The organism is Microcoleus sp. B5-D4, from assembly GCF_036705145.1.
In the GTDB taxonomy this organism is placed as follows: Bacteria; Cyanobacteriota; Cyanobacteriia; order Cyanobacteriales; family Microcoleaceae; genus Microcoleus.
Map to the genome: position 1 here is coordinate 166728 of NZ_JAUBTV010000003.1, position 41277 is coordinate 208004.

Genomic DNA, 41277 nt, shown 5'->3' on the forward strand with positions numbered 1-41277 from the left:
TCCTTCTATATCATCAATGCCCTTTTTTTCTATCCCAAACTTCTCCAATCCAATAAAAAACTGCAATCCCGCAAAAACTATATAAAAAATCTTCCATACTAGCAGTACGATTTGGTAAAAGCGCTTGCAGCATTTCTTCTGCAGCAGTGAACATAGTAAAAATTGCGGGCCCGAAAGGAATTGAATAATTCAACAAATTCATATTTTTTTTTCCAGTTGCTCTATGGCACAAAAAAGATGCTATTCCGTACAAAATAAAGTGGCCGAGTTTGTCATAAGGCGGATGAGCTAGAGGAAAGTTGACTAATTTCCCCGTACCTGCTAAAAGCATAATACTGAGAAGAATTAAAACGTACACAAAACAAGCAACTATCCAGAATTTTTTTGATAAGTTCATCTTTTTTTTGCCGATACCGACTGGGAACCAATCAAGTCCGCGCCACGCACAAATAAAAACAAATCTGGTTAATTACGCATTGTATTTCTAGGCGTCTGCCTAGCAGTACCTGCCGCTCAAATTTAATTGGTTTTCACTGTCAAAACTTGCGGCGGCGACGCATCGGGCGGATAAATAAAATCCACTTCTACAAGCCGCTTTTCTCCCGATTTCATCTCTAATTTTACCAAAGGTTCCCCCTGCTGTCCTCGCCGCAGCACTAAATGCACGTAGCGAGTTTGAGGCACTTTATTGTCATCACTATATCGCACTCTGACCGTCCCCCTAAAAAAAGTTTGAGGTGCCGGAGGTTCTAAAAAACTCAGTCCTCCTGAAGTTAATTTATCTGTCTTAATTGGAGTTTGAATCGCGACAGTTACAGTTTGATTGTTGCTGGTAGAATTGTACAGCGGCAAGCTGAGATTGTATTGAATTCCGTAATTGCCGTGGGCGCGGTATGCTGTATCTGGGTAGCGGACTAGCATTCTCGCACTTTGCACTTGATTTGCGCCCAGCATTCCGCGCGGGAGGCTGCTTAATGGGTAGGAAAATGCTGTTCCGGGTTGGGGAATTGCTAGGTTTGATGTGGCGGGGTTGTCGGAGAGAAGTGCTCGCCATTCTGAACCTAATGCTACACCGGCAACTCGGCCGTAAATTATTTGACCTTCGGTGATTTCGGGCGGTGTGGGAGTTCGATCGCGCGGCCCGGCTATATTACCATTGTCTAATAAGTTTTGCCATTCTGCTAAGTTGGGCGATCGCTCGTTTCCCTGTCCGTTTCCCTGTGCGTCTACTCGGGCAAACATCGCCAGACTGGCAACATAGACTATACCATCGCTCCGCAACCGCATCAAGGTCGATCGACCGTTTAGCGGCGGTTTCAATTCTCGCACCGGTATCGGATGATTCATCAACAGTTGGCTTTTTCCCGGTGGAATAATTAACTGCCCAGGAAAATCAGACTGTCTCCTTCCTCTGAGAATATCATTCACAGCGCGACTTCCGGGCCCCGCGTAAATATTACTGTTTGAATTATCGACTTGCGGCGGCAATTCAATAAAAGGTGCATCGGGTTGACTGAGATAACTCGCAGCTTGCAATATATCTAATGTTACAGGTTTATTGCCCGGATTGTAAACAATTACTCCTTGATACAATGTTCGCAAATCTTCCGGGGAAGGTGCGCGGGCTATGTGGTGGGCAAATATGTCGAAACGTCCTTGAAACGGAAAGTTTAAATGTGCTGCCGGAAATCTTTTACCATCCGGGGGAAATGTCGAAAGCAAAATTCCTTCTTGCAGCACTAATTCTGGACTGTTGCTGTTAAATACTGGTATGTTGTCTAACTGTCCGGGGAGTGGTCGCACTTCTTGGATTTGGACGATTTCTTGAGGTGCGGGAGGGGTTTGGGCTAAGGGGATGATTGATAGAATTGGTAGCATTTTTGAGAGGAGTTTTTTTTTACCGCAGAGGGCGCAGAGGGCGCAGAGGAAGAGAGGGAAGAGAAGAATCCGTAAATATTCGCGTTAGGGCGGGTTTTGTACGGAGATTTTGCTCACTTCTAGCAGATAGTGGGATTTTTACCTCGCCCACTGTTGTAATATGTAATTGTAAAACTTGGCGGTGTCTACTTTATCCATTGCTTTAATTTTTCGCCCTCCCGTTTTAACTTTAGTGCGTCCTTGGCTGATGCCTTCGGTAATAATTTCTGTTTCCCATTCTCGCATTTGGTAAAATTCGGGATGCGCTAAATAAGCAGTTGCCAAAATGTCCCAAAAATAGTAATCTTGAGATATTGCGAGAGCATAGCACTGTCCTGCTAAGTCGGAAATTGGATATTTGCGCTGTTTTGCTAAGAGATTGGAAAATTCTACAGTCAGCGGTACATTATTGGTGATATCTAAAGGACACATGACAACGGGAATTTGGGTTTGCCAAATTCTCTCGATTGCTATCGGGTCCCAGTAAGCATTCCATTCCGCCGACATATCTTGTCCCGGTTCCATATCTTTGCTAACATTGCCGATAACATTGAGGGCGCCTCCCATCCAAACAATTTCTTGAATTTTGCTTTCAATTTCTGGCGCGATATCTAAAGCTTGCGCTACTGTTGTTAACGGCCCCGTTACCATTAATGTGACTGGTACGGCTGCATCCCGCAAAACTCGCACCATAAAGTTTTGTCCTGGTTCTGATATTAACGGCGTGTCAATGGTTCCTTTTTCATTTAGAATGGGAAGTCGATCGACTGCAAAGGAATCTCGCCTAAATAACACCGGAAATGGATTCAGTCCCCGCACCGTACTCGCCGCCACCGGAACCTCTGAACGCCCCATCAAATCAAGGATTTTGCGCGTTGCACTCACCGCCGGTTGAATGTAGCAGTCCGCAGGAGTTACAATTACTCCCAGAGTTTCGACTTCCTCCATTGTCATCAGCAACACGACTGAGAGATAGTCGTCAACTGCACCGTCGTGATCCATTAGTACGAGTTTTTTAGACATTTTGCTTCCCCGATGACTGAATTACTGTAAACTACAAATATTAATTTTTTTGTTCTATAAACACAACTGCCTCAACTATATGACCACAGTATCACCTTACGGCTCTTGGAAATCACCTATTTCTTCCGATTTAATTGTTTCTGGAACTGTCGGGCTCGGACAAATTGCTATTGACGGCGATGATATTTATTGGGTTGAGGGAAGACCTTCGGAAGCGGGAAGAAGCGTCCTCGTGCGGCGCACTCCTGATGGTAAAATCAGCGACGTGACACCGCCTCCTTTTAATGTTCGCACTCGCGTTAACGAATACGGCGGCGCTGCTTTTGCAGTTGCTGGCGGTGTTGTCTATTTCTCTCATTTTGCCGACCAACGTATTTATTCTCAAGCATTAGATTCTCCACCAGAACCTCTGACACCTACTGCTAATTCTCGCTATGCAGATGCGATAATTGACAAGCAGAAAAATCGCCTGATTTGCGTGCGCGAAGACTATGCAGGCGAGGGCGAACCTGTCAATACTATTGTTAGCATTAATTTAGATAACGGCGAAGATGTTCAAATCTTAACTCAGGGAAATGATTTTTATGCTTCCCCTCGTTTAAGTCCAGACGGTTCTCTACTTTCCTGGATTTGTTGGAACCATCCAAATATGCCGTGGGATGGCACAGAATTGTGGGTAGCAGAAATTAATGCTGACGGTTCTTTAGGTGAAAAATACTTAGTTGCTGGCGGGGTTGAGGAGTCGATTTTTCAACCGGAATGGTCGCCCGATGGAGTTTTGTATTTTGTTTCTGACAAGTCTAACTGGTGGAATTTCTACCGCTGGCAATCTAGAACCCCCCTCACTCCCCCCTTGGTAAGGGGGGAAGCAGAGATAGAAACCAGCTTGTGCGAAATGGCGGCTGAATTCGGACTTCCTCAGTGGGTTTTTGGAATGTCTACTTATGCCGTTGTCTCGGAAAGCAAAATTATTTGCACCTACACTCAGCAAGGCAAGTGGTATTTAGCGAGTCTTGATTTAACGACTAAGCAGTTGACAACAATTGACACGCCTTACACTGATATTTCCTCCGTCAAATCGCGGGGAGAAACTGTGGTTTTTATGGCAGGTTCGCCGACTGAATCTACTGCTATTGTACAATTAAATCTAGCAACAAATCAACTAGAAATATTGCGTAAATCGAGCAATTTAAGCATCGATTTTGGCTATCTTTCAGTACCGGAACCGATCGAATTTCCCACGGAAAACAATTTGACTGCTTTTGGTTTCTTCTATCCCCCGAAAAATCAAGATTTCGCAGCACCTGCGGGGGAAAAACCGCCGTTAGTTGTGAAAAGTCACGGCGGCCCAACTGCTGCTACTTCTAGCAGCATGAATTTGAAAATTCAATATTGGACGAGTCGCGGTTTTGCCGTGCTCGATGTTAATTACGGCGGCAGCACTGGTTACGGCCGAGAATACAGAAAAAGACTGCAAGATAGTTGGGGAATTGTCGATGTTGACGACTGCGCTAACGGTGCTAAATATTTAGCTCAAAAAGGTTTAGTTGATGGCGAAAGAATGGCGATCGCCGGAGGCAGTGCAGGGGGGTACACTACTCTGTGTGCTCTTACTTTCCGCGATGTGTTTAAGGCCGGTGCGAGCTATTATGGAGTTAGCGATGTGGAAGCTTTGACAACCGAGACTCACAAATTTGAAGCGCACTATCTGGATGGATTAATCGGGCCTTATCCTGAAAGAAAAGATTTGTATGTAGCTCGTTCGCCGATTCATTCCGCCGAACGTTTATCTTGTCCCGTTATCTTTTTTCAAGGATTAGAAGATAAAGTGGTTCCGCCCAATCAAGCAGAAATGATGGTAGAGATATTGAAAGCTAAAGGTTTGCCGGTTGCTTATGTTGCTTATGAAGGGGAACAGCACGGTTTTCGCCGCGCTGAAAATATCAAAAGAACTCTTGACGGCGAATTCTATTTCTATTCGCGGGTGTTTAAGTTTGAGTTAGCTGAACCTGTGGAGGAAGTGATGATTTTCAATCTTTAGAAAACATTAAGTTTGCAGTTGCTCGGTCTTCGCTAAAAAGCAACTGCAAGCTTTATCATAATTCGTACATATGGAATGTGATTTAATTCACAAATTGGGCTGTTTATTGTCACACCTTTAAAGGGAATACAGCTATAAATTTTTAGAGTGCGATCGCCTTTGGTTGCCGCAGAAACGCCTGATCGCGCGATCGTCGAGTAGAGAGTCAATTACTATGCAAACTCCTGTCCACCTGATTCCATCTGCTTTGGGCGAGCTGTTTGCCGAAGTGAATCAAAATGGCTACATTACTCTAGCCGATAGGTACGGTTTGATGGCTGCTATTTTCGACGAAAATTTGACTGAGGAAGACAAACGCTCGATCGATCGCCTGCTACGCTCTGTGTGCCGTGGAAGGATAAAATTAGTTAACGAACTGTCTATGATCAGATAAGTGCCGATAATTTTCCTTGACGATAATTTTTAGAATCTCCACAATCAAAAAAAGTCCTAATTGTCTCATAATTAGGACTTCGACCGAGGAAACTATTTTTAATTTTTGAGCGATATAGAACATACGCAAAAAAAGGTTGGGCGCGCGAATTATAGTCGTAGGATGTCCTGCACCTTACATAATTAGATTCTGGCCCAACGAGGGAACAAGTTTAACGTGCAGGTATAGTTGTCGCCAACTGTAACTTGCTCAAACTTTCTTCAGGCTGAAAATCCATCTGATAGCTGAGTGCCGAAGGAATCCCGAGTACGCAGCAGGGAAAATTATTGCCTAGTTCCCTAACCAGCCGATGGTTGCCAGAACCACAGCCCAAGAACAGTAAATTTGCTGATTCTAATTCAACCACATTTCTCAGTTCTGTAGCAACCCGCCCGATGCGTAAATGAGCTTTGAATAAACCGCGCCACTCCTCAGCCAAACAGCGCGCTTGCCACAGCAACTTATCTGCTATCTCATACTCATTCTTTTGACCAAAAATTTCTCGAAAATAATGCGGGTCGATCCAAGTTTTTGGCTGGGATACCGATTCGATTTCTGTTGGTAAAGCGATCGCAGGCGCGGCACAACTAAGGGCGAATGTTTCCTCTAAATCAGACACTTTCTGCTGTGCAGCCAAGGCATTTGCTACAGCCAATTTGCAAGTATCTTCGCGGTAACTTTTTGGCGCTTCGTCGATCACGTAGACGACTTGAACCGTGACTTCTTTAGTTGTTACTAAACGAGTTTGATGCGCCATCCAAAGGGTAATATCCAGGGCTATTTGACTTTGGGGAGAACTGTTGTAACCGACAATAAAATTGATTGTTTTGGCCTGTTTTGGGGATTTTGATTTCTTAGAAACTGGTAATGTTGGCTCCGGCAGCAACACCATTTCTTCTGCTAAATTTTGGTATCCCAATGCACTTTCAAAACGCGCTAACATTGTTTTGAGATTCACAGCATTGACCTCTCTTAAGTGAATTGTTTGGTCTGTCCGTCGGGCGTTACTCGTCTTGAGTAAAGTAGCGATCGAGAAAATTCAAAGCATAGTTGCGGAGTTCGTAATAATCCTTCGATTCCCGCAACTCCTGGCGATCGCGCGGGTGCGAAAACGGCACTGACAAAATTTCACCTATCGTCGCAGCCGGGCCGTTTGTCATCAGCACAATGCGATCGGACATATAGATAGCTTCATCCACATCGTGAGTAATCATCATTGCAGCTTGTCTGTGATTTTCCCAGATATCCAGCACCTGTTTCTGCAACTTGCCGCGAGTCAGAGCATCCAGCGCTCCAAACGGTTCGTCCATTAATAACATTTTCGGTCGAATCGCCAAAGCTCGCGCAATCCCAACCCGCTGTTTCATGCCCCCTGAAATTTCGTCGGGATATTTATCGGCTGCCGATGTTAAGTTTACCATTGCTAGGTGTTCGTTGACAAGACTAATCTTCTCAGAACGGCTAAGACTTTGCAAAACTTCATCAACGGCCAGCCGAATATTTTCCCGCACCGTCAGCCAAGGCAGCAATCCGTAGTGCTGGAATACCATCATGCGATCGGCTCCCGGTTTGCGAATTTCTTTTCCTTCCAGTGTCACCATTCCCGCGCTCTGTTTTTCCAAACCTGCCACTATTTTTAGCAGCGTTGATTTGCCACACCCGGAGTGACCGATTACCGAAATATATTCGTTTTCTCCAATACTTAAATTGATATTTTCCAAGACGCTAAATTCTGTACCGTCACCATTTTTGTAAGACTTGAACAAATTGTCTATTTCTAGAAATGGACGATCGCTCTTGACGGAACTTTTGGTACTGGTAGAAGTAGAAGTGTGTTGACTCATGGTATTCTCCTAAAAAGTAGTAAAGTGTTTATTGACTTTTCTTGCTATTGCCTAAATCCTAAAATTGGGCAGTCGGTTGAAACCGACTGTCTTCTATTAGCCAGGGAATTCATTCCCTGGCGGGACATTAGGAAAAGCGCAACATCTCAAACATTAAGACTGATAAAAAGACTGAGGGCGGTTGGCTCGAATTTCAAAACTATTCAAATAACCCACGGGATCGCTAGGATCAAATGCCTTTTTATCAATGAAATGTTCCGCAGGTTCCACTTGGTAATCCTCCTGGGGACAATCGATCGCCATTTCGGCAACAATCTTGCGGTAAAGGTCGGTTCTCCAAGCTTTTTTAGCTAATTCCTCAGCATTTTTCGGCACTTCTTTAATCTGTCCCCAGCGAGCCGCTTGAGTCATCAACCAAATACTTTGAGACTGCCACATAAATGTTGAATGATTTCCGGGTATTTGAGGCAAATTCTTAGGAATGTCATAGAAAATAGTTGCATCTTCCGATTGTATGGTGCGCTCTTTTTCGTCAAACCCTCCATAGTTGTAGTCGCCAACTATTGCCGGTCGCGTAAATTTGTCGATCGCCCCTTTTTTCGGTCTCGCCCCCGTAAACGATCGCTCAGTCAGCAGCGCCGATATTTCACTGCGATTTTCCGGCTTGCTGCAATACTGACAAGCTTCCACCATTGCCTTAACCAGCGAGTAATAAGTCTTCGGATTTTCCTCAATGAATGATTGCATTACTCCCAAAAGGCGATCGGGATGTCCCAGCCAAACTTCCTTGCCTTGCACGAAGGTAAAACCCACTCCCAAATTGCCTTGAATTGCCCGCGTATTCCAAGGTTCGGCCACCATGTAAGCCTGCATCGCGCCAATCCTGATATTAGTTACCATCTGCGGCGGCGGCACAATAATTACCCGAAATTCTTTGAACGGATCGACACCGGCAGCCGCCGATATGTAGCGGACAAAGTATTCGTAAATCGCCGAACTCAGAACCACTGCCCAAACCCTGTTTTCCGGTGGCTGACTGTCAAAAAAGGCTCGAAATTGTTTGCCAAATTCTTCCAAATTGCCGTTGTATTCGTGCCACGGGCGCAAACCGAAATCCCACATAGCTTTGTTCATCGTCATGGCGTTGCCGTGGCGGTGAATTGTCATTGCCGCGCACAGGGGTGCGTGCCGCGCTCCTTCGGCGCCAATTCGGGCGTTTGTGACGGCGCCGGATACGACAGGGGAGGCGTCGAGGCGGCCGAAGATTACGCCGTCGCGGGAGGTTGCCCAGCTTGCTTCGCGGTTGAGTTTGACGTTTAAACCGTATTTGCGGAAAAAGCCTTTTTTCCAGGCGATCGCAAATGGTGCACAATCGTTAACGGGCACGTATCCTACGGTTAAATTTGGTTTTTCTAAGGTTCGGAAATCGACAACCGGCTTTACGGCTTCGGCTTCTTCTGTGAGTCCTTTTGCCGATCGATCCGCGCTAATTGCACAACCAGATAAAGCCATTCCCGCCGCCGCCGAGCCCATTCCTTGCAAAAACTCTCGGCGGTTCCATTCATTGGAAAATTTGTCACTCATATTTAATTTTAAATCCCTAATCGTTAACTATTTTCTGTCTTTTTCCGTAGTCCAAGGCTTACGCATTGAGTCCAAAGAAACCGGGTTTTTTACCGAATCTACGGGTGAGTGCCAAGTATTGTTGTAAAAAACCCGGTTTCTGACTACCCGCGAGTAATTCCTCAAGTCAAAAGTCCCGAATTTTTAGCTAATGACTAATGACTAATGACTAATGACTAATGACTAATGATTAATGATCGGTCGATGCGTTACCAATTCCTGAACTTTGTCAACAGCAGCGTCGAGCAACAATCCAGTTAAGCCAATTACAAACACCGCTAAAAACACCGAACTCAGGTTCAAACGGCTCCACTCATCCCACACAAAAAAGCCAATTCCCACACCACCTGTCAGCATTTCCACCGCCACAATCACCAGCCAAGCAATCCCCAAACTAATCCGCAAACCTGTAAAAATGTATGGCAAACTCGCGGGCCAAATTATCTTGGTAATCCGCCTCCAGCGCGGCATTTCCAACACTCGCGCCACATCCAGATAATCCTGGGAAACGCTAGAAACTCCCAAAGCTGTGTTGATAATTGTCGGCCACAAAGAGGTAATGAATATGACAAAAATTGCCGACGGCTCTGCTAAATTAAAAATCGATAAAGCTATCGGTAGCCACGCTAGCGGCGACACCGGTTTGAAGATTTGAATCAGCGGATTGAGCGCCATCATTGCCGGTTTCGACATCCCGATCAGAAATCCCACGGGAATCGCCACTGCTGCACCCAGCAAAAATCCCACCAACACCCGCCGCAAACTCGCTAGCAGCAGCCAGCCAATGCCTAAATCTCCAGGCCCGCGCTGGTAAAATGGATGCAATATGTAATCTAAATTAGCGATTAAGGCTTGATAGGGAGTGGGAATCAAATCGCTGTTGAAGCTGGCAACAATCCACCACAAGCCAAGAATTCCCAAAAAACCCGCAGCAGGTAACAAAACAGCATCTCGGATGACAACGGGTTTTACACGCTTCCACGTTGCAACTCCTGCAAGTACGATCGCAGATAAATTAAGCTGTATGAACATTTCAATCTCCTTCAGAGTCAGGGCAGGTACAAGAATCTTGAACAATACCAACCGGAGACACTGACGAAGCCAAACAATCTTTTTCAGAACATTTGGCTTTTCAGTCTCTTCTCAATGCCTGCGAAGTTAGCTGACGGGCTAGGACTGAGAGATGTCCTTCTCCTTAGATTTCAAAATCAAAAATTACACTCAAATTTGGCAATTTTTAACTTTGCTTTTTAATTCTCTAGAGATTCGCCCCGAAAATTGGTTCCTCCGCTCCAGCCACACGCTTGGTTCGATCGCGCAGTGCTGAATTAGGCTTGACTTTTTAAGCCAATTTAACATAAGCTAGCACGAGCTTATAATTCTGTCAATACGTCTTTAGGAGTAGCTATTTGCGATCGGCAAAGCTCAAAAGTTGAGAGAAAATTCAAAAAGTTAACTATTAAAATAAGCTAGAGATATAAAATACGATCGCTGACTTGATTTATATATTAACGGCCATGATAGATTTTAGCCAAGCGCTACAAGATAAAATTGATATAATTACCGAAAACTGGATCGAAGCTGTTCGGGGCGACGAGGAAATCGACACCGCCAAGCAACTCCCCTACGATTCCGTGCGCGACAGCCTTCCCATCGTACTGAACGCGATCGTAACTATGCTGTCCGAATCACAAGACAGCGACCTTCGGACAGTCATACAAGAAAGTTTAGACCACGGGACTGTCAGGGCCGGGCAAGGCTACGATGCCACAGAAATTTCGCGGGAATACCGCTTGCTGCGGAGGGTAATTTTCGATGCTTTAGAGCCAGAATTGCTAAAAGGCTCAGCCGCTGAAGTGAACCGAGCTTATCGCTTAATTGACACTGCCCTCGACGAAGCAATTGCTGACTGTTTCCAAACCTATACCCAGGCAAGACTCCAAGAACTACAGGATTTACAAAACCAATTGCAACTTACAAATCAAGAGCTGACTCGCTTACTTCGCGCCAGTCAAGAGAATATATCTCACTTAGCTCACGAATTGAAAACCCCCCTCACCTCTATTATTGGCTACTCACAATTGTTTTTGCGCCAAATAAACAATCCTAGAGTTCAAGATTCGGCTCCCAATTTGGCACATATTGATAAAGTCCTCAACAACGGCAGACTATTACTTAGATTAATTAACGATACTCTCGAAATCTCGCGGTACGACACGGGACGCATAAAATTGCAGCTAAGTGCCACAAATCTGCGATCGGCGATCGGCACTGTTGTCGAAATAATCGAGCCTTTGGCCAAAGCAAAAAATTTAGAGATCGCCCTTGAATGCGATCCGGTTCTCGATCAAGTTATGACAGATTACTTGCGCTTGCAGCAAATTATCACCAACTTGGTGAGCAACGCCATTCGCTACACCCAAGCTGGTACTATTACCATAAAAACCGAATTATTGCCAGACCAACATTGGAGTATCTGCATCACCGATACAGGAATTGGCATTGCTTCAGAAGACTGCGATCGGATTTTTCAGCCATTTGTTCGGGCCAACAACTCCCTGGGTTCTGTGATGCCTGACAGTACCGGCTTAGGCCTAGCAATTGTCGCTCGATTAGTCAACCTTTTGCAAGGTAAAATCGAATTAGTTTCTGAAGTAGGAGTTGGCTCCTCCTTCACTGTAATTTTCCCCTTAGAATTGGATGGGGTTTAAATTACTGTTAACTGTGGACTGTGGACTGTGGACTGTTGACTGTTGACTGTTGACTGTTGACTGTTGACTGTTGACTGTTAACTGTGGACTGTTGACTGTTGACTGTTGACTGTTGACTAATGACTAATAACTAATAACTAATGACTAATAACTAATGACTAATTACTTCTTCAAATCAGAAACCGAATAGTTACATAAACAGCCGCAGTTATTAATTGCACCGCCATCACAGGAAGCCCGTAACGCAGAAAAGTTTGAAAAGAAATCCGGCGCCCGTGGAGTTCAGAAATTCCCGCCGCCACTATATTAGAAGAAGCTCCTACCAAAGTGCCATTTCCGCCTAAAGTTGCTCCGTACATCATCGCATAAAACAGTGGCAGCACAGCAGGTGGAAACTGCCCTGCAAAATCCGGAGCCAGCACCTCTGCCGGTGCAAGCCCGATATTGACAACATACTGTTTTAGCAGTGGCACCATCGCCACTACCAAGGGAATATTTGGCACCACGCTCGACATCAAACCTACAAAAAATAACAACACTAAAGAACCCAGAAAAATATTCTTACCTAAAATCACTGCTAATATTCCAGATATATTGCCGATAACTCCGGTTTTTTCTAAACCGCCAATCAGCACAAAGATAGACATAAAAAATAGCAGGGTGCTCCAATCTAAATCCCGCAAAATATTATTAACAGAATCAATTTGGGAATGGTGAGCTAAAAGCATTGCCAAAGCAGCCCCCAACAAAGCAACGGCTGCCGGTGAAATAGGCACGGGCAGAGACTCTCCTATTACAAAAAATGTCAGCACGAAAGCTATAATTACACCGCCCACTGCTAAAACTCGTGGGTGATTGATTTTTGGGTGCGGCAAATGTTCCAAATCGTCTAATTTTTTGTTCCAAATTTCGCGGAACAGCCAAGGCAACATAACTACTATCACTCCTACTGCAATTGCCCCGCCCAAACTTAACTTTACCAGGTAATCTGCAAAGCTCATGTTAATAGCATCACCGACAATGAATGTCGCCGGATCGCCCACGATTGTCAGCAGTCCCGAACTGTTAGCTACAAATACCATTAAAATCAGTAACGGCACAAAATCTACACCGACTTCTTCTGCCATTGGCGGAATTAATGGTGCTAGCAGCATGACTGTCGTGGCATTGGGCAAAACTGCACAAATTGGGGTAGTAATTGCGACAATACCCAGCAAGAGATTTTTGCCTTTGCCTTTCGCCAAAAGCACCATTTGAGTTGCCAAGTATTCAAATACTTTGGTAGGCTCAAAGGCTCTCACCATTACCATGACTCCGAAGAATAAGCCCAGCGTGGCGTGACTCCGACCGATATATTCGATCGCGTTGTTTAACGTCATCACGTGGGTAAAAACCAGAATCACCGCTCCCAGAAATGCCGCAACTGTGAGGTGTATCCATTCTGTAATTATTAAGAAAATTACACATATAAATGTTGTTGCAGCGATCGCAGCTTGCACGTTTTCCATTTAGTCCCCTGAAAAAAATAAAACTTAAAAATTTAAAACTCTCGGTTCGAGTGACTATACTACTTTCTGGCTCTTCTGTCAATAAGTTTAAGTGCTGATTTTTGCAGCAACAACCTGGGTTCTACTCATCAAGAGAGATCAGGCCCAGGCAAAAAATTACCTCAAAACTACTTCTTTTGGCAGGGTGGCGATCGCCAGAAGTTTGATATGGCGATCGGGCGATCGCTCAACTACAATGAAGCATGGGCAACCTCTGCCAAACTCAACCCCCACGCAGACATAATGGACTACAGCCAAGTGCTCGCCGACAAAACCGATATTATCGTCAAAAACTGGATTGAAGCAGTTCGTCAGGATCGGAAAATTGAAAGCGCTGACGCCTTACCGCACTCAGCAATCGAAAATCACATACCTCACCTGCTGGCGGCGATGGCCACAGTGCTTTCCCAATATCAAAACAGCGAAATAAAACTAATAATTGAAGCCAGTTTAGATCACGGATTTCTCAGAGCAGAACAAGGCTACGATGCCGCAGAAGTAGCCCGGGAATACCACTTATTACGTCAAGTAATATTCTCGCAGTTAGAATCCGAATTGCTAGCAGGAACCACCGCCGACGTATTCAGAGCTTTTCGGCTGATAGATGCCGTAGTAGACGAAGCAATTGCCCAGTGTTTCAACAGCTACGTCGCTCAGAGGATGCGGGAACTTCACCAAATCCAAACTCAGTTAACACTCACCAATCAAGAGCTCAATCGCCTCGTCAGCGTCAATCAAGAAAACGTCTACCATTTAGCTCACGAACTCAAAACTCCTCTCAACTCCATTATTGGTTATTCCGAACTGTTTTTGCGCCAAGAAAAATGGCAATCTGAAATCAAAGATACCCTCCCCGGCATCGAACACATCGAGCGAGTATTGCGTAACGGCAGACAGTTGCTTCGCATGATTAATGACACACTAGAACTTTCTCGCGCCGATGCCGGAAAAATTAAACTTAACCTGCAGCGAACTAATGTACAATCTGTAATTAACACCGTAGTAGAAATGATGCAGCCAATTGCTGATGCTAAAGGACTAAAGCTCGCTGTTACCAGCGACTGCGGCCCAACACAAGTAATCTCCGACTCTGGGCGGCTGCAACAAATTCTGACCAACCTGCTGAGCAATGCCATTCGCTATACAGAATCTGGTAGCATCGAATTAAGTTGCCACCCTGTTGGAGAAGGAAATTGGGCGATCGCAATTACAGATACCGGCATTGGCATCGCCCCCGAAGATACAAAGCGCATCTTTGACCCCTTCTTTCAAGCAGGAAAAGCAGGCAAACAGCTCTTTCCTACCGAAAGCACTGGCCTGGGATTAGCAATAGTATCGCGGCTCGTCACGCTGCTGCAAGGCAAAATCGAGTTAGTATCAGAAATAGGAGTCGGCTCAACTTTTACCGTGATTCTGCCGCAAGAAGTTAAAATACTCCAAGAAGTAAGCTAAACATTAAGTTCAAATTTTTACATCCGAAAATCCTATGCCCGCAGCCAACCTTAGCCCTTCCACCACAGCCTTTCCCCTCACCGCCGTAGTCGGGCAAGAAGCAATCAAATTAGCCCTGCTGTTAGCAGCAGTAGATCCCGGATTGGGAGGAGTTGCGATCGCAGGCCGCCGTGGTACAGCAAAATCAGTAATGGCCCGCGCCTTGCACTCCTTACTGCCACCCATTGAAATAGTTAAAGATTCTTTTTGCAACGCCGAACCTAATGAAAATATTGCCGAACAGGCATCAAACTTGTTACCAGAAAATGGCGGGCAAGATGCCCACACCACCGATACTAATTCCTTAAATACTGAAATAATTCCCACACCATTCATTCAAATTCCTTTGGGTGTCACCGAAGACAGACTCTTAGGTTCCGTCGATGTCGAACAATCAGTAAAATTCGGCCAAACCGTATTTCAACCCGGACTCTTAGCCCAAGCAAATCGAGGCGTACTTTATGTAGACGAAATTAACCTCCTCGACGACAACATTTCCAACCAATTGCTAACAGTATTAACCGAAGGGCGCAACCAAATAGAGCGCGAAGGCATTAGCTTTCAACACCCCTGCAAACCTCTATTTATCGCCACCTACAACCCCGAAGAAGGGCCGCTGAGAGAACATTTGCTCGATCGCATCGCGATCGTACTTTCAGCCGACGCAGCACTCGAACTAGAAGAAAGAGTCTATGCAGTAGAACAAGCTTTATCCTACTCCCGCTCCCCCCAAGACTTTCTCAATCAATACAGCGAAGACACCGACAACCTCAAAACCCAAATCATTCTAGCCAGAGAATGGCTCAAAGATGTCAGCATTAAACGCGAACAAATTGCCTACCTAGTAGAAGAAGCCATCCGGGGTGGCGTTCAAGGACACCGCGCCGAAATATTCGCAGTCCGCGTCGCCAAAGCCGCCGCCGCCATCGAAGGACGCACAGAAGTTAACGCCGAAGACCTGCGCCGCGCCGTAGAATTAGTCATCGTACCCCGCGCCACCATCATCCAAACTCCCCCCGACGAAAACTCTCCTCCTCCTCCCCCCCCACCGCCTCCCCAAAAGCAGTCAGAACAAGAACAAGACGAACCAGAAAACGAGCAAGAAGACGAAGAAGACCAAGAGGATGAAGACAACCCGGAACCTGAAGAAGAACCAGAAAAAGATACCATTCCCGAAGAATTTCTCTTCGACCCCGAAGGCGTAATTCTCGACCCCAGCGTGCTTTTATTCGCCCAACAATCCGCCAACAAACAAGGCAAATCGGGCAGCCGCAGCACCATTTTCTCCGAAGATAGAGGCCGTTACGTCAAGCCAGTCTTACCCAAAGGCCCCGTCCGCCGCATCGCCGTTGACGCTACCCTCCGAGCCGCCGCACCTTACCAAAAAGCCCGTCGCGACAGGAATTCTAACCCCCCCCAACCCCCCCTTGCTAAGGGGGGGCAACAGGCAAGTCAACCTCCCCTTAGCAAGGAGGGGCAACAGGCGAGTCAACCCCCCCTTAGTAAGGGGGGGCAAGGGGGGGTTCAGCGTCGTGTATTTGTGGAACAGGGAGACATTCGGGCGAAGCGCTTGGCCAGAAAAGCTGGAGCTCTAGTCGTGTTTGTCGTCGATGCCTCCGGTTCGATGGCCCTCAACCGAATGCAGTCCGCCAAAGGTGCAGTCATGCAGCTACTCACAGAAGCTTATCAAAGCCGCGACCAAGTTGCTCTGATTCCCTTTCGCGGAGAACAAGCAGAAGTGCTCCTACCGCCGACTCGCTCCATAGCCTTGGCCCGTAAGCGTTTGGAACGTTTGCCCTGCGGTGGCGGTTCCCCCCTGGCCCACGGTTTGACTCAAGCAGTGCGGGTGGGAGTCAACGCGCGACAGTCTGGAGATATCGGTCAAGTGGCGATTGTCGCAATTACTGACGGACGCGGTAATATTCCTTTGGCTCGTTCTTTGGGCGAACCGATTTTAGATGGAGAAAAGCCTGATATTAAAAAGGAATTGTTAGAAATTGCTGCCAAAATTCGTGGGTTGGGAATGCAGTTGCTGGTGATTGATACCGAGAGCAAGTTTATTTCGACTGGCTTTGCGAAGGAATTAGCCAAGACTTCTGGAGGGAAATACTATCACTTGCCGAAAGCTACCGAACAGTCGATCGCAGCTATGACTAAAAATGCTCTGCGCGACGCGATCGGCTAAAATCCTGATACCCGGATTGATCTGCGTTTATCCGCGTTTATCTGCGGTTAAAAATCCAAAAATTAGACTTTTTGCCCAAAGTCTAATTTTTAACTCTCACTCTCCGGCGAGTCAGCGCCAGCGAACCCGCAACTAAACCCAACCCTACCACCGTCGAAGGCTCAGGAATTCTTGCGGGGAGAGGCACCGGCTTTCCCGGTCCCCGGCTCGGTATTCCAGAATTTGCTTGGGTGAATTGCTCGGTATTCTTAGCCAGCAGCAAATTTTCTGAACCCTGCCATGAAGTAGCGGTATAAACGGCTCGGACATTAGCTGCAACGACAGCTTGACCGCCGGAAATAACGGCGGCGACAGCCAATAAAATTGCGGCTGTAGGTGGCAATAATTTGCGCTCAAAAAATGTGGGCATGGGACATTACCTATTTAGCAGTTTGTCGATAGAACTCGATCTATTCATTAATTTTCCGGGTATCCTCTGTCTAAGCTACCTTAGCCATTAACGGAACCGATTTTAGATTTTAGATTTTAGATTTTAGATTTTAGATTTTAGATTTTACATTATTGAACTTTCTGGTCTCTAGTTTAAACTAAGTCGCAAATCAAAAACCTAAAATCTACTGTGATCCCTGTCTCTAGCATATACTCCTTAATCCCCAATCGTAAATCCCCACTCCAAAATTGATTTACATCCGCTATCTGCGATTTGATAGACTTTAAGCTGACCACGAATTTCAAAGGTGGTACCCGCCACGTGATTTATCCGTGGAATCAATCCCAAATCGAAAATCCTCAAGCCCCCGCATTTATCCGTGGGGTCGCCTCTAAAATCTAAAATCTAAAATCTAAAATCTAAAATCGATTGACCCCTGGCCGCAGATAGCGCCGGCCCTTTAACCTCAATTATAGCTTTGCCCCGACGCGCAACGGTGCGAGACAGCGACACGGCACAGACCTGTACGCAGTCGATTATAAACAATCGATCCCTGCTTTGGAGTGATTTCACCCCCCTTCTTTATCAAATCTTTAAACTCTTTCAGGTTTTGCAAACAAACTGTAAAGCTGTCAAAATAGAGATAGCAATTCTCAGCCAAAATTAGGTAAATCCTCGTGAGTAACACTAGCAATTTCCGCGAAGCCGTGCGCGAGGCTAAAAACCACGCGCTAGTAGGCCCCAACGTCATCTCCAACGCTCTCCCCTTCGTGGGCGGCGGACTTGTCTTAACTGCTGTCGGCACCTACGGGGGCCTCGGAGTGATCCGCAACTATCCGGGGATCTTCTTTCCCACCTTCATTGCTGCGATCGTCGTAGAATTAATTCTATTCTTCGTCGCCCGCGCCGCCGCCGAACAAGGCAACAAAAATACCGCTTTGCCCCTGCTGGCAACCTACAGCCTGCTTTCCGGCTACACCCTCAGCGGGTTGGTGTCTGTAGCCCTCAGAAGCGAAGGCGTCGGCATCGCCGGTATTGGTTTTGCTGCACTTGGATGTGGCATTACTTTTATCGCCGCCCGCCAAATTGGCTCCAACCTTTCTGAACAAGACGGCATGGCCCTCACCAAAACTATAAGTTTAGGTGTCATTGCTTTGTTAGTCGTCGTTGGCGGTCAGTTTCTGCTCTCTCTCTTTGGCGTCTACACCCCAACTTGGTTGGAAATTGGCATTTCTGGCATCGGCGTTTTTATATTTGCCGGCGCTGCGATCGTCGATTTTTACATATTACCCCGCAGCTACCGCGACGACCAGTATTTGCCCGCTGCTCTGTCGATGTACTTGACCTACATCAACTTGTTCATCTTTATTCTGCGCCTGCTGATTGCTCTCAACGGCCGCGATTAATTGAAACTGTAGCTTAAAAAAAACCGCGGCTCGATGTCGATCGAGCCGCGGTTTTTGATTAAGATTGGGAATCAAGATAGTCTTGACACTCCCCACGGCCCAAGCCTGGGGATTCTCCAAGCTAAACTTGGAAGGGACAGGCAAAAGTCCCCCTAGACGCTCAAAACAATACCCGTATCAAAGATATTGCAATTGCGCTTACTTTTAGAGTTTTTCTTACTTTCAGAGTCCATCGCACGAGCCAGATAGGTACGCTCCTCACCCTGCCATTATTCGCCCTTTAAGTATTCCGCATCAAAGGCGGATGTCTCCGTTGCCGGGATTTCTCCGCACGCTTGATGATTCTTCGCGTAGATGGTTATTCTTACTTGCTGTTTGAATTATATCAAAAACTGAAGGCGGTTGAAACCGCTACCGACTTATCCCCGTGTCTAAAGCCAGGGGCCCGGCGGGCTCGTTCTTCGGTCATCTCGTCCTCTCGTCCTCTGTCCGTCATACAAAAAACTTATATCATGTCCACAGGCGACAGGCATGAGGTATAATTTTACTTTTTAATCACTCTATCCAAGGTCTTGTTATCTAATTCTGTCGATCGCGATTTCAATATTAATCACAAATTAATTGGAGAAAACTCATGTACTTAAAATATGAAGATATCAGGAGAGTCAGCGTAGAAATTACCTCCAGGTGCAATGCAGCTTGTCCCCAGTGTCCCCGCACCGACAACCCGATTTTGCCGGGGGCAGAATTAAAGATGGAGGATATTGAGAGAATTTTCCCACAAGAGTTTTGCTCTCAGTTGGATTTGGTGTATATGTGCGGCAACTACGGCGATGCTATGACTAGCAATACCACAATTCCGGCGATCGAATATTGGCATCGCATGGGAGTTCCTCAAATCGGGCTTTATACTAATGGTAGCGGACGCAATCCCGACTGGTGGCAAGCCCTGGCAAAGGCGATGACAGGAGACAACGACAACGTAACTTTTAGTATCGACGGCTTGGCAGATACTAACAGCATTTACCGCAAAAATACCAACTGGGATAGAATAATGCAGTCGGTTAATGCCTTCATCCAAGCTGGCGGAAAAGCTGTCTGGCACTACTTGATATTTGAACACAACCAGCACCAAGTAGAAGCAGCGCGGGATTTAGCCCAACAACTAGGATTTGTCGAGTTTGTACCGAAAGCAACCTCTCGTTTTGTGGCGAAAGAGATTTATGACAAAGAGTCCGCAAATCAACAGCCCCAGAAGGCAGAAAACTCTCAGGTAGAGGCTAAGAGCGATCGCCAAAACCAACCAGCAACAGCTAATGTATCAGCCCCTCAGCATCAAGAACAGGCCGCGCTTCAGTTCCACCGACAAGCTGAGGAATGCTTGAAACAAGGAAAGCTATCAGATGCGATCGCAGCCAGCCAACACGCCCTAAAAATTCAACCTAATTTTGCAGCAGCCTGGAAAACTTTAGGCAATGCTGTTCAAGGTTTGGGGAAGATGCAAGCAGCAGCAGATTGTTACGCAAAGGCACTAAAAATCCAACCTAATTTTCCCGAAGTTTATGCTAATGTCGGCAGTCTTTATGCTCAACAGCAACAGTGGCAGCCCGCTAGTGCTTATTACCAAAAGGCGATCGAGCTTAAACCCAATTTTGCCGGAGCTTATCGCAATTTAGCTAAAGTGTTGACGCAGTTGGGGCAACCAGAAAAAGCCAATTATGCTTGGTATCAAGCTATAGCTATCGAAACCTCTCAAGCACCCGCTCAAACTCAGCCCGTCCCATCAAAGCCAGCCAGCGAAGAACTTCAACCCCCATCGTTGGAACAATATAAAAATCCACAGGGAGACCAATTTATCCAAGCTGTAGAAAAATTTGGTAGCCTAAACAATTACTACCGAAATGTAGAAATTAGCTGCCAAACTCAAGCTAGCAAAGACATTTTTATCAGTTTTGAAGCGGAACTCTGGCCTTGTTGTTGGGTAAGTCATACTAAATACGCTGTTTATAATGATACTTACAGACCGCAGATGCTGGCTTTAATTGAAAAATACGGAGAGGGCTTTAATTCTCTCAGAACTCAATCGGTGAAAGATGCCCTGGAAAGTGATTGGTTTCGCGAAGACCTCACAAAAAGTTTTTCCTGTTCTAAAAGGTTGGATGTATGCGCTCACGAATGCGGTAAAACTTTCAATTCCACAGGTTCGCAGTATATATAAGAAGTCATTAGTCATTAGTCATTAGTCATTAGTCATTAGTCATTAGTCATTAGTCATTAGTCATTAGTCATTAGTCATTAGTTATTAGTTATTAGTCACAAGGAAGAATGCGCTCAAGCCGATCGAATTTCTTGTCACGATTCAGGCAGGTTATCGGGATCGATCCCTTGCGATCGCAAATACTCAGCTAAACGTTCAGCTCGTTGCTGTTGAACCTCAGCTCGTTGTCGTTCTACCCTCAACTGTTCGCGCATCTGCCCCGCCGCTGCATCCGGCAGGGGATAGACATTTCCTGACTCGTCGTACCAAACCAGAATTTCTTGCTCGATGCCCCCAATAACTTGCCCAGATCGCCCCATGCCCAGTCCTACTTCTGGCATCCAATAGGGTTCGCCAATCTGCTGCCTGTACTGCCCCTCAATCAGCTTGTACACTTCAAACGGTTGATGCCGATCGCGCCGCCAAAATTCGGGGTTGTAAATAATGTAGTACAAAACCCCTAACCCGGCATAAATCGACATTTTATCGTCGTATTCCCCACCGGGTTTGTGAGACACCATTTCCAATGCTACGATCGGCACAACCTCGTTTTCTTCCCAGACAGCATAGCTGCGGCGAGATTTGCCCCCTTTTCGGCGCTCCACCCCCAAACTCAGAAACCCGTCGGGGACGACAGGCACTTTGGGACTGATTCCCGTCGTGTGATACACCGCCATATCCACCCCAAAGTACCAATCCATGCGAGCCGACCAAATACCGGTCAGGACAAACAACAATAGGTTCGGCAGCAGATTCTGGTCTTCGTTATCCACAGGGGTATCGTCCGAACAGGGCAGGTCTTCGGTGGACGGCAAGCTGAATTTTAGTTCTGGGGAAATCATGGCAGTTAACTTCCATCGAGATCGTTAACCTGATTTTAGATTCTAGCAACTTTTTGGGAATTTTGATTTTTTAAGGCGGTAAAGTTTTGAACTCAACGGCTTTGCAGTATATCTAAGCAGGAAGGCACAACACGGATTTGGACACGGATACACGGATTAATTGCTGAAATGTCGAAATTTCAGCTAAAATCGACAAGACACCCCACAACTAGGAGAACTAACAGTGGAAGTTCTAGACATCAAACACAACATCGAAACATTGTGCGATCGACTGGGTACAACCCAGGACTATCTTTGACATCCCCGCACTTACAGCCAAAATTCAAGACTTAGAGCAAATCTGCGCCCAACCAGCATTTTGGGACGACCAAGATCGAGCTCAAGAAACCCTCCAAGAACTTAATGACTTCAAATCTCATTTAGACCAATACCGCGGCTGGCAAACGAGCTTGGCAGATGCTAAAGCAATTTTAGAACTGCTGGAGTTAGAAGCCGACGAGTCCCTGTTCCAAGAAGCCTCATCGAGTCTTTCTCGGTTAACCCGCGAACTCGACCTGTGGGAACTGCAACAATTACTATCGGGGCCCTACGACGAAGGCGGCGCAGTTTTGACGATTAACGCCGGGGCCGGCGGCACAGATGCTCAAGATTGGGCCGAAATGCTGCTGCGGATGTACACCCGCTGGGGGGAAAGTCAAGGTTACAAAGTACATTTAATGGAAATTTCCGAGGGAGAGGAAGCAGGTGTTAAATCTGCTTCTTTGGAAATTGTCGGCCGCTACGCTTACGGTTATATGCGATCGGAAAAAGGCACTCACCGCTTGGTCAGAATTTCGCCTTTTAATGCTAATGACAAGCGTCAAACCAGTTTTGCAGGCGTTGAAGTGATGCCAATTCTCGATCGATCCGTCAAGTTGGACATTCCAGAAAAAGATTTGGAAATCACGACTTCCCGCGCTGGCGGCAAGGGCGGGCAAAATGTTAACAAGGTGGAAACCGCAGTCCGCATCGTGCACCTTCCTACCGGTTTGGCTGTCCGCTGCACCGAAGAACGCAGTCAGTTGCAAAATAAGGAAAAAGCTTTGGCATTACTCAAGGCTAGGCTGTTGGTAGTTGCTAAGGAACAGCGGGCTTCGGAAATTGCCGAGATTCGCGGCGATATGGTGGAGGCGGCTTGGGGCAACCAAATTCGCAATTATGTTTTTCACCCATACCAAATGGTCAAGGATTTGCGTACTGGAGTGGAAACAACCGCCATCGCAGATGTGATGAACGGCGAATTAGACCCGTTTATTCAAGCTTACCTGCGGCAGGAAAATCAGTTGGTCAGTAGTCAGTAGTCAGTAGTCAGTAGTCAGTTGACAGTAGTCAGTAGTCAGTAGTCAATGAGGACTTCAGTCCGCAAAAAAGCAGGACTTGCATTCCTCACTACGAAAATTTTGGTTTGTAGTGAGGACTTCAGTCCGCAAAAAAGAAGGACTGAAGTCCTCACTACGAACCAATTTTCTGGTATGATTTTGGGGTTTTGACCGATCGCCCGACCTCCAACAGGTCGCGCGGTCAAAAAGCTTGATATGATAAAACTTGATCTGACAAACACTAAGGAGAAATAATGACCCAAGTTGTAATAGGCGAAAATGAAGGGATTGAGTCAGCCCTGCGACGGTTTAAGCGACAAGTTTCTAAAGCGGGCATTTTCCCCGACATGAGAAAGCACCGCCACTTTGAAACCCCGTTGGAAAAGCAGAAGCGCAAAGCTATTGCCAGAAGGACTAAGAGACGCTTCCACCGCAACAACAAACCCTAGAATTATTAGCACTAAATTGATTCGGCAGATATAATGCCTTGCGATTCTAGTACCGCAGCGACTCGGAGAATCACCGCTTCGCTGTAGGGAGCACCAATAATTTGTACCCCCAAGGGCAAAGCGCCGGGCCGCTGTACGGGCACGCAAAGAACGGGCAAGCCAATAAATGATAGGGGTTGGGTGAACAGTCCGAGATTGGGACGCACTCTTGTTTCTTGTCCGGCTATTACCATTTTCTCGACGCCAATTTCAGGGGCAGCTATCGGGGTGGCGGGTGCGAGGATGATGTCTGTTTGTTGGAATATTTCGCGAATTCGATCGCGGTACCACTGTCTGAATCTCTGCGCTTGCAAGTACCAAGTCGCAGGGATCAGGGTTCCCGCTAAAAATCGATCGCGCGTGGCGGGATCGAAGTCTTGAGGGCGCGATCGTAAATTATCTAAATGCAAGTTTCCGCCCTCGCAAGCGGTAATGATAAATGCCGCAGCCCGGGCGCGATCGGATTCCGGTATGGTGACAGTTGCAAGCCCCCCTATTTTTGGGGGGTTTGTTGTTTTTTCTGTGCCTTTACCACAATCCAAGACATTTGTCAAGGCTTTAGCAACTATTTCTACAGCATCCATTGCTTCCGGTTCGGCCCCTGTGGCGAAATACCCGTCAGCAACAGCAATTCGCAATCCTTCGATGCCTTGATTTAACTGCGGCGAACAAAGTTCAGGCGGGCGTTGAGTGCAAACTGGGTCACGAGAATCAGGGCCTTGCAGGATATCGTACAGCAGCGCCATATCCCTGATCGAGCGCCCAAACGGCCCCACACAATCCAAACTACTCGAAAATAAAAAAGCGCCAGCCCTTGACAAACGGCCGTAAGTAGGCTTAAACCCAAAGACACCGCACAAAGCAGCCGGTACGCGGATGGAACCGTTAGTATCAGAACCGAGGGTGATGGGTACAAAACCGGCGGCGACTGCTGCTGCGGAACCGCCGCTGGAACCGCCGGCGATGCGCGCAGTATCGCGGGGATTGCGAGTCGGCCCGTAGTGGCTGTTTTCCGTGACGAAACCGTAGGCGTACTCATCCATGTTGAGCGTACCTACAAGCACAGCCCCGGCTTGTTTTAGTCGGGCGACCACGGCCGCGTCCTGGGTAGCCGGAGGATTGTCAGCGTTGATTTTTGACCCTGCTAGGGTAGTAATTCCGCCGATGTCGTACAGGTTTTTGACAGCGAAGGGAACGCCTGCTAAAGGGCCTGGGTTTTGGTTATTTGCGATCGAATTATCTATATTTTCGGCTGCTGCGAGTGCGCTTGATTCAGTGATTGCAGTAAAGCAATTGAGGACGTTATCTCGATCGGCAATTCGTTCTAATGCCGCAGTCACAACCGCTGTCGCTGTAATTTTACCACTTTTAACCGCTGATGCTGTGGCGACTGCATCCGCTTGTGCTAAAAATTTACGTTCCTCTGCGTTCATCTGCGGTTCAAAATCTAAGGTTCAAATACCGGCGCGACTTCTACTTCTGGGGGTAAGGGGAATTCAGTAACGAGTCGGGCGATCGCAGCTATTCTCTCGAAGTTTACCACAACACCGGGGCGGTGTTCCGGGTCTAAGGGTAAGTTTATCAGTTCGGCGGTGCGATCGACATATTCTTCTATATTTGTCATTTTTTTCTTGCTAGCCTTGGAGTGCGATCGATTATTGTATTGTAAGGGCGATCGGGCTGTCAGTTATTATTGCTCAGTTTTTTGTATTCCTCAGATTGTCTGATATCATCTAAAGGAGATTTTGGCTCTAGTGGTTCATCAGGACAAAACTTTATAGATGTCTGCGTTTCCCCAGACTTTATGTTTTTATTAACTTCGATTTGAACCTTTCCTTTTTGCCAACCCTTGGAACCAATTTTGATAATTTGACAATCGATTCCTTCTTCATGCGATTTCCAGTTTATCTCGCCTACACTAATTATTGTTTCTGGGTTAATCTTTAGCTCTCTCATCCAATCCCTTATGTATTGTCCATTTGCGGGAATCCCCAGGATCTCACTCAACTTGCTACCCGATAGCTCTTTAAACTTTCGTACCAGAAAAGTTGTTTGACCGAATAACAAAACATCATCATCGCCTACTGCCTCATAGTTTTTATTGGATTCAATTTTATCGTTCATTTTTTTTCAAAATTCGGGTTATTCCTCTTTGATACCATTTCAATATCTCTGAGTCAAGGTGGTAAAGAAACAATTTGCGATCGCACTTTTCCACTCAAACACTAACAGTTTCCCGCAACTTCTCAACTGCAACATCCAGCGGAGGCAAAGCAAAATCCTCAGCATCCATCAATTCCTTAACCTTCTCAAAAATCTCAACCTCCGCCTCTTCTTGGTCTGTCAGCTTATCATAAAAATAAGGGTCAGTAAACCACTGTTCAAACGCTATCATTAACAAGCCATTGGGTGAAAGGTCAAACCGCCAATACTTAGAAATTCTGCTGTCAACCACTTCAAACATCGGCGCCGGATTATGGATGGGATAATAGCTATAATTATCATTGCAGATGTAGTACCAAATAGTCCCTTTCCATTCTCGGATAGCATAAACAACATATTCCTTGCCTATAGTTAGCGGTAACTCAACCTTTCTAGTGTAACCGCGTGGCGGATCTATATATTCTTCAGGAAGAGATTCACCAGTCTTAGCAATACAACGAATTTTCATAACTTGATTACCTACAGATTTTTAGGGGCTGTTTTGGGATACTGTCGCTTGAACTTAAACTCCACATCTTGAAGAGTCTGACTGTTCCGAAACCAATGGACTTGTACGGAAGCTCCATTAATTTCAAAAGCCTCAATACTTGTCATTTTATCCCAATCTTCAGCATTCCCGCCATAAACAGCAATAAGTCTCCGTGCATCGCCCAACAGTCTATCTGTACCGCAATGAATGACTATGCAATTACCAGCCTTAGCATCTTCCAGGAGCAATTGCTCCGGCAAATTTCTCGGACTCTCATCGGGAATAGCACCTTGATTCATAGTTTAACAGTTGCAGATGTTATTTGTCAAAAAGCTGTTTGAATCAACGGCAAAAGACTAAATTTACCTTCCCACTTTCTCAACTCAAACACTGACACTTTCCCGCAACTTCTCAACTGCAACATCCAGCGGAGGCAAAGCAAAATCCTCAGCATCCATCAATTCCTTAACCTTCTCAAAAACCTCAACCTCTGCCTCTTCCTGATCCGTCAGCTTATCATAAAAATAAGGGTCAGTAAACCACTGCTCAAAAGCAATCTCTAACCGCCCATTCGGTGCTAGTTCAAACCGCCAATACTTAGAAACTCTACTATCAACCACCTCAAACAGCGGTGCAGGATTCTGCATGGGATAATAGGTGTAGTTATCGTCACAGATATAGTACCAAACATTACCCTGCGATTGGTAAAGAGCGTAGACAACATATTCTTTGCCAAGCGTTAGCGGAAATTCCACTTCTTTCGTAAAATAGAACTCAGGCTTGAGGTAACTTTCAGGGAGAGCATTACCTGTATTGGCAATACAGCGAATTTTCATGTTTTTTATAACTACAGATTTTTTAGTGTAGTTTTAGGATATGTACGTTTGAATTTAAACTCAACAGTTTGGGCAGTCTCGTTATTTCTGAACCAATGTACTTCAACAACTGCTCCCTCAATTACTGCGGTTTGGGAACTAACCATTTTAACCCAATCACCGACTTTGCCCCCGTAATTAGCGACCAATCGGGGAGCATCTCCCAACGGCTTATCTGCACTGCCTAGAATTCGTTTGCCGACGCTAGCTTTAGCATCTTGCAACAGAAGTTGCTCCGGCAAATTTCTCGGACTCTCATCGGGAATAGCACCTTGATTCACAATTTAACAGCTTCAAATATTGTTTGTCAAATACCATAAAAACTAATTTTAGCAGGTTCAGTTTCCGCCAGCAACTTTCCCCGCGAAATCACATAGCGAACCGCAGCGCGCATCCTAATTGCATCATAACAATCCTCAGCGTCCAACACAATCAAATTAGCAGGTTTCCCCGCCTCTATCCCATAATTATCATCTCCCAGATTGAGAGTTTTAGCACCGTTGACAGTGACCATATCAAAACAAGCTGCAATCTCAGCCATTCCCGTCATCTGACAAACATGAACCGCCATATGAGCGACATCCAACATATTTCCCGTACCTAAACTATACCAAGGATCTTGCACACAGTCGTGGCCAAAACTCACATTCAATCCCTGCTGCCACAACTCCTTAACTCGCGTCACCCCACGGCGTTTGGGATAAGTATCAGCGCGGCCTTGCAGGGTGATATTAATTAAAGGATTGGCGATGAAATTAATTCGCGATTTGGCCAAACTTCCCATCAGCTTAAAAGCATAAGCATTGTTGTAAGAACCGAAAGCCGTCGTGTGGCTTGCAGTCACCCGCGAACCAGCCCCGCTTCTAATCGCACAAGCCGCTACAACCTCCAAAAATCTCGACTGTTCATCATCGATTTCATCGCAGTGAACATCTATTAATCTATGGTATTTTTCAGCAAGTTCAAAAATTCGCTCAACCGACTTCACCCCATCTTCCCGCGTCAACTCATAATGCGGAATCCCGCCCACAGCATCCGCACCCATATCCAGAGATTTCTCTAAGAGTTTGTCATTTTCTGGACTTCCGTAAATCCCGTCTTGAGGAAAAGCCACAACTTGCAGAGTCATCCAATCTTTGACTTGTTCACGAACTTCCAAAAGTCCTTGCAAAGCAGTCAGCGTCGGTTCGCTAACATCAGCGTGACTCCTGACAAACAAAATCCCTTGAGACGCTTGCAGCTTTAAAGTTTCTACAGCCCGTTTTTTGACATCATCCAGAGTTAAACATTGCTTGCGTTCCCCCCAGATTTGAATACCCTCGAACAAAGTGCCGCTTTCATTCCATCGCGGTTCCCCCGCAGTCAATCGATTTTAGATTTTAGATTTTAGATTTTAGATTTTAGACTGAAGCATTGACCCCACGGATAAATTCGGGGGGCAAGTTTCATCGGATACAGGTTTTTATTTCTCCACCGATGAATCCGGGGGCTTGTATCCTGGATGCTTTCAGTCAAAGCCGAATCGAGATGAATGTGCGAATCCACAAAAGGAGGACTAACTAAATTGCCTTGAATGTCGATTTCGCGTTCGCCAAGTTCTGATACCCGATGCGAAACGGCGACTATTTGGTCATCCTCGATAGCAATATCAACCGTTGGGCGATCATCGCCCGCACCTAACAAACGACATTCGCGCAGAACAATGCTATACTTTTGCTCAGGCATGACAATTGCAGCTATTTTAATACTTGTAAACTTTATCCTTCCTAGTTGCGATTGGGCCTAGTGATTCCAAAATAATTCCCCAATCACTTGCGAACCCCCTCCTTCTCCTCCTCTGCGTCCTCTGCGCCCTCTGCGGTTAAAAAATCTTACTCAAAAATCACCAAAAAGAAAGCGCAACTACAAATCGCCAACATCAGACAATCTCAAACTCCAGATTGTGATTTTTCACAAAATCAAAAGTAAAATGGTCAACCACATTAGTATCGCTCAATTCCAGATTGTAAAAATCAACAAAATCCGCATCAAAATACGGCCCAGCGTGCCAAGTCCCCACATCTAACTTAATAAAACAATTGCCCGGAATCCGAAAAGCAGCCATATCCTCTAAACTCGGTTTATCGCTATCCCCAGGAGGCGCAACCGCCATCAACCAATCCTTCCCATCCAAAGAACCCAAACACTGAGTACATTCAACGTGCCGCGTAATTTTGCGAAACTTGCGACCTTCCTTATGGAGCCGCATAATGTAAAATCTAGGAACACCATTTTGCAAATTTAACTGAGCATCCTCAGCATCGAAAGACTTGCCATCAACAGCCGTAAAGATAACTTGACCGTAACTCCGAAAATTCTCCCGTGTCACCCATTGGGCAAACAACTGCTTAGTCGAAATTGATTCGCTCATAAATCCCAACACCCCCTCCCTGCTTTCCATCAAAAGCATTTTAATACAGTAACTCCTCTCTCTTCTCTTCTCTGTGCCCTCTGTGCCCTCTGCGGTTAATTAAATAAAAAAATCCAGTTCGCTTTCTCGATCGCCCAAAACACCCTTACAATCAAACTCAGCACACTGCTGCAAAAAACGAGCCGGAATATCAGGCCGAGCACCCCAATGCAAATGCAAATAAGAAGCGTGTACCTGACAAACTCCCCAACCTTCAGCAACCGCCTCAACCTCCCCCCGCTTCCCATACCTCCAACTGTGATAAACTGGATTACTCGGTTCAACAGTTAAATGCGATCGATGAAACTCATGTCCCCAAACCTCATCAAAAGCAGTTAACACCAAACTATCCCTCACCGCCACCGCTTCTCGGTATCCCAGCGTCAAACGCTTTCCCATCGCAGCAGCAGTTTCCAACACACCCACCCCTGGCCAAGAATTGCCATCGAAGTCTACAATAGAATCGCACAAATACATCAAACCGCCGCACTCCGCATAAGTCGGCATTCCCGAAAAAATCGCACTTCTTACCGCATCCCGAATTAAAACATTACCGCTCAATTTTTGAGCAAACACTTCGGGAAAACCACCACCAAAATATAACCCTTGCACATTGTCAGGAAAAACCGAGTCATCAAGAGGACTCCAAAACACCAACTGGGCACCCAACTCTTCCAACAAATCAAGATTGTCCTGATAGTAAAAATTAAAAGCCCGATCGCGCGCAACCGCAATCCTCACTCCAAATTGTTTTCCCAAACAGTTGACAACATCATTTTTTTGAGTTACAATTCCCGAAGGGAGACTGTGCCTACCCGAAAGTTGCTCAGACCCCTCACCCCCCCCATTTCGAGTTGCAGCCAACAAAGGCAAAAGTTGCTCCCAGTCAAAACTAACAGCAGCCAAATCAGCCAGTTTATCGATCGCAGCATGAAGATTCGGCAACTCCTCAGCAGGAATCAGCCCCAAATGTCGATCGGGAATAGTAACAGCCTCATCCCTACGCAAAACGCCCAAAATAGGTAAATTGATCGGTTTGAGAGCATCTTGAAGCAGTTCCAAATGTCGATCGCTCGCCACCCGATTCAGCACCAAACCAGCGAATTTAAGGTCAGGGTTAAAAGAACGAAAACCGTGGGCGATCGCAGCCACAGAACCAGAGAGCCTGCTGCAATCTATCACAAACAATACCGGCAAATTCAGCAAATAAGCCACATGAGCCGTAGAAGCAAAGGAAAAATCATAATTGCCTTCTTCTTTTCGATAATTAATCCCTGTATCCGTGTCGTGCCTTTGTGATTCCTGATTCCTTCGACTCACTCCATCAAATAGTCCCATCACCCCTTCAACTAAGGCATAATCGACATCTTGAATATGACGATAAAAACACTTTTTTACATAAGATTCAGACGTTAATACCGGGTCTAAATTCCGACAGGGGCGACCAGTAACAAAAGCATGAAACATCGGGTCAATGTAATCCGGGCCTACCTTAAAAGACTGAACATTCAAGCCGCGACGGATTAAAAAAGCTAAAAGGGCGATCGTCACAGTAGTCTTTCCCGCACCGCTGCGTTCGCCAGCAATTACTAAAGCCATAGTTCTAGGTTATTCACAAAAAATACATATTTAACGAACCGCGAAGACGCGTTAGGCGAAGCCGCGCGTAAGCGCTAGGGCGCGAAGGAAGAATGAGAAGAAGAGAGGTAATTTAGTGGCTTTTGGGAAGTAATTTAGAGTTTTGAGTTAAATAACAGGATTAATTCAAAACTCCTAACTTAAAATTCATAACTCCTAAAAAAGTAGGGCAGACATTGCCTGCCCCACTGAATATTAACTCAATCCGTCTTGCTTATTCCTTTCTCCTTTCTCCTGATTCCATCCATCCGTTACATCCGTTACATCCGCTACACAATCCGTTGCCGAACTTCTTTTTACCGCTTAGCCAACTTCAGCATTTGAGCCGTCACTGCCAAACTTTCTTCGTAAAGCACATCTCGGCCCCAACTCTGCAAGTGCTGGCCCAGCAACTGTTCCGTCACCTGATCGAACAGAGGACTCACCTGGTTAAACCGATCGGTTTGAGCGCCGCCCTTCGTTTCCATCCGCATACAGCCACCCGCTTCCGAACACAGCACTGTACCGCAGTCAGCCTTCTCGTTCGTAGAATTCAAACGCAGAGCAATCAAATCGCCCGCGACATCGCCCGAATCAGCAGTAGGAATAGCAGCCAACTCGGCTTCGACAACGCGTTCGTCCGGCCCGGCGAATTTAATTCGCTTGATGTGGTAATCGCCCTCTTCCTGTTTGAAAGCAACAGGACGCCACTGAAGCCGACTCGCCAGCCAACCCAAATACATCAGCGCTTGCGTAGAATTGTCCTGTTCGTAATCGATCGTCACCCGATCAATTTCCCGAATCGCAGCGCGACGTTCCGGGGCGTCAAAAGCCTCAGCAGCCAACTCCTGCCACGCGGCCAGCCGGCGCCAATTGAGATCCGCGATCGGAATTCCCTCCTCGATCAGACTTTGCATCAACAGCAATTCCGCTTCACACTCGGCAAAGCTGCTAGAGTCAACAATCACAGAACTGCTAACTGCCGCCAGCCGCTGGAACAAACCTCGATCGGCATCAGGATTCGCCTTCCACCACAGCAGCGTCGGCAAATCAGCGATAGTCAACGCCGTCACGATGCCGCTCACCCGTTCCAAAGCAGCTTCCGTACCGCGCAGCGTAATGTACTCGCAGCAGATCAGATTGCCACTGGTGCGCTTGTGAACCGGACAATAAGCAGCCACTTGAGCCTGCACGCCCGTATCTTCCCCCGCCGTCGGACACAGAGCAATAATCCGGCAGGGATTGGCAGCCACGATCGCGTCAGCCACGCCCGAACCCCCCGAACCCAAACCACTCGATCCCATCTCCTCGCCATTGGAATTTTTGCGAGCCACTTCTTCCCGCAAAGTCGCCAGCAATTCAGCGTTAGCTTTGCCAGTTCTCGGCAGTCCGTAAGCTTTTTGAGCAGCCCTGATGCTAGATGCCGTCATCGGCCCGGTAATACCGTCCACCGGCCCGTCGTAAAACCCTAGATCCGCCAATAACCGCTGAGTTTCTTCGGGTTCGTAGACTACAAAAGTAAAAGTTGTTGCCCTACTAGCGATCGGAAAATCGCCCTTCGACCCCGATTCTCTGTAACTTTCCCAAATTTGACTCAATTCGGCCTCTATTTGGTCGATCGACACATCTTTAGGACTTTGTAGCGAAACCAGAGGCGGAGCTTTCATCGGTGTCATCGTCATCGGTTTTTTCTCCTTTGTCAGTTTTTAGTCATCAGTGATTGGTCATTAGTTCAGTAGTCCTGGAGATCAGAAAATTTTAGACCCTAGTTTAAGCTCTCAGATTCATCTGTCCAGTAAATCTAAAATCTAAAATCTAAAATCTAAAATCGACTGACTCTTAAAGTCTGCGCCACTTGCGGCCATCTCTGTTAATTAGCAGTTCTGCTTCCGCAGGTTCCCAAGTACCCGCTTCGTATTTAGGAACCAAATCTTGGTCGTTGGACGATTCCCAAGCCATCAACGCCGGCGTTACCACCCGCCAAGCTTCTTCCACTTCATCAGAACGGGTAAACAAAGTTTGGTCGCCCAGCATACAATCAATTAACAGGCGATCGTAAGCATCCGAAGATGTCACCCCAAAGGAAGAACCGTAACTGAAATCCATATCCACCGTCCGCGTCCGCAAATCCGGCCCCGGCATTTTCGCCTCAAACCTCAGCGAAATCCCCTCGTTCGGATGCACGCGCATAGTCAAAACGTTAGGAGTAGTTTGTTGGGCCGCGGACTGAAAGATTAGCAGCGGAACTTCGCGGAACTGAATCGCAATTTCGCTAACTTTTTTCGGCAACCGTTTGCCGGTTCGCAGGTAAAAAGGCACTCCCTGCCAGCGCCAGTTGTCAATCATAAACTTCATGGCCACAAAAGTCGGCGTTGTCGAGTTGGGAGCCACCCCCGGTTCTTCGTGATACCCCGGCACCTGTTTGCCCTTCATCCAACCTGCGGAATATTGACCGCGAATCGCTGAGAACTCTAAGTTATTCAAATCTGCCAAGCGAGTTGCTTGCAGAACTTTCATCTTTTCGGTGCGGATGCTGTCAGCGTCGAGCGAGTTCGGCGGTTCCATCGCCGTCAGACAGAAAATCTGCATCAAGTGGTTTTGCAGCATATCCCGCAACGCCCCAGAGGATTCGTAGTAACCGGCCCGGTCTTCTACGCCTACTGTTTCTGCAACTGTAATTTGTACGTGATCGACAAATTGCCGATTCCACAGCGGTTCAAAAATCGCGTTAGCAAACCGGAACACCATTAAATTCTGAACAGTTTCTTTACCCAAATAGTGGTCGATCCGGTAAACTTGCTGTTCTTGGCAAACCTTCTGCACGACTCGGTTAAGAGCTTTTGCTGAACTCAAGTCGCGGCCGAAGGGTTTTTCAATTACTAAGCGGTGTTTTACTGGATCGACTAGCATTTGAGCCGCGCCCAGTTGCCTAATTGCTTCTGGGAAAAAGTTCGGGGAAACCGACAGATAAAATATGTGATTGCCGCGAGTTCTCCTTTCTTCGTCGAGTTCGGCTAAGAAAGCTTTGAGTTTTTCATAGCTTTCGGGGTTGTCAATGTCGCCCGGACAGTAGTACAAACCTTTAGCGAAATCTTGCCAAAATTCTTCATTGCCAATGCCGCCGCCAAATTCTTCAATGCCTTCGCGCATTTGCTCTCGGAAGTAATCGTGACTCCAAGGGCGGCGGGCAACTCCCACCACGGTAGTTTCCGGTGGCAAGCGTCGATCGCGCTTCATCTGATAAATTGCAGGTACCAGTTTGCGCTGGGTGAGATCCCCAGAAGCTCCGAAGATGACCAGAATTTGTGGTTCCGGCACTCGTTCTTTTCGCAAACCTACCCGCAGCGGGTTTTCAAGAATTGTGACCATGTTTCTATTTTGCTCCTTCTAAAGCTGACAGCCGCGCTAATACGGCTTGATAATTAGCAGTTATAGCGTTCGGCAACGAAATCTTGGAGTATTTCGGAGTATTTCTTAGTATTTCGCAGTCTGAGAATGCGTATCCATAACCATCATTCCTGTAAACGAAATGTACATCTTTCATGGTTGAAAAGCTGATTCGGTTCCCGTTGATGAGAACTTCACAACCGTTCTTGTTTGGGGTTTTCACCCGTGCGGTGTAGATTCCTGCTTTCACCTTTTTTCTATCCTTGTTGATCGAAACCTTGACAATATCGCCAGCACTGACATGATGAAACACATCTTTCGCCCTCTTGACTGCCGGGAATCCTGATGCGTTGACGCGCCGTGCTTGACGGTTCCCATGTCCTTTACAGGTAACAAGTAAAGGTTGATGGGTTCGCAAATTGATCGACTGCCCTGATTCCCCAATACAGGCGGCATCAATGCTGTGAGCCTTTTCTAACCCCTGAGAGCATCGGTTATATTTCGTTCTCCCACCCGTCCAGCATTTGACCGAATCACATAATCCTTTCGCCATTCGCACAATTGCGTAACGAGTCGCGTTGACTGCTGCCGCATCCTTCAAAGGTTGCTTTACTTGTTTGAGAATTCGATCTAGGGTGCTCGGCTTTTGTAATAAAAAATCTCTGATGTCTCGATCGCCTTTCGCCTGATTACAAGCATGGCAAGCCAATGTGAGATTAGAAACCCGATCGCTTCCTCCTTTTGATTTTGGATAAATGTGTTCGATTTCTAATGGCACATTCTCAGTGCCACAGTACGCACATTTTCTCTCCCATTTTTGCAACAGATATTCACGCACTTCATAGCCGAATAACGTCCCTTGCTGATACTCTATACCGTTGATTTCAGGATGCTGCAACTTCTGTATATCGAAGCGAACTTGCTCAATTTCAATGCACTCCACGGGGCAATACCGAATCAACCGCTTAATCCACGTCTCAACGGTTAAGACGCGGTGCCGAATGGAAGGTGCTAACCATCCTTCGGGTTTGCGGCGATCTAACCGCTTTTTGCGATACCGCAGATTGCGAGAACGTCTTCCCCGTCTGAATCCTGCCCGTTGCTCCAGGCCTGCTTTAATCGTTTCGCCACGATGCTGCAACTCCATCCTCCACACAATATCTTGACCGCATTGCAAGGCGAATCCGGTGAATTTTGACCCCGGATCTATCTTGATGGAATACAACTTTGTGACAGGATTTTGCACTCGCTCTGGCAAAATCAAAACGTAGGGATATTGGCGAAACACTTTCGCCTTCCCCTTTGATTGAATCTCTCTCGCACGAGCAGGATGAATCAGATCTAATGGCATTTTATCGGTATTCAAAAGAAACACATAATTTGGCATTTCTGCCTTCTCCACATATTGGGTTAAGTTTGCTTCGATCGGCTTGAGGGCTTGTTAATCGGTTTGGTGTTCTACCTTCAGAAACTAGGCGATGTTCCTCCCCTAACCGCTTGGGACTAGCAATCTCTATAGCTGAGAAAATCCCATTAAGGTTGTGACCTTTCAAGCGTCTCCACCTTCCTCAAGGGTGGGATCTGGCGTAGCAGGTAGATTAACTACTGAAGATTCGGGAAGACCCCGAATTACTCTGTTTCTTTGCTACTCATTTCTGCTAGTTGCTCGGCCAGATAGCTAATCTGTGCTTCGTAGTTAGGAATGGAAACTCAGCATTTAGGAACCAAAACAATTATCCATTCCGACTCCTAAATGCTTCTGCCTCTAAGGATACAGATATCACACTAGGCAACGGGTGAGAGCTTCTGCACTTTCTCTTGCAAGGAATCCATCAGGGATTGGAACGGGGTGACGAATTTATCAATCCCGTCCAAGAGCAAGTCTGCCATCACTTGGTCTAAGTTGATGTCGATGTCGGGATCTTTGAGACTTTCGATTAGCGTGTAAGCTTCTGCAACGTTGTTCTCAATCCGGGGTGCGACATCGCAGTGATCGAAACAAGCTTCAACAGTGTTCGGCGGCAAAGTGTTAACGGTGTCGGGGCCGATTAGTTCATCGACGTACATGACATCGCTGTAGTTGGGGTTTTTGGTGCTGGTGGAAGCCCACAGCAAGCGCTGCACTTTCGCTCCTTTGGCTGCTAAAGCTTGCCAGCGATCGCTCGCTACGATCTCTTTATACTTCTGGTAAGCTACCTTCGCATTGGCGATCGCAATTTTCCCCTTCACCGCTTCCAGTTTAGCTTTGGTGGAAATATCTGTGACATTTTTGAGTTTCTCGTCAATCTTGCCATCGATATTGATGTCGATCCGGCTCAAGAAGAAACTGGCAACAGAAGCAATATTGCTCACATCCAAACCTTTAGCCACCCGCGCTTCCAATCCGCGAATGTAAGCCCAGAAGGTTTCGACGTAGCTGTCAACCGAGAACAGTAAAGTCACGTTAACGTTAATTCCTTCGCTGATGACTTGCTCGACTGCGGGCAAACCTTGAGCGGTTCCCGGAATCTTAATCATCACGTTTTCTTTGCCGAGGGCTTGGTAATAGCGTATGGCTTCGCTAATCGTGCTTTCTGTGTCGTTGGCGATCGTCGGTGGCACTTCAATGCTAATGTAGCCGTCCAAACCCTTCGACTCTGCGTAAACGGGGGCGAAGATGTCGCAAGCGTTGCGGATATCTTCAAATACCAGAGATTCGTAAATCTCCATTACAGATTTACCCGCCCGGATGCCCGCTTCGATATCCGCGTCGTAAATCACATTACCCGCGATCGCTTTCTCAAAAATAGCCGGATTAGATGTAATCCCGCGCAGTCCTCGACTTTCAATCATCTGTTTTAGTTCGCCGGACTCGATCAGATCGCGAGTCAAATTGTCCATCCAGATACTTTGGCCAATTTCTTTGATTTCTAACAGGTGATTCGTTGGTGTTGCTGTCATTACTGTAACTCCTACAATTTGATAGCTGTTAATTGGGAATTTAGGATCGGGTCTAAAAGCATTGGGTCTTGCTTAGTTGTTAGTTGTTAGTTGTGATTTTTTGGTTTTAATCACCAATAACTAATGACCAATAACTAATGACTAATTACCAATAACTAATGACTAATGACTTCACTCTTGGACTGTTCTAGGATTGCGCGATCGATCTTGAATAAAAGACTCGACCATCGCTACATTTTCTTTACTGCCGATAATCAAGGGCGATCGCTCGTGCAGCTTGGTCGGCACAACGTCTAAGATGTCTTGAATGCCCGTACTGGCGCGCCCGCCGGCTTGCTCCATCAAAAACGCCAAAGGAGCAGATTCGTAGAGCAAACGCAATTTGCCCTCCGGTTGTTTGACCGTTCCGGGGTACAAAAACACGCCTCCCTGGAATAAAATCCGGTGGAAATCTCCCACCAAAGCCCCGCCGTACCGGGCGGTGTAGCCTTCGCTGCGGTGTACGTAGCGAATGTAGTCTCTCAAAGATTCCTCCCACTGCCAGAAGTTGCCTTCATTAACGCTGTAAATCGGGCCGCGATCGGGAACCTTAATGTTTTCGTTAGCTAGAATAAACTCGCCCAAACTGGGGTCGAGGGTAAAGGAATGAACACCCTGACCGATCGAATAAACCAACATGGTACTGGGGCCGTAGAGTACATAGCCAGCGGCAATTTGTTTGTGTCCATGTTGCAGCAAGTCGGAAGCAGAGCCATCTGCATCGTCCCCCTCTTGCTTGCGGATGCTGAATATGGAGCCTACATTGAGATTGATGTCAAGATTGGAAGAACCGTCTATGGGGTCGTAGAGCAGACTGTAACGCCCGATCGGACAGTTTTCGGGAATGTAGTAGGGTTTTTCCATTTCCTCGGAAGCCAAGCGGCAGACAAGTCCGCTTTGCTGGAAGACCGAGATAAACACTTCATTGGCATAGATATCCATCTTTTTGACGGATTCTCCCTGCACGTTCGTAGCCCCTGTAAACCCCAAGGCATCTGCCATTAATCCGGCTCTGCTGAGTCGCCTCGCGATCAGCTTGGCTGCGAGCCCGATGCGATTCATCAGAGCGCTGAGATCCTGAGCATCTGCTGAAAAGCTGTGAAGTTGCTGGAGTACGTGACGGGATAGAGTAGTGCAATCGCGGTCTAAGGCTTGCACCTGATCGATCGGGCCCAGTCGGGTTTCCCCTGTCGGCGCTTGTACCATGATATTGATAACCTCCCTGTCTTGCTGCTGTGGATTTGGGTTCGATGGAGTCCTTGACACTTGCCCCTAAATCGGCTAAGAGACCGATCGTCCCCCAACTTCTATCTTAGGAAGGGTTTTGCGAAAGGGCGCTAAACTTTAGGTGAATTTTAGATCCGCATCGAAAATTGAGGAGTTCGATCGACTGTTGAGTCGGGAATTGTATTCAAAATCACTAATTTTTTTAATTAACCGCTCTTGACGCTCTTAACCTAGAGGAATAGCAGAAGGAAGAAGGAAGATTGTTGGTAAGCTGTTGCACATTTAAACAGTGATACAAGCATTACCCTTGTTTTGGATTTTTCGCCCCCATTTAATTATTAAATGTCATTCATTTAAGAGGCTATGCAATAAATACTCTAGCTCTTCAAGTGATGTAAAAAATCGATTGACAATATATTCTTTTGTCGATTTTCCTACGAATTCAATTAAGTTATAGTCGGGTCGTATCGGCTCAATAAATAGGGGGAGCAGTTATTCTAGTTGCCAAGACAAGCCCAAGGGATGAAGAGAAGATTATTCGCGAATAATAGTAGAGAGAGAGGGAATAACTCGAAGTTGAGAAATTCGGTCCCGGACATAATCGAAAAAACTGATTCCCAACTGACGAGTAGTAGCAACAAGAGACATAAAAGTATCCCAAGCCCTCGTACCCTCAATCGTTTGAGTTGCATAGCTAATATTACGTCGCTGCACCATAGTTCTGGCAGCTAGCTCAGCCGGATTATTGTGTAAAGGTAATTCAGGATGCTCTAAAACTCTCAGCAACTCCGATACTTTTGTCGCAGTTAATTGTTTGCGCTCATCCAACAATTCATAGCCACTCGGAGTTTCAAAAAGCAGCCGAAATTTAGCCTTTAAAGGCTGTGCAGCTTCGGGACTGGGAGCATCTTTATAAGCTAATAATTCCCGATAATAATCCCAAAAATCTTCGATAAACTGCCCTAAAATTACTTGATGGCAAGGGAATACCGGGCTTAACTTCTTGTAATGCCTTCCCTCGTGTACCCAACATAACGCTCGCTCGGCAGTGATTAACTTGAATTGCGGAGCATCATCACAACAAAGAGTTTGTACGACTGGACAATCTGTTTGCTGATGGTAGAAGGCAATAGCTGCTGCTTCCTTAATCCGGGTCAGTTGTTGAACACCCAGTTTGGGTAGATACTTATTGAGTAGGTGATTAAACTGTGACTCACTCAACACCGTTTCTTGAGGTAATAGCTTGAGAGCATTCTGCCATTTAGTCGGGATTTTGAAGTCCCCAATTAGTGAGAATGTGAGTGGATTCAACAGGAATTCTAGTTCTCGTCCTGGCTGTAATCCTTTCAGGACAGTCAATCTGTCTTTATTCGCTGTTGTAAAGTAGACTGTATATAAAGGGTTGCAGATGATATTGGTAGTATGGTTTACTCCACCTACACGCGCACCAGTTTGGTCGAAGTGTTGCCTGCAGACTACTTGCTAGTCCTGAATCATAAACTTCTTTTTTCTCGGTTTCAAAACCTGAGTGGTTTTTGATTAACAGGTTGGATAAATAACCCGCTGATATAGAAATACCTAGATCTGCTAAAAACTCCAGTAGTTTGCCTTGCGTCATATTGCCACCATAGTACAAACTAATGATTAAGGCTTTGATTCCTGGTCCAAATTCTCCTTCGTAGCCCATTGGTAATTCTGCTACATAAGTTTTTCCGACTGAGGGTGAGTAATATTTCTGTTTGCGGAATAATATGTTGTCGGTTGCCAAGCTGATATCTTGGATGATTACTTGTTCGTATCCTTTAAATTCTGCATCTGCTGGTAGTTGGTATGCAAGGATATTCTAGTATTTCTTCTCGATCTATTTTAATTGTGGCGTTCTTACTGCCTTTGCTGTGCTTTTTTGGGGTTTTTCGTTCTTTCTCGCTATGAGTGCTGGCTTTTGAATCCTTTGGACTTGGCTTTGATGTCTGGTTTTCCTTGCTCTCCCTTCAATCGGTTATTTTCATCTTTTAACCGTTGATTCTCTGACTCCAAGTCTTTGACTTTTAATTCTAATTGCTCTATTAGGTTCAGTAATATCTCTACTGTGTGACGCATGGATTCGTCTGCAATACCTTTTGGGTCGATGGTTTGCAGTATCTTGAAGGATGACTTGTCTTGTGAAATAATCTTTGGCGTCATGTGTCCTATTTTATGACACTTTGTGTACTCTGCTTACTTTTTTTTCTCTCCTACCCCTACTTATTGAGCCGATACAAAATTAACTTTGAGTAAAATATCTGAGTTGCTTTTAGTTTTGGAGCATCCGGAATTACCTTTACATAATAACCCGGCCCAATTAGCTGCTAGAACAATCGTGCAGCGACGAAATATTAGTTATGCAACCCAAACTTGTGAAGGAACTAAGGCGATG

General features: G+C 46.3%; 38 protein-coding genes, 1 pseudogene and 1 riboswitch. Of the genes and pseudogenes, 9 read left to right on the plus strand and 30 right to left on the minus strand.

All coding sequences use genetic code 11. From position 1 onward, the window contains the following. Window positions 1–13 precede the first annotated feature (13 nt). The 3 genes from QUB10_RS02665 to QUB10_RS02675 all read right to left on the minus strand — a co-directional run bounded on the left by QUB10_RS02665 (window position 14) and on the right by QUB10_RS02675 (window position 2940). On the minus strand, window positions 14–397 hold the full coding sequence (locus tag QUB10_RS02665) for a VanZ family protein (RefSeq protein WP_333199283.1): 384 nt from the start codon (window positions 395–397) through the stop codon (window positions 14–16). Window positions 398–519: 122 nt separating this feature from the next. Next, complete coding sequence (locus tag QUB10_RS02670) at window positions 520–1878, minus strand: DUF3370 domain-containing protein (protein WP_333199286.1); 1359 nt, start codon at window positions 1876–1878, stop codon at window positions 520–522. A 138-nt stretch (window positions 1879–2016) separates the two neighbouring features. Continuing rightward, window positions 2017–2940 (minus strand): nucleoside hydrolase, encoded by a 924-nt coding sequence (locus QUB10_RS02675; protein ID WP_333199289.1) that lies wholly within the window; start codon window positions 2938–2940, stop codon window positions 2017–2019. A 79-nt stretch (window positions 2941–3019) separates the two neighbouring features. Here QUB10_RS02675 and QUB10_RS02680 point away from each other — a divergent pair, with 79 nt between their 5' ends. Together QUB10_RS02680 and QUB10_RS02685 are read left to right on the plus strand one after the other, a co-directional pair. After that, entirely contained in the window at window positions 3020–4981 is a 1962-nt protein-coding gene (locus QUB10_RS02680) for a S9 family peptidase (RefSeq protein WP_333199292.1), read from the plus strand. Between the two features lie 214 nt (window positions 4982–5195). Next, entirely contained in the window at window positions 5196–5414 is a 219-nt protein-coding gene (locus tag QUB10_RS02685; protein ID WP_006632461.1) for a hypothetical protein, read from the plus strand. Between the two features lie 211 nt (window positions 5415–5625). Here the strand turns inward: QUB10_RS02685 and QUB10_RS02690 are convergent, their stop codons facing one another. The 4 genes from QUB10_RS02690 to ntrB form a co-directional block, all read right to left on the minus strand. Then, entirely contained in the window at window positions 5626–6411 is a 786-nt protein-coding gene (locus tag QUB10_RS02690) for a universal stress protein (protein ID WP_333199303.1), read from the minus strand. 46 nt (window positions 6412–6457) lie between these two features. Further along, a complete protein-coding gene (locus QUB10_RS02695; protein ID WP_333199305.1) occupies window positions 6458–7297 on the minus strand; it encodes a nitrate ABC transporter ATP-binding protein in 840 nt (279 codons plus the stop codon). Window positions 7298–7450: 153 nt separating this feature from the next. After that, window positions 7451–8881: an ABC transporter substrate-binding protein gene (locus QUB10_RS02700; RefSeq protein ID WP_333199307.1), complete on the minus strand. Its 1431-nt coding sequence runs from the start codon at window positions 8879–8881 to the stop codon at window positions 7451–7453. Window positions 8882–9103: 222 nt separating this feature from the next. Beyond that, the gene (gene ntrB / locus QUB10_RS02705; protein WP_333199309.1) at window positions 9104–9952 is read right to left on the minus strand and encodes a nitrate ABC transporter permease; all 849 of its coding nucleotides are present in this window, start codon (window positions 9950–9952) and stop codon (window positions 9104–9106) included. A 100-nt stretch (window positions 9953–10052) separates the two neighbouring features. Continuing rightward, a riboswitch (cyclic di-AMP (ydaO/yuaA leader) is annotated at window positions 10053–10265 on the minus strand. A gap of 172 nt (window positions 10266–10437) precedes the next feature. On the opposite strand from ntrB, the gene QUB10_RS02710 reads away from it, so the two are divergent. Then, on the plus strand, window positions 10438–11631 hold the full coding sequence (locus QUB10_RS02710) for a sensor histidine kinase (protein ID WP_333199312.1): 1194 nt from the start codon (window positions 10438–10440) through the stop codon (window positions 11629–11631). Between the two features lie 170 nt (window positions 11632–11801). On the opposite strand, the gene QUB10_RS02715 is transcribed toward QUB10_RS02710, so the two are convergent. Beyond that, complete coding sequence (locus tag QUB10_RS02715; protein WP_333199323.1) at window positions 11802–13139, minus strand: ArsB/NhaD family transporter; 1338 nt, start codon at window positions 13137–13139, stop codon at window positions 11802–11804. A gap of 207 nt (window positions 13140–13346) precedes the next feature. Between QUB10_RS02715 and QUB10_RS02720 the strand changes: the two genes are divergently transcribed. Both QUB10_RS02720 and QUB10_RS02725 read left to right on the plus strand, forming a co-directional pair. Further along, window positions 13347–14630, plus strand: coding sequence for a HAMP domain-containing sensor histidine kinase (locus QUB10_RS02720; protein ID WP_333199324.1), 1284 nt, complete (start codon window positions 13347–13349; stop codon window positions 14628–14630). 34 nt (window positions 14631–14664) lie between these two features. Then, window positions 14665–16854, plus strand: a complete 2190-nt coding sequence (locus QUB10_RS02725; RefSeq protein WP_333199326.1) for a VWA domain-containing protein — start codon at window positions 14665–14667, stop codon at window positions 16852–16854. Between the two features lie 82 nt (window positions 16855–16936). On the opposite strand, the gene QUB10_RS02730 is transcribed toward QUB10_RS02725, so the two are convergent. Then, window positions 16937–17263: a PEP-CTERM sorting domain-containing protein gene (locus QUB10_RS02730; RefSeq protein WP_333199329.1), complete on the minus strand. Its 327-nt coding sequence runs from the start codon at window positions 17261–17263 to the stop codon at window positions 16937–16939. A gap of 698 nt (window positions 17264–17961) precedes the next feature. On the opposite strand from QUB10_RS02730, the gene QUB10_RS02735 reads away from it, so the two are divergent. Continuing rightward, window positions 17962–18690: a Bax inhibitor-1 family protein gene (locus QUB10_RS02735; protein ID WP_333199331.1), complete on the plus strand. Its 729-nt coding sequence runs from the start codon at window positions 17962–17964 to the stop codon at window positions 18688–18690. 634 nt (window positions 18691–19324) lie between these two features. Beyond that, window positions 19325–20908 (plus strand): tetratricopeptide repeat protein, encoded by a 1584-nt coding sequence (locus QUB10_RS02740; RefSeq protein ID WP_333199333.1) that lies wholly within the window; start codon window positions 19325–19327, stop codon window positions 20906–20908. Window positions 20909–21042: 134 nt separating this feature from the next. Here the strand turns inward: QUB10_RS02740 and QUB10_RS02745 are convergent, their stop codons facing one another. Next, on the minus strand, window positions 21043–21789 hold the full coding sequence (locus tag QUB10_RS02745; RefSeq protein WP_333199336.1) for a Uma2 family endonuclease: 747 nt from the start codon (window positions 21787–21789) through the stop codon (window positions 21043–21045). A gap of 223 nt (window positions 21790–22012) precedes the next feature. Here QUB10_RS02745 and prfB point away from each other — a divergent pair. Beyond that, a protein-coding gene (gene prfB / locus QUB10_RS02750; RefSeq protein WP_333199339.1) for a peptide chain release factor 2 occupies window positions 22013–23129 on the plus strand; the annotation gives its coding sequence in 2 pieces (ribosomal slippage) (window positions 22013–22084 and window positions 22086–23129; 1116 coding nt in all). A 272-nt stretch (window positions 23130–23401) separates the two neighbouring features. Next, complete coding sequence (rpsU, locus tag QUB10_RS02755) at window positions 23402–23596, plus strand: 30S ribosomal protein S21 (RefSeq protein ID WP_006632476.1); 195 nt, start codon at window positions 23402–23404, stop codon at window positions 23594–23596. An 11-nt stretch (window positions 23597–23607) separates the two neighbouring features. Here the strand turns inward: rpsU and QUB10_RS02760 are convergent, their stop codons facing one another. The 20 genes and pseudogenes from QUB10_RS02760 to QUB10_RS02855 all read right to left on the minus strand — a co-directional run bounded on the left by QUB10_RS02760 (window position 23608) and on the right by QUB10_RS02855 (window position 41045). After that, the gene (locus QUB10_RS02760) at window positions 23608–25068 is read right to left on the minus strand and encodes an AtzE family amidohydrolase (RefSeq protein WP_333199342.1); all 1461 of its coding nucleotides are present in this window, start codon (window positions 25066–25068) and stop codon (window positions 23608–23610) included. A 14-nt stretch (window positions 25069–25082) separates the two neighbouring features. Beyond that, on the minus strand, window positions 25083–25259 hold the full coding sequence (locus QUB10_RS02765; RefSeq protein ID WP_333123882.1) for a DUF4089 domain-containing protein: 177 nt from the start codon (window positions 25257–25259) through the stop codon (window positions 25083–25085). A 59-nt stretch (window positions 25260–25318) separates the two neighbouring features. Further along, window positions 25319–25759 (minus strand): KGK domain-containing protein, encoded by a 441-nt coding sequence (locus QUB10_RS02770; protein ID WP_333199345.1) that lies wholly within the window; start codon window positions 25757–25759, stop codon window positions 25319–25321. Window positions 25760–25853: 94 nt separating this feature from the next. Next, window positions 25854–26306, minus strand: a complete 453-nt coding sequence (locus QUB10_RS02775) for a hypothetical protein (RefSeq protein WP_333199347.1) — start codon at window positions 26304–26306, stop codon at window positions 25854–25856. 11 nt (window positions 26307–26317) lie between these two features. Beyond that, a complete protein-coding gene (locus QUB10_RS02780; RefSeq protein WP_333199349.1) occupies window positions 26318–26626 on the minus strand; it encodes a hypothetical protein in 309 nt (102 codons plus the stop codon). Between the two features lie 84 nt (window positions 26627–26710). Further along, window positions 26711–27163, minus strand: coding sequence for a hypothetical protein (locus QUB10_RS02785; RefSeq protein WP_333199351.1), 453 nt, complete (start codon window positions 27161–27163; stop codon window positions 26711–26713). 11 nt (window positions 27164–27174) lie between these two features. After that, window positions 27175–27483, minus strand: coding sequence for a hypothetical protein (locus tag QUB10_RS02790; protein ID WP_333199352.1), 309 nt, complete (start codon window positions 27481–27483; stop codon window positions 27175–27177). A gap of 26 nt (window positions 27484–27509) precedes the next feature. Then, window positions 27510–28568: a cytosine deaminase gene (codA, locus tag QUB10_RS02795; RefSeq protein WP_333199354.1), complete on the minus strand. Its 1059-nt coding sequence runs from the start codon at window positions 28566–28568 to the stop codon at window positions 27510–27512. Between the two features lie 20 nt (window positions 28569–28588). Then, a complete protein-coding gene (locus QUB10_RS02800) occupies window positions 28589–28927 on the minus strand; it encodes a hypothetical protein (RefSeq protein ID WP_333199356.1) in 339 nt (112 codons plus the stop codon). A 193-nt stretch (window positions 28928–29120) separates the two neighbouring features. Beyond that, entirely contained in the window at window positions 29121–29612 is a 492-nt protein-coding gene (locus QUB10_RS02805; RefSeq protein ID WP_333199358.1) for an ureidoglycolate lyase, read from the minus strand. A gap of 99 nt (window positions 29613–29711) precedes the next feature. After that, window positions 29712–31250 carry a cobyrinate a,c-diamide synthase gene (locus QUB10_RS02810; RefSeq protein WP_333199360.1) on the minus strand — a complete coding sequence of 513 codons (1539 nt, stop codon included), beginning with the start codon at window positions 31248–31250 and terminating at the stop codon, window positions 29712–29714. 335 nt (window positions 31251–31585) lie between these two features. Continuing rightward, window positions 31586–32950 carry a glucose-6-phosphate dehydrogenase assembly protein OpcA gene (gene opcA / locus QUB10_RS02815; RefSeq protein WP_333199362.1) on the minus strand — a complete coding sequence of 455 codons (1365 nt, stop codon included), beginning with the start codon at window positions 32948–32950 and terminating at the stop codon, window positions 31586–31588. 157 nt (window positions 32951–33107) lie between these two features. After that, window positions 33108–34637 (minus strand): glucose-6-phosphate dehydrogenase, encoded by a 1530-nt coding sequence (zwf, locus tag QUB10_RS02820; RefSeq protein WP_333199363.1) that lies wholly within the window; start codon window positions 34635–34637, stop codon window positions 33108–33110. A 4-nt stretch (window positions 34638–34641) separates the two neighbouring features. Next, window positions 34642–36042, minus strand: coding sequence for an RNA-guided endonuclease IscB (gene iscB / locus QUB10_RS02825; RefSeq protein ID WP_333199366.1), 1401 nt, complete (start codon window positions 36040–36042; stop codon window positions 34642–34644). 398 nt (window positions 36043–36440) lie between these two features. Next, a complete protein-coding gene (tal, locus tag QUB10_RS02830; protein ID WP_333199367.1) occupies window positions 36441–37595 on the minus strand; it encodes a transaldolase in 1155 nt (384 codons plus the stop codon). A gap of 171 nt (window positions 37596–37766) precedes the next feature. After that, on the minus strand, window positions 37767–38840 hold the full coding sequence (gene fbp / locus QUB10_RS02835) for a class 1 fructose-bisphosphatase (protein ID WP_333199369.1): 1074 nt from the start codon (window positions 38838–38840) through the stop codon (window positions 37767–37769). Between the two features lie 366 nt (window positions 38841–39206). Continuing rightward, a pseudogene (locus QUB10_RS02840) lies at window positions 39207–39326 on the minus strand (IS630 family transposase); the annotation flags it as partial. Window positions 39327–39395: 69 nt separating this feature from the next. After that, window positions 39396–40220: an IS66 family transposase gene (locus QUB10_RS02845; protein ID WP_333199370.1), complete on the minus strand. Its 825-nt coding sequence runs from the start codon at window positions 40218–40220 to the stop codon at window positions 39396–39398. Window positions 40221–40227: 7 nt separating this feature from the next. Further along, window positions 40228–40629: a hypothetical protein gene (locus QUB10_RS02850; RefSeq protein ID WP_333199372.1), complete on the minus strand. Its 402-nt coding sequence runs from the start codon at window positions 40627–40629 to the stop codon at window positions 40228–40230. 158 nt (window positions 40630–40787) lie between these two features. Next, complete coding sequence (locus tag QUB10_RS02855) at window positions 40788–41045, minus strand: hypothetical protein (protein ID WP_333199374.1); 258 nt, start codon at window positions 41043–41045, stop codon at window positions 40788–40790. Window positions 41046–41277: the final 232 nt, after the last annotated feature.

Excerpts from the sequence above, each read along its gene's own strand:
- QUB10_RS02800 (WP_333199356.1), bottom strand. The coding sequence starts at position 28,927 with ATGCCTGAGCAAAAGTATAGCATTGTTCTGCGCGAATGTCGTTTGTTA.
- QUB10_RS02775 (WP_333199347.1), bottom strand. The coding sequence starts at position 26,306 with ATGAAAATTCGTTGTATTGCTAAGACTGGTGAATCTCTTCCTGAAGAA.
- QUB10_RS02710 (WP_333199312.1), top strand. The coding sequence starts at position 10,438 with ATGATAGATTTTAGCCAAGCGCTACAAGATAAAATTGATATAATTACC.
- QUB10_RS02730 (WP_333199329.1), bottom strand. The coding sequence starts at position 17,263 with ATGCCCACATTTTTTGAGCGCAAATTATTGCCACCTACAGCCGCAATT.
- QUB10_RS02665 (WP_333199283.1), bottom strand. The coding sequence starts at position 397 with ATGAACTTATCAAAAAAATTCTGGATAGTTGCTTGTTTTGTGTACGTT.
- iscB (WP_333199366.1), bottom strand. The coding sequence starts at position 36,042 with ATGCCAAATTATGTGTTTCTTTTGAATACCGATAAAATGCCATTAGAT.
- QUB10_RS02675 (WP_333199289.1), bottom strand. The coding sequence starts at position 2,940 with ATGTCTAAAAAACTCGTACTAATGGATCACGACGGTGCAGTTGACGAC.
- QUB10_RS02810 (WP_333199360.1), bottom strand. The coding sequence starts at position 31,250 with ATGGCTTTAGTAATTGCTGGCGAACGCAGCGGTGCGGGAAAGACTACT.
- zwf (WP_333199363.1), bottom strand. The coding sequence starts at position 34,637 with ATGGTCACAATTCTTGAAAACCCGCTGCGGGTAGGTTTGCGAAAAGAA.
- QUB10_RS02805 (WP_333199358.1), bottom strand. The coding sequence starts at position 29,612 with ATGAGCGAATCAATTTCGACTAAGCAGTTGTTTGCCCAATGGGTGACA.
- QUB10_RS02685 (WP_006632461.1), top strand. The coding sequence starts at position 5,196 with ATGCAAACTCCTGTCCACCTGATTCCATCTGCTTTGGGCGAGCTGTTT.
- tal (WP_333199367.1), bottom strand. The coding sequence starts at position 37,595 with ATGACAGCAACACCAACGAATCACCTGTTAGAAATCAAAGAAATTGGC.
- QUB10_RS02725 (WP_333199326.1), top strand. The coding sequence starts at position 14,665 with ATGCCCGCAGCCAACCTTAGCCCTTCCACCACAGCCTTTCCCCTCACC.
- opcA (WP_333199362.1), bottom strand. The coding sequence starts at position 32,950 with ATGACGATGACACCGATGAAAGCTCCGCCTCTGGTTTCGCTACAAAGT.
- QUB10_RS02680 (WP_333199292.1), top strand. The coding sequence starts at position 3,020 with ATGACCACAGTATCACCTTACGGCTCTTGGAAATCACCTATTTCTTCC.
- rpsU (WP_006632476.1), top strand. The coding sequence starts at position 23,402 with ATGACCCAAGTTGTAATAGGCGAAAATGAAGGGATTGAGTCAGCCCTG.
- QUB10_RS02670 (WP_333199286.1), bottom strand. The coding sequence starts at position 1,878 with ATGCTACCAATTCTATCAATCATCCCCTTAGCCCAAACCCCTCCCGCA.
- QUB10_RS02785 (WP_333199351.1), bottom strand. The coding sequence starts at position 27,163 with ATGAAAATTCGCTGTATTGCCAATACAGGTAATGCTCTCCCTGAAAGT.
- QUB10_RS02695 (WP_333199305.1), bottom strand. The coding sequence starts at position 7,297 with ATGAGTCAACACACTTCTACTTCTACCAGTACCAAAAGTTCCGTCAAG.
- QUB10_RS02715 (WP_333199323.1), bottom strand. The coding sequence starts at position 13,139 with ATGGAAAACGTGCAAGCTGCGATCGCTGCAACAACATTTATATGTGTA.
- QUB10_RS02765 (WP_333123882.1), bottom strand. The coding sequence starts at position 25,259 with ATGACAAATATAGAAGAATATGTCGATCGCACCGCCGAACTGATAAAC.
- QUB10_RS02740 (WP_333199333.1), top strand. The coding sequence starts at position 19,325 with ATGTACTTAAAATATGAAGATATCAGGAGAGTCAGCGTAGAAATTACC.
- fbp (WP_333199369.1), bottom strand. The coding sequence starts at position 38,840 with ATGGTACAAGCGCCGACAGGGGAAACCCGACTGGGCCCGATCGATCAG.
- QUB10_RS02855 (WP_333199374.1), bottom strand. The coding sequence starts at position 41,045 with ATGACGCCAAAGATTATTTCACAAGACAAGTCATCCTTCAAGATACTG.
- QUB10_RS02720 (WP_333199324.1), top strand. The coding sequence starts at position 13,347 with ATGGCGATCGGGCGATCGCTCAACTACAATGAAGCATGGGCAACCTCT.
- QUB10_RS02780 (WP_333199349.1), bottom strand. The coding sequence starts at position 26,626 with ATGAATCAAGGTGCTATTCCCGATGAGAGTCCGAGAAATTTGCCGGAG.
- QUB10_RS02700 (WP_333199307.1), bottom strand. The coding sequence starts at position 8,881 with ATGAGTGACAAATTTTCCAATGAATGGAACCGCCGAGAGTTTTTGCAA.
- ntrB (WP_333199309.1), bottom strand. The coding sequence starts at position 9,952 with ATGTTCATACAGCTTAATTTATCTGCGATCGTACTTGCAGGAGTTGCA.
- QUB10_RS02760 (WP_333199342.1), bottom strand. The coding sequence starts at position 25,068 with ATGAACGCAGAGGAACGTAAATTTTTAGCACAAGCGGATGCAGTCGCC.
- QUB10_RS02770 (WP_333199345.1), bottom strand. The coding sequence starts at position 25,759 with ATGAACGATAAAATTGAATCCAATAAAAACTATGAGGCAGTAGGCGAT.
- QUB10_RS02745 (WP_333199336.1), bottom strand. The coding sequence starts at position 21,789 with ATGATTTCCCCAGAACTAAAATTCAGCTTGCCGTCCACCGAAGACCTG.